Source organism: Streptomyces sp. NPDC004732, from assembly GCF_040609235.1.
Lineage (GTDB): Bacteria > Actinomycetota > Actinomycetes > Streptomycetales > Streptomycetaceae > Streptomyces.
Genome location: NZ_JBEXJR010000010.1, coordinates 108,647 through 166,317 on the forward strand (window position 1 = coordinate 108,647; position 57,671 = coordinate 166,317).

46 protein-coding genes, 2 tRNA genes, 1 pseudogene and 1 riboswitch (1 of these 50 cut by a window edge) are annotated in these 57,671 nt (G+C 71.2%); of the genes and pseudogenes, 20 read left to right on the forward strand and 29 right to left on the reverse strand.

What is annotated here, in order from left to right:
* Positions 1-112, reverse strand: the start of a protein-coding gene (locus ABZV77_RS29285; protein WP_356263000.1) for a Bax inhibitor-1/YccA family protein. 818 nt of this gene lie to the left of the window's left edge; only the first 112 of its 930 coding nucleotides appear in the window; its start codon is at positions 110-112; the stop codon falls past the left edge of the window.
* A gap of 473 nt (positions 113-585) precedes the next feature.
* Positions 586-668: transfer RNA gene (locus tag ABZV77_RS29290), tRNA-Leu, on the reverse strand.
* Positions 669-1,080: 412 nt separating this feature from the next.
* Between ABZV77_RS29290 and ABZV77_RS29295 the strand changes: the two genes are divergently transcribed.
* Both ABZV77_RS29295 and ABZV77_RS29300 read left to right on the forward strand, forming a co-directional pair.
* A complete protein-coding gene (locus ABZV77_RS29295) occupies positions 1,081-1,851 on the forward strand; it encodes an ABC transporter ATP-binding protein (protein WP_356263002.1) in 771 nt (256 codons plus the stop codon).
* Between the two features lie 156 nt (positions 1,852-2,007).
* On the forward strand, positions 2,008-4,527 hold the full coding sequence (locus tag ABZV77_RS29300) for an FtsX-like permease family protein (RefSeq protein WP_356263005.1): 2,520 nt from the start codon (positions 2,008-2,010) through the stop codon (positions 4,525-4,527).
* A gap of 215 nt (positions 4,528-4,742) precedes the next feature.
* On the opposite strand, the gene ABZV77_RS29305 is transcribed toward ABZV77_RS29300, so the two are convergent.
* From ABZV77_RS29305 to ABZV77_RS29385, 17 genes and pseudogenes are all read right to left on the reverse strand, one after another.
* Positions 4,743-6,050 (reverse strand): cyclopropane-fatty-acyl-phospholipid synthase family protein, encoded by a 1,308-nt coding sequence (locus ABZV77_RS29305; RefSeq protein WP_356263007.1) that lies wholly within the window; start codon positions 6,048-6,050, stop codon positions 4,743-4,745.
* 212 nt (positions 6,051-6,262) lie between these two features.
* A complete protein-coding gene (locus ABZV77_RS29310; RefSeq protein WP_356263009.1) occupies positions 6,263-7,663 on the reverse strand; it encodes an NAD(P)/FAD-dependent oxidoreductase in 1,401 nt (466 codons plus the stop codon).
* Positions 7,664-8,060: 397 nt separating this feature from the next.
* Positions 8,061-9,002 (reverse strand): Ppx/GppA phosphatase family protein, encoded by a 942-nt coding sequence (locus tag ABZV77_RS29315; RefSeq protein WP_356263011.1) that lies wholly within the window; start codon positions 9,000-9,002, stop codon positions 8,061-8,063.
* Complete coding sequence (locus ABZV77_RS29320; RefSeq protein WP_356263014.1) at positions 8,999-9,532, reverse strand: DUF501 domain-containing protein; 534 nt, start codon at positions 9,530-9,532, stop codon at positions 8,999-9,001. Before ABZV77_RS29320 ends, ABZV77_RS29315 begins: the two co-directional genes overlap by 4 nt.
* 21 nt (positions 9,533-9,553) lie before the next feature.
* Positions 9,554-10,033 (reverse strand): septum formation initiator family protein, encoded by a 480-nt coding sequence (locus ABZV77_RS29325; protein WP_356263016.1) that lies wholly within the window; start codon positions 10,031-10,033, stop codon positions 9,554-9,556.
* A 143-nt stretch (positions 10,034-10,176) separates the two neighbouring features.
* Entirely contained in the window at positions 10,177-11,469 is a 1,293-nt protein-coding gene (gene eno, locus ABZV77_RS29330; protein WP_356263018.1) for a phosphopyruvate hydratase, read from the reverse strand.
* Positions 11,470-11,774: 305 nt separating this feature from the next.
* Positions 11,775-12,485, reverse strand: coding sequence for a transglycosylase family protein (locus tag ABZV77_RS29335; protein ID WP_356263021.1), 711 nt, complete (start codon positions 12,483-12,485; stop codon positions 11,775-11,777).
* 4 nt (positions 12,486-12,489) lie between these two features.
* Positions 12,490-12,636: riboswitch (cyclic di-AMP (ydaO/yuaA leader) on the reverse strand.
* 194 nt (positions 12,637-12,830) lie between these two features.
* Positions 12,831-13,922: a transglycosylase family protein gene (locus ABZV77_RS29340; RefSeq protein WP_356263022.1), complete on the reverse strand. Its 1,092-nt coding sequence runs from the start codon at positions 13,920-13,922 to the stop codon at positions 12,831-12,833.
* A 138-nt stretch (positions 13,923-14,060) separates the two neighbouring features.
* Positions 14,061-15,353 carry a cytochrome P450 gene (locus ABZV77_RS29345; protein ID WP_356263024.1) on the reverse strand — a complete coding sequence of 431 codons (1,293 nt, stop codon included), beginning with the start codon at positions 15,351-15,353 and terminating at the stop codon, positions 14,061-14,063.
* Positions 15,354-15,531: 178 nt separating this feature from the next.
* Positions 15,532-16,551: a nucleoside triphosphate pyrophosphohydrolase gene (locus ABZV77_RS29350; protein WP_356263026.1), complete on the reverse strand. Its 1,020-nt coding sequence runs from the start codon at positions 16,549-16,551 to the stop codon at positions 15,532-15,534.
* A gap of 61 nt (positions 16,552-16,612) precedes the next feature.
* The gene (locus ABZV77_RS29355; protein WP_356263029.1) at positions 16,613-17,287 is read right to left on the reverse strand and encodes a SurA N-terminal domain-containing protein; all 675 of its coding nucleotides are present in this window, start codon (positions 17,285-17,287) and stop codon (positions 16,613-16,615) included.
* Positions 17,288-17,437: 150 nt separating this feature from the next.
* The gene (locus ABZV77_RS29360) at positions 17,438-18,991 is read right to left on the reverse strand and encodes a protein kinase (protein WP_356263607.1); all 1,554 of its coding nucleotides are present in this window, start codon (positions 18,989-18,991) and stop codon (positions 17,438-17,440) included.
* Entirely contained in the window at positions 18,988-19,575 is a 588-nt protein-coding gene (locus ABZV77_RS29365; RefSeq protein WP_356263032.1) for a hypothetical protein, read from the reverse strand. Before ABZV77_RS29365 ends, ABZV77_RS29360 begins: the two co-directional genes overlap by 4 nt.
* Positions 19,576-19,675: 100 nt before the next feature.
* A pseudogene (locus ABZV77_RS29370) lies at positions 19,676-20,203 on the reverse strand (SAM-dependent methyltransferase); the annotation flags it as partial.
* A gap of 4 nt (positions 20,204-20,207) precedes the next feature.
* On the reverse strand, positions 20,208-20,957 hold the full coding sequence (locus ABZV77_RS29375) for a GNAT family N-acetyltransferase (RefSeq protein ID WP_356263035.1): 750 nt from the start codon (positions 20,955-20,957) through the stop codon (positions 20,208-20,210).
* 136 nt (positions 20,958-21,093) lie between these two features.
* Positions 21,094-21,837: an HNH endonuclease family protein gene (locus ABZV77_RS29380; protein WP_356263037.1), complete on the reverse strand. Its 744-nt coding sequence runs from the start codon at positions 21,835-21,837 to the stop codon at positions 21,094-21,096.
* A 29-nt stretch (positions 21,838-21,866) separates the two neighbouring features.
* Positions 21,867-22,571, reverse strand: coding sequence for an MOSC N-terminal beta barrel domain-containing protein (locus tag ABZV77_RS29385; protein ID WP_356263040.1), 705 nt, complete (start codon positions 22,569-22,571; stop codon positions 21,867-21,869).
* A 130-nt stretch (positions 22,572-22,701) separates the two neighbouring features.
* On the opposite strand from ABZV77_RS29385, the gene ABZV77_RS29390 reads away from it, so the two are divergent.
* Together ABZV77_RS29390 and ABZV77_RS29395 are read left to right on the forward strand one after the other, a co-directional pair.
* Positions 22,702-23,124 (forward strand): hypothetical protein, encoded by a 423-nt coding sequence (locus tag ABZV77_RS29390; RefSeq protein WP_356263042.1) that lies wholly within the window; start codon positions 22,702-22,704, stop codon positions 23,122-23,124.
* 94 nt (positions 23,125-23,218) lie between these two features.
* Positions 23,219-23,644, forward strand: coding sequence for a nuclear transport factor 2 family protein (locus tag ABZV77_RS29395; protein WP_356263045.1), 426 nt, complete (start codon positions 23,219-23,221; stop codon positions 23,642-23,644).
* A 21-nt stretch (positions 23,645-23,665) separates the two neighbouring features.
* Here the strand turns inward: ABZV77_RS29395 and ABZV77_RS29400 are convergent, their stop codons facing one another.
* The 3 genes from ABZV77_RS29400 to mfd form a co-directional block, all read right to left on the reverse strand.
* The gene (locus tag ABZV77_RS29400) at positions 23,666-24,142 is read right to left on the reverse strand and encodes a Uma2 family endonuclease (RefSeq protein WP_356263048.1); all 477 of its coding nucleotides are present in this window, start codon (positions 24,140-24,142) and stop codon (positions 23,666-23,668) included.
* A 49-nt stretch (positions 24,143-24,191) separates the two neighbouring features.
* Positions 24,192-25,043 (reverse strand): helix-turn-helix domain-containing protein, encoded by an 852-nt coding sequence (locus ABZV77_RS29405; protein ID WP_356263050.1) that lies wholly within the window; start codon positions 25,041-25,043, stop codon positions 24,192-24,194.
* Between the two features lie 321 nt (positions 25,044-25,364).
* Complete coding sequence (gene mfd, locus ABZV77_RS29410) at positions 25,365-28,904, reverse strand: transcription-repair coupling factor (protein WP_356263053.1); 3,540 nt, start codon at positions 28,902-28,904, stop codon at positions 25,365-25,367.
* A 317-nt stretch (positions 28,905-29,221) separates the two neighbouring features.
* On the opposite strand from mfd, the gene ABZV77_RS29415 reads away from it, so the two are divergent.
* From ABZV77_RS29415 to ABZV77_RS29425, 3 genes are all read left to right on the forward strand, one after another.
* Entirely contained in the window at positions 29,222-29,725 is a 504-nt protein-coding gene (locus ABZV77_RS29415) for a SigE family RNA polymerase sigma factor (RefSeq protein ID WP_356263056.1), read from the forward strand.
* Entirely contained in the window at positions 29,718-30,092 is a 375-nt protein-coding gene (locus ABZV77_RS29420; RefSeq protein ID WP_356263059.1) for a hypothetical protein, read from the forward strand. Before ABZV77_RS29415 ends, ABZV77_RS29420 begins: the two co-directional genes overlap by 8 nt.
* Before the next feature lie 104 nt (positions 30,093-30,196).
* Entirely contained in the window at positions 30,197-31,651 is a 1,455-nt protein-coding gene (locus ABZV77_RS29425; RefSeq protein ID WP_356263062.1) for a DUF2079 domain-containing protein, read from the forward strand.
* Positions 31,652-31,739: 88 nt separating this feature from the next.
* Here the strand turns inward: ABZV77_RS29425 and ABZV77_RS29430 are convergent, their stop codons facing one another.
* Together ABZV77_RS29430 and ABZV77_RS29435 are read right to left on the reverse strand one after the other, a co-directional pair.
* Entirely contained in the window at positions 31,740-34,328 is a 2,589-nt protein-coding gene (locus ABZV77_RS29430) for an FtsX-like permease family protein (protein WP_356263065.1), read from the reverse strand.
* Positions 34,325-35,113, reverse strand: a complete 789-nt coding sequence (locus ABZV77_RS29435) for an ABC transporter ATP-binding protein (protein ID WP_356263068.1) — start codon at positions 35,111-35,113, stop codon at positions 34,325-34,327. Before ABZV77_RS29435 ends, ABZV77_RS29430 begins: the two co-directional genes overlap by 4 nt.
* Positions 35,114-35,500: 387 nt before the next feature.
* Between ABZV77_RS29435 and ABZV77_RS29440 the strand changes: the two genes are divergently transcribed.
* The 5 genes from ABZV77_RS29440 (at position 35,501) to ABZV77_RS29460 (ending at position 41,648) form a co-directional block, all read left to right on the forward strand.
* Entirely contained in the window at positions 35,501-37,045 is a 1,545-nt protein-coding gene (locus tag ABZV77_RS29440; RefSeq protein ID WP_356263071.1) for an MFS transporter, read from the forward strand.
* A 110-nt stretch (positions 37,046-37,155) separates the two neighbouring features.
* Positions 37,156-37,647 carry a DUF485 domain-containing protein gene (locus ABZV77_RS29445; protein WP_356263074.1) on the forward strand — a complete coding sequence of 164 codons (492 nt, stop codon included), beginning with the start codon at positions 37,156-37,158 and terminating at the stop codon, positions 37,645-37,647.
* Complete coding sequence (locus ABZV77_RS29450) at positions 37,644-39,245, forward strand: cation acetate symporter (RefSeq protein WP_356263076.1); 1,602 nt, start codon at positions 37,644-37,646, stop codon at positions 39,243-39,245. Before ABZV77_RS29445 ends, ABZV77_RS29450 begins: the two co-directional genes overlap by 4 nt.
* Positions 39,246-39,391: 146 nt before the next feature.
* Complete coding sequence (locus tag ABZV77_RS29455; RefSeq protein WP_356263078.1) at positions 39,392-41,323, forward strand: pre-toxin TG domain-containing protein; 1,932 nt, start codon at positions 39,392-39,394, stop codon at positions 41,321-41,323.
* Complete coding sequence (locus tag ABZV77_RS29460) at positions 41,313-41,648, forward strand: hypothetical protein (RefSeq protein WP_356263080.1); 336 nt, start codon at positions 41,313-41,315, stop codon at positions 41,646-41,648. The genes ABZV77_RS29455 and ABZV77_RS29460 overlap by 11 nt, the downstream gene beginning before the upstream one ends.
* Positions 41,649-41,726: 78 nt before the next feature.
* Here ABZV77_RS29460 and ABZV77_RS29465 read toward each other — a convergent pair whose 3' ends face one another.
* The 3 genes from ABZV77_RS29465 to ABZV77_RS29475 form a co-directional block, all read right to left on the reverse strand.
* A complete protein-coding gene (locus ABZV77_RS29465; protein ID WP_356263081.1) occupies positions 41,727-42,629 on the reverse strand; it encodes a cellulose-binding protein in 903 nt (300 codons plus the stop codon).
* A gap of 234 nt (positions 42,630-42,863) precedes the next feature.
* On the reverse strand, positions 42,864-45,635 hold the full coding sequence (locus tag ABZV77_RS29470; RefSeq protein WP_356263083.1) for an SUKH-4 family immunity protein: 2,772 nt from the start codon (positions 45,633-45,635) through the stop codon (positions 42,864-42,866).
* Between the two features lie 7 nt (positions 45,636-45,642).
* A complete protein-coding gene (locus tag ABZV77_RS29475; protein WP_356263085.1) occupies positions 45,643-46,638 on the reverse strand; it encodes an SMI1/KNR4 family protein in 996 nt (331 codons plus the stop codon).
* Between the two features lie 287 nt (positions 46,639-46,925).
* Here ABZV77_RS29475 and ABZV77_RS29480 point away from each other — a divergent pair, with 287 nt between their 5' ends.
* Together ABZV77_RS29480 and ABZV77_RS29485 are read left to right on the forward strand one after the other, a co-directional pair.
* Positions 46,926-47,513 carry a YwqJ-related putative deaminase gene (locus tag ABZV77_RS29480; RefSeq protein WP_356263088.1) on the forward strand — a complete coding sequence of 196 codons (588 nt, stop codon included), beginning with the start codon at positions 46,926-46,928 and terminating at the stop codon, positions 47,511-47,513.
* 62 nt (positions 47,514-47,575) lie between these two features.
* The gene (locus ABZV77_RS29485) at positions 47,576-48,106 is read left to right on the forward strand and encodes an SUKH-3 domain-containing protein (protein WP_356263090.1); all 531 of its coding nucleotides are present in this window, start codon (positions 47,576-47,578) and stop codon (positions 48,104-48,106) included.
* A 57-nt stretch (positions 48,107-48,163) separates the two neighbouring features.
* Here ABZV77_RS29485 and ABZV77_RS29490 read toward each other — a convergent pair whose 3' ends face one another.
* The gene (locus ABZV77_RS29490; RefSeq protein WP_356263093.1) at positions 48,164-49,492 is read right to left on the reverse strand and encodes a histidine kinase; all 1,329 of its coding nucleotides are present in this window, start codon (positions 49,490-49,492) and stop codon (positions 48,164-48,166) included.
* Positions 49,493-49,749: 257 nt separating this feature from the next.
* Between ABZV77_RS29490 and ABZV77_RS29495 the strand changes: the two genes are divergently transcribed.
* The 6 genes from ABZV77_RS29495 (at position 49,750) to ABZV77_RS29520 (ending at position 54,527) form a co-directional block, all read left to right on the forward strand.
* A tRNA-Gln gene (locus ABZV77_RS29495) sits at positions 49,750-49,822 on the forward strand.
* Between the two features lie 132 nt (positions 49,823-49,954).
* Complete coding sequence (glmU, locus tag ABZV77_RS29500) at positions 49,955-51,403, forward strand: bifunctional UDP-N-acetylglucosamine diphosphorylase/glucosamine-1-phosphate N-acetyltransferase GlmU (RefSeq protein WP_356263096.1); 1,449 nt, start codon at positions 49,955-49,957, stop codon at positions 51,401-51,403.
* 116 nt (positions 51,404-51,519) lie between these two features.
* A complete protein-coding gene (locus ABZV77_RS29505; protein WP_356263099.1) occupies positions 51,520-52,494 on the forward strand; it encodes a ribose-phosphate diphosphokinase in 975 nt (324 codons plus the stop codon).
* Positions 52,495-52,693: 199 nt separating this feature from the next.
* Entirely contained in the window at positions 52,694-53,284 is a 591-nt protein-coding gene (locus ABZV77_RS29510; protein WP_356263102.1) for a 50S ribosomal protein L25/general stress protein Ctc, read from the forward strand.
* Positions 53,285-53,383: 99 nt separating this feature from the next.
* Positions 53,384-53,986 (forward strand): aminoacyl-tRNA hydrolase, encoded by a 603-nt coding sequence (pth, locus tag ABZV77_RS29515; RefSeq protein ID WP_356263105.1) that lies wholly within the window; start codon positions 53,384-53,386, stop codon positions 53,984-53,986.
* Between the two features lie 79 nt (positions 53,987-54,065).
* Positions 54,066-54,527, forward strand: a complete 462-nt coding sequence (locus ABZV77_RS29520) for a hypothetical protein (RefSeq protein WP_356263108.1) — start codon at positions 54,066-54,068, stop codon at positions 54,525-54,527.
* A gap of 99 nt (positions 54,528-54,626) precedes the next feature.
* Here the strand turns inward: ABZV77_RS29520 and ABZV77_RS29525 are convergent, their stop codons facing one another.
* The gene (locus ABZV77_RS29525) at positions 54,627-57,539 is read right to left on the reverse strand and encodes a hypothetical protein (protein WP_356263110.1); all 2,913 of its coding nucleotides are present in this window, start codon (positions 57,537-57,539) and stop codon (positions 54,627-54,629) included.
* Positions 57,540-57,671 lie beyond the last annotated feature (132 nt).

Consider the following 57,671-nt stretch of genomic DNA (forward strand, 5'->3'; position numbering starts at 1 on the left):
GGGTCTGGGTCGCGCCCGCGGGTCCCCCGGCCTGCGGCTGCTGGCCGAAGCCGGCGAAGCCGTTGTCGCGGCTGAACCCCCGTCGCGAGAAGACCGGGTTACTGCTCCTCATTTCACTCCTCCATGGCCACCGTGTGTGGCTTTGCCTCAAGAGTAATGCGTAGGCAAAGGGGTGAGCCTAGTGCTTGGGGAGGATCTTTCCCTCACTGTGACGGAGAACGCTCGACAAGGGGCCCACTGTTCCCGGATCGGTACCGTTACGCCGCCCGGGTGACCCGGCGGCGGGGAGTAACAGTCCGTATTGATGTCGCTACGGTTCACCGCGACAGCGCGACCCGGGGCGAGGGCACCCCCGAAGGCCGAAGACCGAAGACCGAAGATCAGAGACCGAAGTTCGGAGACCGGTCACGTGATCGTCAACACCGTTGCTCAGCACGTGAGCTGACGCGCCATCAGAATGCGCACCCCACGCCGCAGTCGATCTTCAGCGTAAAGGCGTGGACGATCATGATCGAGGGGGCACCCCAAACCGTCACAAAGTACGCACAAGCCGCACGCACAACGGCGACGGCAGTGCAGCGGATGTGCCCGGAGCCGGACTCGAACCGGCACGCCCCCGAGGGGCAGCGAGGTTTAAGCTCGCCGTGTCTGCATTCCACCATCCGGGCAGGCCATGGGCTCCGCGTCGAGGCTTCGACCCTATCGGGAGGCATCCCCCGAACAGCGGAAGGGCAGCCCGATGTTGTCTTATTTTATTGACGTCTGAGGGTGCATCAGTCGCGGTCACGGTCCGTTGGTACATGCCGGAGGCCTTTCCGCGGGCGCGGCCGGTCTCGTGGGCCTCTGCGCGGAATGACGGAATTTAGCCGCCCGAACGCTCCCGGTCCCGCTTTCTCCCTCTTCTTCTCCCTCTCCTCCTCCCCGTGTCAGGGATACGTGTCATCCCCAGGTATGACAGGCCGACCTCAAGTCCGACTGGAGAGGGCCACGGGAACCGGAACAGCGGCTGACTACAGGGCACTGATCGGCCAGGACGATTGAGTACGTCCCCACTCGTCGTCCCGACAGGAGCATCGCCCCGTGACCACCACCCCCTTCGCCGCCCGCGCCACCGCCGTGGCAGCGCGCGCCACGGATCTTTCCAAGGTGTACGGACAGGGCGAGACCCAGGTGGTCGCCCTGGACCATGTCTCCGTCGACTTCGGGCAGGGCGAGTTCACCGCGATCATGGGTCCCTCCGGATCCGGCAAGTCGACCCTGATGCACTGCGTCGCCGGTCTGGACAGCTTCAGCTCCGGCTCCGTGCGCATCGGCGAGACCGAGCTGTCCACGCTCAAGGACAAGCAGCTCACCAAGCTCCGCCGGGACAAGATCGGCTTCATCTTCCAGGCGTTCAACCTGCTGCCGACGCTGACGGCCCTGGAGAACATCACGCTGCCCATGGACATCGCGGGCCGCAAGCCGAACAAGCAGTGGCTCGAGCAGGTCATCGAGATGGTCGGCCTCTCCGGGCGCCTGAGCCACCGGCCCACCGAGCTCTCCGGCGGCCAGCAGCAGCGCGTGGCCGTCGCCCGCGCGCTGGCCTCCCAGCCGGAGATCATCTTCGGCGACGAGCCGACCGGAAACCTCGACTCGCGCTCGGGCGCGGAGGTCCTCGGCTTCCTGCGCAACTCCGTGCGCGACCTCGGCCAGACCGTCGTGATGGTCACGCACGACCCGGTGGCGGCGTCGTACGCGGACCGCGTGATCTTCCTCGCGGACGGGCGGGTCGTCGACGAGATGCACGGGCCGACCGCGGACGGGGTGCTCGACCGGATGAAGCACTTCGACGCGAAGGGCCGGACGAGCTAGTGGCCGCTCGGCCTCGGGCGGTTTCCCCCTACCGCCGTCGAGGCCGGGCATGTCTCGGGACTGCGGGCCGTCTGTGGCTTGTCGCGCAGTTCCCCGCGCCCCTGGGAGGCCCCTGCGGGGCTCTCCCCCCTCTCACTTGACCCAGGACTCACACCCATGTTCCGTACCGCCCTGCGCAACGTGCTCGCGCACAAGGCCAGGCTGCTGATGACCGTGCTCGCCGTCATGCTCGGCGTCGCGTTCGTCTCCGGCACCCTGGTCTTCACCGACACCTTCGGCAACGCCTACAAGAACAAGTCGGCGAAGAGCTTCGACCACGTCTCCGTCGCCATCCAGTCCGACGGCGGCTCCTCCGACGAGGACGGCGAGACCAAGGAGCCCGCCCGCCTCACCGACGGCCTCCTGAAGAAGGCCGGGTCCCTGCCCGGCGCCGACTCCGCCATCGGCTCCGTCAGCGGCTTCACCGCGCTCGCCGACAAGAACGGCAAGCTCGTGGGCGGCGAGTGGGGCACCACCGGCACCAACTACTACCCGGCCAAGGACGGCAAGGACCCCCGGTACGACTTCACCAAGGGCGGCGCCCCGAAGTCCGGCGCCGACATCGCCCTCGACTCCCGCACCGCCGAGCGCACCGGCTTCAAGGTGGGCGACACCGTCCGCTACTCCACCGACGGCCCCGTGCACACCGCCAAGGTCAGCGGGATCTTCGACACCGACGACGGCAGCGTCGTCGCGGGCGGCAGCCTCGTCGTCCTCGACAACAAGACCGCGATGAAGGCGCTGAACAAGACCGAGTACGACGAGATCGACGTCAAGGCCGCCGGGGGCACCTCCGAGTCGGCGCTGAAGAGCTCGGTCGAGAAGATCCTGCCGAAGGACACGGACGCCGTCACCGGCGGTCAGCTCTCCGACGACCAGGAGCGGATGATCGAGCAGCAGACCAGCTCCATGAGCCAGGTCCTGCTGATCTTCGCCGGTATCGCGCTCTTCGTCGGCATCTTCATCATCGCCAACACCTTCACCATGCTGGTCGCCCAGCGCACCAAGGAGCTCGCGCTCATGCGCGCCGTCGGCGCCTCGCGCCGCCAGGTGACGCGCTCCGTGCTCATCGAGGCGTTCCTCGTCGGCCTGGTCGCCGCCGTGGCCGGATTCGGGCTCGGTCTCGGTGTCTCCGTCGGCCTGGAGGCCCTGATGAACTCCGGCGGCGCCTCGCTGCCGGACGGCCCCCTCGTCATCGCCCCGACGACGATCGTGGCGGCGCTCCTGATCGGCGTGGTCGTGACCATGCTGGCCGCCTGGCTGCCGGGCCGCCGCGCCGCGAAGATCCCGCCGGTCGCCGCGATGAACAGCGTCCACGCGACGCCCACCACGCGCGGCCTGGTCGTCCGCAACACCCTCGGCTCGCTCATCGTGGCGCTCGGCGCGGTCATGATGTTCATGGACGACAACTATGTGATGGCGGGTGGCGCGGCCACCATCCTCGTCGGCGTCATCGTCCTCACCCCGCTGCTCTCCCGGCCCTTCATCGCGGCCTCCGCGCCGCTCCTGAAGCCGTTCGGCGTCACCGGCAAGCTGTCGCGCCTCAACTCGGTGCGCAACCCGCGCCGCACGGCCTCCACCGCCTCGGCCCTGATGATCGGCCTCACCCTCATCACCGCGATGACGGTCATCGCGGTGTCCATGGGCAGCGCCATCAACAAGATGGCCGCGGGCTCCATGAAGGCCGACTACAGCGTCTCCATGGCGAACTTCGAGGCGCTGACCCCCGAGGTCCGCCAGAAGCTGGACAAGATCCCCGAGGTCGAGGCGAGCACCCCGCTGCGCACCGCGTACGGCGAGGCGGACGGCAGCTACTCGAGCATCAACGGCGTCGACCCGAAGACGTTCGGCAAGCTCGTCGGCCTCGACTTCACCAGCGGCTCGATCGACGGTCTGAAGGCAGGCACCGCGCTGGTCGACGCGGACACGGCGAAGGACAAGGGCCTCAAGGCGGGCGACACCTTCCCGCTGAAGTTCGACGCCGACGGCAAGACCGTCCAACTGAAGGTCGCGGGCGTCTACGAGGGCAACGAGATGCTCAACGGCCTCTTCGCGCCGACGTCCGTCGTCGACCCGCACCTCTCCAAGCTGGTCGACAAGCAGGTCCTGGTGAAGATGAAGGGCGGCCCGTCGGACCAGGCCGAGAACGCCATCATCAAGGCCCTCGGCGACAACCCGGCCATCACCGTCCAGGACAAGGACGATGTCAGCAACGCGGTGGCGGGCGGCATCAACATGATCCTGAACATGCTGTACGGGCTCCTCGGCATGGCCATCCTGATCGCGGTGCTCGGCGTCATCAACACGCTGGCCATGTCGGTCTTCGAGCGCAAGCACGAGATCGGCATGCTGCGGGCCATCGGTCTGGACCGTGCGAAGGTCAAGCAGATGGTGCGCCTGGAGTCGGTCGTGATCTCGCTGTTCGGCGCGGTGCTCGGCATCGGCCTCGGCCTCTTCATGGGCTGGGCCGTGGGCGGCAGCATCGCCGAGAAGGTCGCCACGTACTCCATGGAGATCCCGGTCGGCCGGATCGTGATCTTCCTGGCCATCGCGGCCGTGGTCGGTGTCATGGCCGCGGTGTGGCCCGCCCGCAGCGCGGCGCGGCTGAACCCGCTGATGGCGATCAAGAGCGAGTAGCTGCGGCGGCTGGAGCGGTGAGTGAGTGGGCCCGGACGTCTCTATGCGTCCGGGCCCACTCGCATGCCGCCCCGGGGGCTCCGCCCCCGTATCGCCGCTGCGCGGCTCGTCCTCAAACGCCGGACGGGCTGGATCCCAGCCGGACAGGCTGGATCTCAGCCGGGCGGGCTGGGGCTCAGCAGGGCGGGCCGGGTCTCAGCCGGGCGGGCCGGATCTCACCGCCAGTCCCTCGACCTCAGCGCCATCCCCGAGGCGCCGCTCTCCGGGGTCTTCACGGCGAGGACCTGGTTGACGCCTATGCGGTTGCGTTCGAAGGCCAGCGCGGAGGCTGCCATGTAGAGCCGCCAGATGCGGGCCCGGCCAGGCGAGGTCAGCCGCTGGCCCTCCGGCCAGCGCGCCTCCAGGTTCGCGACCCAGCGGCGCAGCGTGAGCGCGTAGTGCTCGCGGATGGTCTCCACGTCGCGGACCTCGAAGCCCGCCTGCTCCAGGAGCGAGACGGTGGTGCCCACGGGCGCCAGCTCCCCGTCGGGGAAGACGTAGGCGTCGATGAACTCGTCCACGGAGTACGCCGTCTCGTCGGTCTGCGGCCGCCGGGCGATCTGGTGGTTCAGCAGCCGTCCGCCGGGGCTCAGGAGGGCGTACAGGTCGTTCGCGTACTCCAAATAGCGTTCGGCTCCGACGTGTTCGGCCATGCCGATGGAGCTGATGGCGTCATACGGTCCGTCGCGTACGTCGCGGTAGTCCTGGACGCGGATCTCGATCCGGTCCGTAAGGCCCTCCTCGGCGATCCGCTTTCGGGCGTAGGCGGCCTGCTCCTGGGAGAGGGTGACGCCCACGACGCGCACGCCGTGCTCGCGCGCCGCGTGGACCGCCATGGAGCCCCAGCCGCAGCCGACGTCGAGCAGGCGCATGCCGGGCTTGAGGGCGAGCTTGCGGGAGATGAGTTCGAGCTTGTCGCGCTGGGCGTCCTCCAGGGTGCCCTCGGGCGACTCCCAGTACGCGCACGAGTAGACCATCGAGGGGCCGAGCACCAGCTCGTAGAAGTCGTTGCCGACGTCGTAGTGGTGGCTGATGGCGCGGCGGTCGCTGCCCTTGGTGTGCAGGTGGAGGCGGCCGTGTCTGCGCATCTCCTCCGGGGGTGGAGCGGGCGGCAGGAAGGGCGCGGAGAGGGCGACGAGAGAGCGGACCCCGGCGCGGAACTGCGGTTCGCGCAGGGACTGCAGCAGGCTCTTGGAGTCCTCTTCCTGCTGGGGCCCCCGCTCCCAGATCAACCCCGCCATGGCGTCCAGGGCTTCGTACAGATCCCCGTCGACGTCGAGGTCACCGGCCACCCAGGCGCGGGCCAGGCCGAGCTCGCCGGGCTTCCACAGGATGTGGCGCAGGGCCCTGCGGTTGCGCACGACGAGGGCGGGGGCGCCCGGCGGGCCCGCCTCCGACCCGTCCCAGGCGCGGATACGTACCGGCAGTGGGGTTCCCATGAGCTGCTCGGCGAGGGTCTTCAGCCGCTGTGCGGCGTCCTGCATGGCGCACACCTCCGTGGATGGGTCCAACACCACGTAAACACCAAAGGGCGCCGTGCGCAGTCCCGTTGCCGCGTCACGGAAAGGCAAAATAGATGCGGGGGGCACCTAGTTATTCGGCCGGTCGTGCGGTTGGTTGCGCGGCGGAGAAAAGCCCGAAGGGGCCACTCGCACCACGGATGGCGAGCGACCCCTTCAGGTTCGTACTGAGGACCTCAGGAAGCCTTGGCCTTCTCCTCGACGGGGGCGGCCGTCGGCTCGGCCTTGGCGGCGGGCTTCGGGGCGGGCTTGGCCGCCTCGTAGAACTCCTCGCGCGGCGTCTCCATGGCGCCGAGCGAGACGACCTCGCGCTTGAGGAACATGCCCAGCGTCCAGTCCGCGAAGACGCGGATCTTGCGGTTGAACGTCGGCATCGCCATGCCGTGGTACGCGCGGTGCATGTACCAGGCGAGACGGCCCTTGAGCTTGATCTTCATCTTGCCCATGACGATCATCGCGACGCCCTTGTGCAGGCCGAGACCGGCGACCGCACCCTTGTTGGCGTGGCTGTACTCCTTCTGCGGGAAGCCCCGCATGCCGGAGATCACGTTGTCGCCGAGGACCCTGGCCTGACGCAGCGCGTGCTGGGCGTTCGGCGGGCACCAGGCGTTCTCGTTGCCCGCCTTGCGGCCGACCATGTCCGGCACCTGGGCGTTGTCGCCCGCGGCCCAGATGTAGTCGGTGCCCTGGACCTGGAGGGTCGTCTGGGTGTCGACGTGGCCACGGGGGCCGAGCGGCAAACCGAAGCGGGACAGCGCCGGGTTGGGCTTGACGCCCGCGGTCCACACGATGGTGTTGGAGTCGACCTCGAGGCCGTTGTTGAGGACCACGTGGCCGTCCACGCAGGAGTCCATGCCGGTCTTCAGGTAGACCTCGACGCCGCGGCCCTCAAGGTGCTCCTTGCCGTAGGCGCCCAGCTTCGGGCCCACCTCGGGAAGGATCTTGTCGGCGACGTCGACCAGCACGAAGCGCATGTCCTCGCGCTTCACGTTGTTGTAGTACTTGGCCGCGTCGCGGGCCATGTCCTCGACCTCGCCGATGGTCTCCGCACCCGCGAAGCCACCGCCGACGAAGACGAAGGTGAGTGCCTTGCGGCGGACCTCTTCGTCCGTCGTGGAGTCAGCCTTGTCGAGCTGCTCGAGGACGTGGTTGCGCAGGCCGATGGCCTCCTCGATGCCCTTCATGCCGATGCCCTGCTCGGCGAGGCCGGGGATCGGGAAGGTGCGGGAGACCGCGCCCATCGCGATGACGAGGTAGTCGAAAGGCAGCTCGTACGCCTCGCCGACGAGCGGCGCGATCGTGGCTACCTTGCGGTCCTGGTCGATGGTGGTGACCCGGCCGGTGAGGACCTCGGCCCTCGGGAGTACGCGTCGCAGCGGTACGACGACGTGCCGAGGCGAGATGCTGCCGGCGGCGGCTTCGGGGAGGAAAGGCTGGTAGGTCATGTACGACCGGGGGTCGACGACCGTGACGGTCGCCTCTCCGAAGCGCATCTTCTTGAGAATGCGCCGAGCTGCGTACAGGCCTACGTACCCACCGCCTACTACGAGGATCCTGGGACGCTCCGTGGTGCTCATGCCATCGAGTATCCACCTGCCCGCCGGGGGTCGCTCGTGCGCCCCTTCACAAGCATGCCAAGGGCCTCTGCTACACTTCGCCGCCCACGTGACCCAGGTCATGGTGCCCGTGGGGAACCACGGTGTCACGCGAGTCGTTGTGCACCCCTTGTGAGCTGCACTCCGAGGCCCCGCCCCGACCGAACCGGGCCCCCGCGTCACACGCGCGCCACCCGCACGAAGCATCCCCGAAACGAGCCCGGCCCTTCGGAATGCCCCCTTTAGGCGGCCCACCACCGACGAACCTCGTCCATCAGGGCCGTTTTCCTTGTGAAGAACTTCACGAAGTTTCCCGACGGAGTGTCGCCGGAGAGCCTTCCGACCCCCCTGCCGACCGCTCAGACGCTACAGGACGCGCTCAGGCGATGGACCAGCCGATGCCGTCCAGGATGTCGTGCTCGCTCACCACGACCTCCCGGGCGCCGACCCTGTCCATGATCGCGAGCAGCACGAGGGCGCCCGACGCGATGACGTCGGCGCGGCCCGGGTGCATCACCGGGATGGCGGCGCGCTCCGCGTGCGTGGCGTGGGTCAGGTGGTCCACGATGGCGTTGACCTGGTCGTACGGGATGCGGGCGTGGTGGATCGCCTGGGAGTCGTACGCGTCGAGGTCGAGGGCGATTGCCGCGATCGTGGTGACCGAGCCCGCGAGGCCCACCAGCGTGCGGGCCTCCTTGAGCGGGACGGTGCGTTCGGCGAGGTCCAGGGCGGCCTCGATGTCCGTGCGGATCGCGTCGAGCTGGCCGGGCTCCGGCGGGTCGGTGACCACTCCGTCGCGTACGAGGTGCCGCTCGGTCATGCGGACGCAGCCGACGTCGACCGAGCGGGCGGCCTCCACCCGGTCCGTGCCGACCACGAACTCCGTGGAGCCGCCGCCGATGTCCACGACGAGATAGGGCTTGGCCAGGTCGTCGCGGCCCGTCAGTTCCTTGGTCGCGCCGGTGAAGGAGAACTCCGCCTCCTGGTCGCCGGTGATGACTTCCGGCTCGACGCCCAGGATGTCCAGGACGCCCCGGACGAAGTCGTCGCGGTTCTCGGCGTCGCGGGACGCGGACGTGGCGACGAAGCGGATGCGCTCGGCGCCGTGCTCCTTGATGACCGCGGCGTACTCACGGCAGGCCGCGAAGGTGCGGTCCAGGGCCTCCTGGGCGAGGCGGCCCGTCCTGTCCACCCCCTGGCCCAGGCGGACGATCGTCATCCGCCGGTCGAGGTCGACCAGCTCGCCGGTCTCCGGGTCGGCGTCCGCGACGAGGAGCCTGATGGAGTTCGTGCCGCAGTCGATGGCGGCGACCCGGGTCACTCGGCACCCTCGGTGGCGCACGGCGTGACGCACGGGCCCTTCGCCCACCACTCCGGCAGCATCGCGATGGCCTCGTCGCCCAGCGGGTTCACACCGGGGCCCGCGGCCAGGGAGTGGCCGACCAGCACGTGCAGGCACTTCACGCGGTCCGGCATGCCGCCCGCGCTCGGGAAGCCCTCAAGGACCTCGATGGCGTCGCGGCGCTCGATGTAGTCCTCGTGCGCGGCGCGGTACTGCTTCGCCAGCTCCTCGTCCGTCGTGAGCCGCTCCGACATCTCCTTCATCACGCCGTTGGCCTCGAGCGTGCCGATCGCGGAGGCGGCCCGCGGGCACGTCAGGTAGTACGTCGTGGGGAAGGGCGTCCCGTCCGGGAGGCGCGGCGCCGTCTCGACGACGTCCGGCTGTCCGCAGGGGCAGCGGTGCGCGATGGCCCGCAGGCCGCGCGGCGGGCGGCCGAGCTGCTGCTTGAAGGCCTCGACGTCGGCGTCGGTGGGCTCGGTGCGCGGGGTGCTCGGCGGGGGCGTTTCCATGCCTGTCTTTCGTGTCAGTGGTCAGTCGTCGGGGCGGTCGGCCTTGTCGACGCCGTCCCAGACGTTCGAGTACCAGGGGCGCGTCGCCGCCCCCTGGTCCGCACGGCGGCTCTTCGCCGCCGCGGGGTCGATCACCGTGAACCCGGTCTCGCCGGGCATCACGTAGTGCAGGCGGTCGCGGACGCGCTGCTCGGCATACGCGTCGTCCTGCCAGCGGGCCTTCTCGTCGCGCAGCTTCTCGACGTCCGCGCGGTGCTCGGCCTGCTGCCTGCGCAGGTCGTCGATCTCGGCGCGCTGCGAGACGTACTGCCTTATCGGATACGCGAGCGCGACGACCAGCGAGCAGAGCACGAGCGCGAGGAGCGCGGCACGGCCGGTGAGCCGGGAGCGGCGCGCCTGCCGCTTGGTCTGGGAGCGGTAGACGCGCTCCGCGGTCTGCTCGCCGAGCAGCCGCAGGCGGGTCGCGGTGGAGAACCGGTCCTTGGTCCCGGCCTTGGCCATGGTTCCGCCTCCCCAGAGCTGCGCGTATACGTGCGTACGTCCCCGCACACGGTACGGGACCGGATGCGGGGACGTACGTAACTACGTGCCTGGGAGAGCTGCCTGCTCAGTCAGGTGGCGAAGCTCAGCCCTTGCTGTGCTTGTTAGTCCGCAGAGCGGAACCGCGGGAAGGCCGAGCGACCGGCGTAGACCGCCGCGTCGTCGAGGATCTCCTCGATGCGCAGGAGCTGGTTGTACTTGGCGACGCGGTCCGAGCGGGCCGGGGCGCCGGTCTTGATCTGACCGCAGTTCACCGCGACCGCGAGGTCGGCGATGGTGACGTCCTCGGTCTCGCCGGAGCGGTGCGACATCATGCACTTGAAGCCGTTGCGCTGGGCCATCTCGACGGCGTCCAGGGTCTCGGTCAGCGAACCGATCTGGTTGACCTTGACGAGCAGGGCGTTGGCGGAGCCCTCCTCGATGCCGCGGGCCAGGCGCTCCGGGTTGGTGACGAAGAGGTCGTCGCCGACGATCTGGACCTTGTCGCCCAGGCGCTCGGTGATGACGTTCCAGCCGGCCCAGTCGTCCTCGTACAGCGGGTCCTCGATGGAGACCAGCGGGTACGCGGAGACGAGCTCCTCGTAGTACTCGGTCATCTCGGCGGCCGAGCGGGACTTGCCCTCGAACTCGTACTTGCCGTCCTTGTAGAACTCGGACGCGGCGACGTCGAGCGCGAGGCCGATCTGCTCGCCGGGGACGTAACCGGCCTGCTTGATGGCCTCGATGATGAGGTCGAGCGCGGCGCGGTTGGAGTCCAGGTTCGGGGCGAAGCCGCCCTCGTCGCCGAGGCCCGTGGACAGGCCCTTGGTCTTCAGCACCTTCTTGAGGGTGTGGTAGACCTCGGCGCCCCAGCGAAGGGCCTCGGAGAAGGACTCCGCGCCGATCGGGGCGATCATGAATTCCTGGATGTCGACGTTCGAGTCGGCGTGCGACCCGCCGTTCAGGATGTTCATCATCGGGACGGGCAGCAGGTGCGCGTTCGGGCCGCCGAGGTAGCGGAACAGCGGCAGGTCGCTGGCCTCGGAGGCGGCGTGCGCGACGGCGAGCGAGACGCCGAGGATGGCGTTGGCGCCGAGCGAGCCCTTGTTGTCGGTGGCGTCCAGGTCGAACATGGCCTGGTCGATCAGGCGCTGCTCGGTGGCGTCGTAGCCGACGAGCTCCGGGCCGATCTGCTCGATGACGGCGAGGACGGCCTTCTCGACACCCTTGCCCATGTAACGGTTGGGGTCACCGTCACGGAGTTCGATGGCCTCGAAAGCACCGGTGGAGGCACCGGACGGAACGGCGGCACGACCGGTGCTGCCGTCGTCGAGGCCGACCTCGACCTCGACCGTGGGGTTGCCTCGGGAGTCCAGGATTTCCCGGGCTACGACGACGTCGATGGACGGCACGAGCATCTCCTTCTGGGATGTGACGCATTTACGCGGGCCGCGTCGGCCCTGCGTCTCCTGAGCCTAACGGGCTCCGGGCCTTCGGCCAGCCGACCGCCCGTCCCCTGGGACGGACGAGGGCCCAAATACCTTGGAAACCGGGCGTAAGGCCACGTTTTCTACTCGCTAGTAGCGAACAGCGGAGGGCCGACGCGGGGGCAGACATGGCCCCGCCCCGGTGCGTACGGGGGATACGCGCACCGGGGCGGGGAGCCCGTGGGGACGGGGGTACGGCCGTGCGTCCGCCGAGGCACGGCCGCTACCGGGTGGGGTCAGCTCAGGTGGAGCTGCTGGCCCGGGTAGATCATGTCGGCGTTGTCGATGATGTCGCCGTTGAGCTTGTAGACCTTGTGCCAGCCGCCCTTGACGTGCTTGGCCTCGGCGATCTTGGACAGGGTGTCGCCCGTCTTGACCTTGTACTCGCCGTCGCCCTTCTTGACCGTCTTGCCGGTCGGGGTCTCGACGGTCTTCTTGGTCTCGGTCTGCGGCTTGGGCTGCGGCTTCGGCGCGGCCTGCTGCTGCGGGGCCTGCTGCTGCGTCTGCTGCGGCTTGGGCGCGGCCTGCTGCTGCTGCGGGGCCTGCTCCTGCGAGCCGCCGCCGCTGCTGGGCGAGGCGCCCGAGAGGCCGACGCCACAGCTCGGCCAGGCACCCTTGCCCTGGCCCGCGAGGACCTTCTCGGCGATCTCGATCTGCTGGGCCTTGGAGGCCTTGTCGGCGGTCGGCGCGTACTTCGTACCGCCGTACGCGGCCCAGGTGGACGGCGAGAACTGCACGCCGCCCTGGTAACCGTTGCCGGTGTTGATGGACCAGTTGCCGCCGGACTCGCACTGGGCGACGGCGTCCCACTCGGCACCGGTGGCGGCGTTGGCCGAACCGGCCGCCATCAGCGGGGCGGCGACGGCCGCACCGGTCACGCCGACGAGCGTGGCGACACGGGTGGCCTTGGACGGGCGGCGGTGCTTGCCCTTGCCGGAAAGCAGCATGAGTTGATCCCCTCACCGACGCCTGCGAGGTGAGCTGTCGGGTTCGGGCCGATGTGGTTGCCCGGCCGCGCTCCTTGAGCGCGGCTTCACCCCTAGCCGTTTCCGGCACTTACCTTGGGTCCCCCGCTCCTGCCTACGGCGCTCAAAGCGACGACTGTTCCCGTCCGGCCGTTGGCAGGATTCGGCGTACCGACCGGCGGGGCCCACCAGTGGCGAGCGGTGACGACCGTAGACACGCGATCGCCGGAATTTCAAAGACGATCAGGGCTTCTGAGACCCATCTCTCACTTGCGCCAAACCAGACATACGACGCGAAGCCCCCGCCCGACTCTTCGTCAACTTCCGTTACTTTTCGCCCAGATCGAGGCTCTGACCGGGGAGGATGAGGTCCGGGTCGCCCCCGACGGTCTTCTTGTTCTCGCTGTAGAGCTCGTGCCATCCGCCGTCGACGCCGAGGTCGTCCGCGATGACCGAGAGGCTGTCTCCGGAGCGCACCGTGTAGGCGCCGTCGGCGACTCCGCCGGAGCGGTTCTCGCCGCGCGAGGCGTGCCGTCCGGAGCGGCCGTCGGCGCCCTCGCTCTCGTCCGCGCGGTCGCCGCGGTGGCGGCCCGCGGAGTCGTCGGAGCCGTCCGCCTCGTCGGCGGGGTCGGTCGACTTCTCGGGCGTGGGCGAAGTGGCGTCGTCCTCGCCCGACTTGCCGGAGTCGTCCTTCTTGCCGTCGGCCTTGCCGCCAGCTTCACCCTTGTCGTCCTTGTGGTCCTTTTCGCCGGACTCGTCGTGATTCTTGTCTCGGGAGTCGTCGGCGCCGCTGGAGGGCTCCTCCGGGCCGTCGGACGGGTCGGCGGAGTCCGAGGGCTCACCGGTCTCCTCGCCCTTGTCCTTACCCTTGCCGGAGTCCTTGTCGGAGTCCTTGCCGGAGTCGTCGTCCGAGCCCTTGCCCGAGCCCTTGTCCGAGTCCTTGTCGCCCTTGGAGCCGTCAGAGCCGTCGGGGTCTGTCGAGCCGGACGGCTCGGAGGGCTTCGGCGTGACCGGGGCGCCCGGGTCGACGTCGGCAGCGGCGCCGTCCTGGGTGAGGCCCGCGATCGGGGCGCAGCTCGGCCAGGCGGCGGTGCCCTGGTCGTCGAGGATCTGCTCGGCGACGGCGATCTGCTGCGAGCGGCTCGCCTGGTCGGCGCTCGGCGCGTAGTCGAGGCCGCCGTACGCCTCCCAGTTGTCCTGGGAGAGCTGGAGGCCTCCGTAGTAACCGCTGCCGGGGTTGGCGCTCCACGCGCCGCCGCTCTCGCACTCGGCGAGCTTCTCCCACGTCGTGGTGTCGGCGGCGCTCGCGCTCGTGGCGCCGAGCAGCGGGATGGCGATGGCTGATCCGGTGACTCCTGCCGCGACGATGATGGCCGGGGCTTGGCGGGGGCGTCGGTGACGACCAGAGCCGGAGAGCATGCGGGTGCCTTTCACGAGACTGCAGCGACGACTTGAGCGCCGGGGGCGCTCAAGTCGTCGTGAACGTAGTCGCAGTCGAACGCTTGTCACAAGTCGATGCAGCGGAGATCACGTGAACATCACAGTCGTGACGGGCCGTCAGTCGGACACCGTTGTCTGTGCGGTTGTGAACTTCACGGGCAGCGTGCGCAGTCCCCGCATGATCAGCCCGCCACGCCACCGCAAATCATCCGGTTCCGCCGCGAGTTGCAGGTCGGGAAGGCGCCGCAGCAGCGTCGTGAGGGCGGTCAGGCCCTCCAGACGGGCGAGCGGAGCGCCCAGGCAGTAGTGGATTCCGTGCCCGTATCCGAGGTGTTGGTTGTCACTCCGGGAAAGGTCGAGCGTGTCTGGATTCTCGAACCGGGCGGGGTCGCGGTCGGCGGCGGCGAGCACGACGAGGACGGGGTCTCCGGCGGCGATGTCCTGCCCGCCGATGGTGAGCGCCTCCGTCGCGAACCGCCACGTGGCGAGCTCGACGGGCCCGTCGTAACGGAGCAGTTCCTCGATGCCGGTCTCCAGGAGCCCGGTGTCACCCTCCGCCAGCGCCTGCTGGAACCGCGCGCGCTGCTCGGGGTGGGTGAGGAGCGCGTACAGCCCGTTGCCGATCAGATTGACCGTGGTCTCGAACCCGGCGAAGAGAAGGATGAAGGCCATGGCTGCGGCCTCGTTCTCGGTGAGGTGCTCGCCGTGGTCGGAGGCCTTGATGAGACCGGAGATGAGGTCGTCGCCCGGCTCCAGGCGCTTCCGGTGGATCAGCTCGGCGAGGTAGCCCCGCATCTTCTTCACCGACCGGGCCACGCCGCCCCGCGGCCCTCCCCCGTGCCGGATCATCATGCCCGCCCAGTCGCGGAAGTCGTCCTGGTCCTCGCGGGGGACGCCGAGCAGGTCGCAGATGGCGTAGATGGGGAGGGGGAAGGCGAACTCGTGGATGAGGTCGGCACTGCCCTCTGCCACGAACGTGTCGATGAGCTGGTCCGTCAGCTCCTGTACCCGGGGGGCGAATTCCGCGACTCGGCGTGGCGTGAAGGCCTTGGAGACGAGGCGGCGCAGCCGGGTGTGGTCCGGCGGGTCGATGTTGAGCAGATGCGTCATGAGGTTGGCGCTTCGCTCGCCCGGGATCCCGGTCTTGCTCTTCGCGTGCGCGGGCTCGTCGTGGTGGGCCGGGTTCTTGCTGAGCCGCTGGTCGGCGAGGGCCTGCTTGGCGTCCGCGTACCGGGTGACCAGCCATGCCTCGACCCCGCTGGGCAGCCGCTGCCTGCGTACGGGCTCGTGCGTGCGGAGCCAGGCGTATGCGGGGTAGGGGTCGGAGGCGAACTCCCAGGTGAAGAGTTCTGGTCCCTGGGCGGGGTCTGGCCCCTGGGCCTTGGGCGGGGGCGGCGGCTGGTCTTGCATAGGTCGACGGTATCCGGGGGTGGGGGGTGCCTCGGTCGTGCGCGGGGTGCGGGTGCTTTGTGGCTGGTCGCGCAGTTCCCCGCGCCCCTGGGGTTGACCGGTCCCCTTTCGGGTGCGGGTTCGTTGTGGCTGGGCGCGCAGTTCCCCGCGCCCCTGTACGGGCCGCTGAAGGCGGCCCCTACTCGTCCGCGGTCTCCGTTGCGAGGATTGCGTCGCGGTAGGCGCGGGACGCCGACCTCAGTGCTGCCTCCGGGTCCACGCCCTCCGCCTCGGCCCGCAGGGCCAGGGTGAGGAGGTCGTAGCCGATGCCCTCCCCCGTGGGGGGCCGCACCGTGAGTCCCGCCGTGCGGGCGCGGGAGGAGAGCTTGGCCGCCAGGGCCAGGGCGGGCTGGCCCAGGGGGATGCCCTCGGTGAGGGATGTGCGCCGCTTCTCCTCCGCCTTCGTGCGGAGCCAGTGCTCACGTACGTCCTCGGGGGTCTGCGCCGAGTCGTCGCCGAAGACGTGCGGGTGGCGGTGGATCAGCTTCTCGACGATGGCGCCCGCGACGTCGTCGATGGAGAACACCTCGTCACCGCTCTCGCCGGACGCCTCCTCCGCGATCCTCGCGTGGAAGACGACCTGGAGCAGGACGTCGCCGAGCTCCTCGCGCAGCTCCTCCCTGTCGCCGTCCTCGATCGCCTCGACGAGTTCGTACGCCTCCTCGATCGCGTACTTCGCGAGGCCCTTGTGGGTCTGCTGGGAGGACCACGGGCACTCCTCGCGGATCCGGTCCATCACCTGGACCAGGTCGAGCAGGCGCGCGCCCGGCAAGTCGTACGAAGCGGGGAGGAGCTCCAGGTCCGGCATGGCGACGCGGCCCGAACCCGCGAGCCGGGCCAGGCCGTCCGTGAGCTGGCGGTCGCCCTCGGCCGTGGCGACGACCAGGACCGTGCGGCCGCCCGCGCAGGCGTCGACCAGCTCCTGCGCGGTGGGCTCCGCCTGCTCGACCCGCACGCCCGCCTCCCGCAGATACGGCAGCTGCGGATGCGTGGCGTCGGCGCACAGCACCTCGTCGGCGTCGTGCAGCGCCTGCCAGGCGGGCCAGGACAGGAGGCCGGGCGCGACCCGGTGGCTGGTGGTCAGCAGGATGACGCGGCCGACGGGCTCGTCGGCGGAGTCTGCGGAGTCGGCCGGGGGCGGGGTCTCGGTCTGGTTCACCTGTCGAACGTAACCCAGCCCACTGACAGCGCCCCGGCCCTGCGACGCCTTCGCCGCCCTGCTACGCCGGCTGTTCCGCCGCGCCCGACCCGGCCCCGGCCTCGGTGACCTGGCGCACCCACGGCGTCTTGGCGTCCGTGCGCTTGTTCTTGTCGACGTCCCACGTGCCGTACCGCGGGTTCAGGTCGATGTCGAGCTTCTTCGACGCGGCCGACAGGGCCTTCCAGAAGACCGCCTGGCCCTGCGGCGAGTTCATGTCCGCGCCCAGCTTCGCCGAGAGCTTCTGCGCCTCGATCTCCGTGCGCAGGCTGCCCTCCAGGCGGGCCGGGGCGACGTTGTACTGCTGCAGCCAGCCCTGCTCAAGGGCCTTCTTGCCGCCCGCCTGCTGCTCCAGTCCCGTCCGCATGGTCTGGATGTCGCGGCGCGTGACGTCCACCCCGGCGTCGGTGGCCGCGCGGTGCAGGACCTTGTCCAGGACCATCGTGTGGAGCGTGCTGCGGGTGAGGCCGCCGGACTTGGCGATGGCCTGCGAGTACTGCGCGTCGTCCGGGATGGCCGACCGCTGCGCGTCCCGCACCTCGTTCACCCGGCCCTCCAGCTGCGCGACCGTGATGCGGTCGCCGCCGACGACGGCCGCGGCACCTGGGTGCGCGTTGCTGCCGCAGGCGGTGAGGAGGGGGGCCGCGGCGATCGCGGCCGCGGAGAGGATGAGCGCTGTGCGACGACGGCGGTGCAAGGAAGCCTCCCGTGGAGATTGTGCGGCGGTGCACAAAGTCTTGCGGTGATCGATGGTAGGCAGTGGCCGTCGTCCCGGCCAGCCATTCGACACCTATTCGACCAACGATTTCCCGGGAGTTGGGGCACCCTGCAGCGCGCCGTACGGGCGTCAGCCGCGCACTTGTCCGAGCCACTGCAGGGTCCGCATGACCTCAGCGGGGAACGGATGCCCCGGCCCGTGCAGCCGCTCCGCGTCGTGCAGCAGCCGCGCCAGCGTGTCGTGGGCGGCGGTCCGGTCGCCGAGGGCGAGGAGCAGATGGCCGATGCGGCGACGGATCTCCAGGGAGTGGCGGCGGTCGTCCGTCGCGTAGTGGTTCTCGTAATAGGGGAGCAGGGAGCGGTACTCGGCGAGCGCGGCCGCCGGTTCGCCGAGCTGCTCAAGGCACTGTGCGGCCTCGTACCGGAACTGGAGCGAGTGCGGGTCGGCCTGGCCCGACTCGGCGGCGCGCTCGTCGGCCAGGCGCCGCAGCTCGGGCAGGGCGCGGCGGTACTGGCCGTCGTCCATGAGCGTCGCCGCGTACTGCTTGCGCAGGGTGCGGACGACCGGCGAGTGCTCGCCGTGCTTGGCGGCGGCGGCCGGGAGGATCGCGCCGAGGATGTCCACGGCCTGGGTGATGCGGCCCTCGCCGAGGAGCCGCTTGACGTCCTCGACGGCCTGGGCGAGGTCCGGCTGGGGCGGTGCTCCCGCGGTCCCGGGCGACCACGACGGCCGCGGCGGCAGGTCGGGGGCGGGCGCGGGTGTCGCCGCGCGGTCCGGCCACGGCGCGTGCGGCCGCAGGAAGGGGCGGGTGGGGTCGAGCGGGCGGCCCGAGGGGATGCCGCGGGCGGGCAGCAGCGGCGCCAGTTCCTCGTAGACCTCTTGGGCGCTGCCGTGGCGGTGCTGGGGGTCCTTGGCGAGCAGCCGCAGTACGAGGGATTCCAGGGCCTCGGGCACTTCGGGGCGCAGGCGGCGGACCGGCAGCGGCGGCTCGTAGAGGTGGCGGTGGAGGACGCCGAGCGCGGTGGATCCGGAGAACGGCACGTCGCCGCTGAGGAGTTCGTGCATCAGCACGCCGAGCGCGTACAGGTCGGTGTAGGGGCCGACCGCGCCGCCCATCGCCTGTTCCGGCGCCATGTAGGCGGGGCTGCCGATCGGTGAACCGGTGTGGGTGAGGCGGGTGGTGTCCGTGTCCATCACGGAGGCGATGCCGAGGTCGAGGATGCTGAGGGTGCCGTCCTGCTTGACCATGACATTCCGCGGCTTGAGGTCGCGGTGCACGATCGGCACGGCGTGGACGGCGGAGAGCACGGCGCACAGCTGGGCGGCGACCGCGACGGCCCACTGCCAGGGGTAGGGGTCGTGCTCGGCGAGGTGGTCGCCGAGGTCCGCGCCGTCGACGTACTGCATGACGAGGTAGAGGGCCCCGTCCTCGGCGGGCTCGGTGCCCGCGTCGTGCACGGTGACCAGGCCGGGGTGGTCGACCTGCGCGGTGACACGGCACTCGCGCACGAAGCGGCGGCGCAGCTCCTCGGCCTGGGCGCCCGCGACCCGGTCGGGGCGGAGCAGCTTCACGGCGACGCGGCGGTCGAGCTGCTGGTCGTAGGCCGTCCAGACCTGGCCCATGCCGCCCTGGCCGATGAGCGTGGAGAGTTCGTAGCGTCCCGCGACGACGCGCACGGTCAGCTGCCGCCTTCCTGCTTGCGCAGGTAGTCGCTCAGCTCGTCGAGCTCGGCCCGGACCTGGTCTATGCGGGCGGGAGCGGGAGCGGGGGCAGGGGTGGGGGCCGGGGCGGGAGCGGGCGTGGGCATGGGCATGGGCGTGGACTGCTGCGGGTACCCGTACGAGGCCTCCGGCCTCGTCTGCGCCATCGCCTGCGGCGGTACGTAGCCCACGTACTGCGGCTGCTGCTGAAGCTGCTGCTGCCGGTACGGGCTGAAGTGCCGGATGTCCCCGTACAGGTAATAGGCGACGGCGGCCACCATCGTGCAGAGCATGACCACCATGCCCGCGCTGCCCGGACCCTGGAATTCGTCCTGGCCCGGGTCGACGCCCATGAGGGCGACGGCCAGCACGTCGAGCGCCGTCACGAGGGCGAAGAGGAACCAGTTGTACGCCTTGCGGGTCACCAGGGCCAGCCGCAGCATCGCGGCCCACGCAAGCAGGCCGCACGTGAGCACCGTGAGCACCACGAACAACACGCGCAGCGTCACATGCGTCCCACTGGAAGAGGGGGGCGGTTGCTGCGGCGCGTAGCCGTAGCCGTGCATGGCTGCTCCTGGTGCCTGATGAACGAACGGATGAGGGTTCGAGCGTATAGGCCGACTGCGACGACGGATCCCGGGTTGTACCGAACCGTTGTCGTACTGGTCACGCGGCCCCCGGCGGAAGGGTTCCCTCCGTCAGTCCGTCGTGCATGCCGCGCACCAGCCGGTCGCCGAGCAGGGCCGCGTGCCGCACGGCGTCCTCGAACTCGGCGAACTCGGCGAGGCGGCGGAAGCGTTCGCCGTACCCGAGCTGCCCGGTGAGCGGCAGCCGGGGCAGCCGGGGCAGCCGGAGGCGGCGGACGTCGAGCCGGGCGGACGTCGACGCGTAGCTGCTCGCCTGGCGGTGGTTGGCGGTGCCGCGCAGGAACCCGGCGAGGAACCACGGGGCGAGCGCGGCGGGGTCCGGGCGCAGCAGGACGAGGCCGCGGCCGAGGGCGGCGCCCGCGGTGGCCCCGTCGATCACGCGAGCCGCGGCGCCGCCGCCGGACACCGGGACGACGACATCGCCGGGCGCGGTGCGCACGGGGGCGTCGTCCACGGTGTCGCCCGCCGCGCTCTCGTGGGCGGTGCCGGTGTGCAGGGCCAGGGCGCCCGCGCAAGCCAGTTCGCCGATGGTCGTCAGCGGTGGCCGGACGTCACAGCGTGTGCCGCACCCACACGTTCGGCTCGACGTACACCGCATAGCCGCGGGCGGGCTCGCAGTGGACCGGCACCAGCGCGCCCGGCACCTCGACCGGCCCCTCCGCGTCGAAGGGCAGCCCCGTCCACTCCCGCCACTGCGCGGTCGAGCCGGACACGGTCATGGAGGCGTGCGCGACCTTCTCGACGACGCCGCCCGCCCGCACGTGCACCCGCAGCCACGGGTCGTGCGGCAGACCGTCCTCCCGCGTGCGGTACGCGTACTCGTCGATCTGCGCCGCCGGTTCGCGGTGCTTGGCGTTGGGGCGCACGGGCGCGACGACCTCGGTGAAGCCGCGGGCCCGCGCGTTGTCCCGCATTGCCGCGAGCATCCGCCCGGAGATCCCCTTGCCCTGCGCCTCGGGGGCGACGGTGATCTCGATGGCGCTCACCGTGTCGGCCTGCTTGCCGTGCCGCAGGTCCGAGAAGGCCCACAGGAGTACCTGGTCCCAGCCGCCGTCGGGCAGTTCGCCGTCCCCGCGGGCGCGGAGTGCGAAGGGCACGCTGAAGCCGCGGGCGACGACCTTGCCGCCGGCATCCTCGTCGGTGGCCACCAGGACGTACTCCGGGAGATCCTTGACGATCCGTCCGATCAGCGACCAGCCGACCGGGTCGTGCAGGATGAACTCCGGCCAGTCCCCGGCCATGCGCCAGAGCGGGTCCGCGAGTTCCGGGCGCTCGGCCAGGGTCGTGATCTTGAGGTCCATGGGTCGGGACGGTACGCGTCCCGCGGGGGTGACGGTATTGGTTTTCTCCGCGGGTGCGCGGGGGCTGGTCACGCAGTTCCCCGCGCCCCCGGAAGGGCCCCGTCGGGGCCACCTGGGGGCCCCTTGGGATCCCGGTTCAGCGCGCGTGGAAGCGGGGCGGGGCGACTGTCGGAGCCGGGCCCGACGGCAGCTTCTCGGCCGGGCACGTCGTGAGCACCTTCTTCATGGCGTCCCGTTCGGCGCCGGTCACCCACACCCCGTACTTCTTCTTCACCGCCACCTGCCCGGCCACGTACGTACAGCGGTACGCCTTGTTCGGCGGCAGCCAGGTCGCGGTGTCGCCGTCGCCCTTGCCGCGGTTGGGGCCCGCGTCGACAGCGAGGAGGTTGAGCGGGTCGTTGGCGAACGCGATGCGCTTGCCGGGCTCCCACTGGAAGGCGCCCTTCTGCCAGGCGTCGGAGAGGGCCACGAGGTGGTCGATGTCGACCTGGCTGCGCCCGCGCCGGAACGTCACGTCCTTGCCCGTGTACGGATCGGGCGCGAGCGTCCCGGAGGCCACCCGGCAGTCGCCGCCCTGGTACCTGACGTCCTTCAGGTCCCGCTTGAGGATGTCGTCCCGGGTCGGGCAGCGGTTGGAGTCGGTGTCGGCCCACGCGGTGCCGAACCTGCCGCGCTCGTAACCGGTCTTGGGCGCGCGGCCCTTGACGGTGAGCGTGTCGACGGCGGCGAGCGCGGACCCCGCCTTCGCGTCGGCCCCGGCGGCGCCGCCCTCCCCCTTGTCCTTGTCCTTGGTGCCGGTCTCACAGCCGGTGAGGAGCGCGGGCACGGCGAGGAGGGCGAGCAGCGCCGAGGTGGTGCGTCGGTTCAGGTGTCGGTTCATGTGTCGGTCACGTCCGTCCATACGTCGCTTCATCGGACGACCACCGTGTCGCCGAGGGCCAGCGGGGCGGGCGCCACCATGTCCGTGTGGACGCCGATGCACATGCCGCGGGCGGCGGTGAGGGTCTTCAGGACGCGGTTGTCCACGGGGAGTCCGGGCTGGGCCTGGGTGACCATGACGCACCGCTTCACACGCTTGATGACGTGCAGCCGCAGCGGGTCGGTCCCGTGCCCGCCGCCGAGGACGATCTCGCGGCCGACCCAGCTCTCCTCGATCCACGGTTCGTCGGTCTGCACGACGATGTTCTTGCGCAGCCGCCGTACGTCGACGGGGTCGGCGTCGCCGAGCAGGTCGCCGAGCGCGCGCAGCGAGGCGGTGCCGACGAGGGAGACCGGAGAGACGTCCTTGTGGGACTCCTCGCCCGCACGGACCAACTCGATGCCCTCGCCGAAGCGTTCGGGTATCCGCGGGTCGCCGGGGCGCAGCGTCGCGCCGTCCGGCCCGTGGACGACGGGCAGCCCGTCATCGTCGTAGGTCGCACGGTGTTCGAGCATGCCGGGGGTGCGGCGGAAGCGCTGGTGGTGCTTCCCGCTGGCGAGCTTGCCGTCGGGGTAGCGAAGGGCCCACAGCCGGTCGCCGACGACGCCGCTCGCGTCGAACTCCAGCCGGTCGTGCTCGTCGCCGAGCATCGACTTCACCGGAAACCGGTGCAGACCCACGACCTCGAACGTCACTGCGCTCTCCCCTCCCCTGGGCGGACTTCCGCGGCCCCCACGGTACGGCGCCCCCGACGTGACGCCGCCTCCGGCTCGCGACACGGAAGATCATGAGAATATCTCCTGTTCCTTCCATATCAGGAGATTCATGCACAAGCGTCCGCCGCGCCTCGCCCTGTTGTTGCTCACCGCCGCCGCCTTCGGCACGACGGCGTGCGACGCGTCGAGCACGGACTCGTCCGCCCCCTCCGCCGCCTCCTCCGCTCCGTCCGCGAGCACTTCACCGTCGGCGAGCGCGGCCCCCACCCCCCAGGGACGCGGCCTGAAGGGCCCGGCAGCGGCCCTCTTCCTGAAGACGCTGCGCGAACACCACCCGGACCTCGACCACATCGACGACGACGCACTCGTCGCCGAGGGCGACGCGCTGTGCACCGTCCGGGGCGCGGCACTCGGCGAGCAGTTCACGAAGTCCACGCACCGACTCGGCACCACCAAGAAGCAGACGTCCAGCATCATGGGCGCCGCCCACGCCCTGTGCCGGGACAAGGACGACCAGCTCTTCGCCCGCTGACGATTACCTTCGCGGTAATCGACCGCTCTCCCCTCCCCCGGCAGGATCGACCACATCAGCCGAGAGCCGAGATCCGAACCCCGAGGAGAGCCCGATGAGCACCGACACCACCACCGCCACCGACACCCGCACCGTCGTCCAGGACTTCCTCAAGGCCCGGCTCTCCGGAGACACCGACCGGATGGTGGAGCTCTTCGCCGACGACGTGGACTGGCTGCTCGCCGAGAACCCCGCCGTGCCGTGGATCCGCCCGCGCTCCACGGGCGCCGAGTGCGCGGCCCAGTCCGGGGAACTGGCCGCGCACACGGTGCCCGAGGACGCCCGCGCCTCCCTCGACACCTTCCTCGTCGACGGCACCGACGCCGTCCTGTTCGGCCACCTCTCGGGCACGGTGCGCGCCACCGGCAAGTCCTTCGAGGGCCCCTTCGCCCTCCGCCTCACGGTGGAGAACGGCCGGATCACCCGACACCACCTCTACGAGAACAGCCTCTCGGTCGCGGCGGCTTGCACCGCCTCCTGATCCCGGGGCACGCCCTGCCCCTCACTCGTAACGGGGCAGGCCCTCCGTGGAGATGGCCCACTCAGCGATGGTGACGTCCTCGCCGTAGATGAAGTCCTTGCGGGTGGCGTAGCGCGGGCCCTCGGGCGTGGAGTGGATGTCGGAGAGGACGGCTCCGGGGCCGGTTCGGGGGTTGAAGGAACCTTGGCCTTCCATGTCCGCCTGGGCGATCACGATGATGTCCGGGAGCCGCATGATGTTCTCCGGCTCGTCCTCGACATCGGGTGCCCCCGTATGTGCCAGGAGCTCGTCCGGCATGACCCGCTCCAAACGGCGGCTGATCTGGGCCGAAGTGAATTCGTGGGGCCGGTTCGGCGCCATCATGTCGTGGACGATCCCTTGCTTGGTGATCTCGAATTTGCCGGGAAGGATGTCGTCCATCGACTGAACGAAGTCCCGCATGGCTCGATAGACGTGATGGGACGTGGCCCGCCGGGCGTCACCTGAGGCGATGGTCATGACGTGCGCTCCTCGTCTGTGCCCAGGGGCAAGGGTCGTCACGTTCATGCTAGGCGGCCCGCCGCAGGTCGGGGCGGCAGTCGCGGCAGTGGCCGGGCGTCGGGGCCCGGAAGGCCCGGTCGCACCCCTCGCAGTTCTGGAGCGGATCGGGACGGGCCAGGGCGGCACCGACCGGCCTCGCGGGCAGGGGCGGCGGCAGCAGGGCGGTGAGCCGGTGGGCCAGCAGGGCGGCCGGGTGCCGCAGATCGTCGGGGAGCGCGGCCGCGAGAGTACGGCGTACGGCATCGGGGGCGGCCCCGCGCTCCAGCCAGGCGGCGACCGCGGGGGCGAGACGGCGGACGTCCCGCTCGGCGAGGAGCAGGCGGAGGTCGTGGCGCCGCAGGTCCACGAGGAGATCGGTGGCGGCCCGGTGCCGGTCGAGGTCGGGGGTGTCCGGCTCGGGGAGGGGCTCACAGGGAGGCTCGCGATCCGCTCGTACGGGCTTCTCCGGTACGGGCGCGGGAGCCGGTACGGGGTCGGAGCGGGAGTCGGCCCGGGCGTCGGGCTGGTTGTACGAGACGGTCCGGGTGACGACCTCGCCACCGGCTAAGCGCTCGCGGGTCCGGGAGAGATATCCGTGCCGCTCCAGCTCACGCAGGGCCCCGGCGATGCGGTGCTCGCTCTCCGGGAAGCGGGCGGCGAGGAACTTGATGCCGATGCGGGCCCCGGCGGGCAGCGACTGGATGTGGACGGCGAGCCCGATCGCGAGGAGGGAGAGCTCGCGGTGCTGGGCGAGGTGGTTGCCGACGACCGTGTAGCGGGTCGTGTGCCGGACGTTGACGTGAACGACACCGGATCGGGGGGTGTCGGCGGGTACGAAGGACTCGGCGCGCGAGGGCGCGCTAGGCTGCGGGAAAGCCATCAGGAAGGTTGGTCTTCCTAGTTGGTCAGGCCCTCGGCCGGGATTGCCGTCCCGCCGGGGGCCGTCGTATGTCTGCGGTTGTCGCGGCGAGCATATGCCCGCGAACAGGCAGGAAATCCAGCTCAGTTGGCGAATGTCACCCGCGCGAGTGACGGACGCCAAAGCGTCGACGGGTGGGTTGGTGGGGAGGTATTTCCCCAAAGGCTTTCCCGGAAGACTTTCAAGCTTTTACGTCGTGGGAGACCAGGTCGCGGCGCACCGGTTCATGGTCGACCGGGTCGCGGACGTCCGCGACCCGGTCGACCCCACCGGCCTCGTGCCCTACGACCCCAGGATCGACGTAAGGAACTCCCCGACCCAGCCCAGCAGTTCCCGCCCGACCAGCGGCTTGCCGCCGACCCTTGCGGTTTTCGGGCGGGGGACCAGGACCTGGTTGGCGGCCGCCTTGATGACCGTGCCGGGGTAGAGCCGCTTGAGGCGCAGCTCCTGGGATTCGCGGAGGTCCACCGGGGCGAAGCGGATGTTGTTGCCCTGGAGGACGATCTCGCCGACGCCGCATGCGCGGGCCAGCATGCGCAGGCCCGCGACCAGGAGGAGGTTCTCCACCGGCTCCGGCAACTTGCCGTAGCGGTCGGTGAGTTCCTCGCGTACGGACCTGATGTCCTCCTCCGTGTTGGCGGAGGCGATGGCGCGGTAGGCCTGGAGGCGCAGGCGCTCGCCGGGGGCGTAGTCGTGCGGGACGTGGGCGTCGACCGGGAGCTCGATCTTGACCTCCAGGGGCGGCTGCTCATCCGAAGACCCGTCACCGCCCTCCAGGGACGCGCGGTAGTCGGCCACGGCCTCGCCGACCATGCGGACGTAGAGGTCGAAGCCGACGCCCGCGATGTGACCCGACTGCTCGCCGCCCAGAAGGTTTCCGGCGCCGCGGATCTCCAGGTCCTTCATCGCCACGTACATGCCCGCGCCCATCTCCGTGTGCTGGGCGATCGTGGCGAGGCGCTCGTGAGCCGTTTCCGTGAGGGGCTTCTCCGGGGGGTAGAGGAAGTACGCGTAACCCCGCTCGCGGCCTCGGCCCACTCGGCCGCGCAGCTGGTGGAGCTGGGAGAGGCCGAAGTTGTCGCCGCGCTCGACGATCAGCGTGTTGGCGTTGGAGATGTCGATGCCCGATTCGACGATCGTCGTCGAGACCAGGACGTCGAACTTCTTCTCCCAGAAGTCCACCACGACCTGTTCCAGGGCCTGTTCGGACATCTGGCCGTGGGCCGTCGCGATGCGCGCCTCGGGGACGATGTCCCGCAGGCGGGCCGCCGCGCGGTCGATCGACTCCACGCGGTTGTGGATGTAGAAGACCTGGCCCTCACGGAGGAGTTCGCGACGCACGGCCGCGCCGATCTGCTTCTCCTCGTACGGGCCGACGAAGGTCAGGACCGGGTGGCGCTCCTCGGGGGGCGTCGTGATCGTCGACATCTCGCGGATGCCGGTCACGGCCATTTCGAGCGTACGGGGAATGGGGGTGGCCGACATCGTCAGGACGTCGACGTTGGCGCGGAGCTTCTTCAGCTGCTCCTTGTGCTCGACGCCGAAGCGCTGCTCCTCGTCGACGATGACCAGGCCCAGGTCCTTGAACTTGGTCTCGGAGGAGAAGAGGCGGTGCGTGCCGATGACGATGTCCACGGAGCCCTCGCGCAGGCCCTCCAGGGTCGCCTTCGACTCCGTGTCGGACTGGAAGCGGCTGAGCGCCTTCACGCTGACCGGGAACTGGGAGTACCGCTCGGAGAACGTGCCGAAGTGCTGCTGGACGAGGAGGGTCGTGGGGACCAGGACCGCTACCTGCTTGCCGTCCTGGACCGCCTTGAACGCGGCGCGGACCGCGATCTCCGTCTTGCCGTAGCCGACGTCGCCGCAGATCAGGCGGTCCATCGGGACCGTCTTCTCCATGTCCTCCTTGACCTCGGCGATCGTGGTCAGCTGGTCGGGCGTCTCCGCGTAGGGGAAGGCGTCCTCCAGCTCGCGCTGCCAGGGGGTGTCGGGGGCGAAGGCGTGGCCGGGCGCCGCCATCCGCGCGGAGTAGAGCTTGATGAGGTCGGCGGCGATCTCCTTGACCGCCTTCTTCGCGCGCGCCTTCGTCTTCGTCCAGTCGGCGCCGCCCAGGCGGTGGAGGGTCGGTGCCTCGCCGCCGACGTACTTGGTGATCTGCTCCAGCTGGTCCGTGGGGATGTAGAGGCGGTCGCCGGGCTGGCCGCGCTTGGCGGGGGCGTACTCCACGACGAGGTACTCGCGGGTGGCGCCCTGGACGGTGCGCTGCACCATCTCGATGTAGCGGCCGACGCCGTGCCCCTCGTGGACGATGTAGTCGCCGACCTCCAGGGTCAGCGGGTCGATCGTCTTGCGGCGGCGCGCGGGCATCCGCTGGCCGTCCTTGCCCGCCGCCTTCTGGCCGGAGAGGTCCGTCTCGGTGAGGACCGCGAGCTTGAGGGCCGGGTCCACGAAGCCGTAGTCGATCGAGCCGCAGGAGACGTGCACCAGCGAGGGCGTGAGCTCGCCGAGGTCGCCGTCGAGGCGGGCCGCGATGCCCTCGCCGCCGAGGACCTCGACGGTGCGGGCGGCGGGGCCGTGGGCCTCGGTGACGTAGACGGTGCGCCAGCCGTCGGCCAGCCAGCCCTTGGTGTCCGCGAGGGCCTTCGCGGTGTCGCCGCGGTACGTCTCCGGGGCGTGCATGCCGAGCTTGAGCGTGTTGTCGTCGAGCTCCTCGTCGGCGGCGAAGGGGCTCACCGACCACCACATCATGTCGAGCTCGCGGGCGTGGTCCCGGACGTCCGCGATGCCCCACAGGGAGGCCGCGCCCACGTCGATCGGTGCCTCGCCGCCACCCGCCGTCGCCGCCCAGCTGGCCTGCAGGAACTCCTGCGAGGTCGCCACCAGGTCGGCCGCGCGCGTCCGCACCCGCTCCGGGTCGCAGACCACCGCCATGGAGCCCTTGGGCAGCACGTCGACGAGCAGCTCCATGTCGTCCACGAGGACCGGCGCCAGGGACTCCATGCCCTCGACCGCGATGCCCTCGGCGATCTTCCCGAGCAGTTCGCCCAGCTCGGGGTGTTGCTCGGCGAGGGCGGCGGCCTTCTCGCGCACCTCGTCGGTGAGCAGCAGCTCACGGCAGGGCGGCGCCCACAGACCGTGCTCGGCGACCTCGAGGGAGCGCTGGTCGGCGACCTTGAAGTACCGGATCTCCTCGACGTCGTCGCCCCAGAACTCCACGCGCAGCGGGTGCTCCTCGGTGGGCGGGAAGACGTCGAGGATGCCACCGCGCACGGCGAACTCGCCGCGCCTCTCGACCAGCTCCACCCGGGAGTACGCGGCTGCCGCGAGGGCCTCCACGATCGCGTTGAGGTCCGTGGTCTGCCCGGTGCGCAGCGCCACGGGCTCCAGGTCGCCGAGGCCCTTGACCTGCGGCTGGAGGACGGAGCGGACCGGCGCGACGACCACCGAGACCGGGCCGGTCTCCGGGTCGTCCGTGCGGGGGTGGGCCAGGCGCCGCAGCACGGCGAGACGGCGGCCGACCGTGTCGGAACGGGGCGAGAGGCGCTCGTGCGGCAGCGTCTCCCACGACGGGTACTCCGCGACGCCGTCCGGCGGCAGGATCGTCCGCAGCGCCGCGGCCAGGTCCTCGGCCTCCCGGCCGGTGGCCGTCACGGCCAGGACGGTGCGGCCGGACTCGCGGGCCAGCGCCGCCACCGCGAAGGGCCGGGCCGCGGGCGGGCCGACCAGGTCGACGTGCATGCGGTGGCCGTCGGTCGCGGCCTTGGCCGCTTCGGCGAGCGCCGAGTCCTTGACGACAACGTCGAGCAGACCGTGCAGGCTCATTGAAGGCTTTCCGTCCAGATAACCGGAGTGAGTGGACAACTAACCGGAAGTGAGTGGGCAACGCGAACCGCCCGGCACGTCGCACGGGCCGGGGGTCTCCAGCGTACGACTCCGTGCTGATCCGCGCGGCCCGGTCGGGGCGAGCCCGGCCGCGGGGGCCCCGAGCGCCCTGCCGCACAATGTCCGGAAACCACCGCCCGAAAATTCTTTCCCCGTCGCGTAAACCGGACGCGCGTCCCAGGCGTAGTGCCTTCGAGAACACCACACACACCGCACGCCACAGATGCCGCACACGCGCGCACGCACCAGGAGAGCACTTGACCGACGAGGAGTTCGAGGCGTTCTACGCGCACTCCGTGAGACCGCTGGTCGGACAGGTGTATCTGATGACGGGGGACCTCCACGAGGCGCAGGACGTGGTCCAGGAGGCCTTCGTCCGCGCCTGGGCGCGCCGCGCCCGCCTGGAGCGGGACGCCGGGCCCGAGGCGTGGGTCAGGACCGTCGCCTGGCGGCTCGCCGTCAGCCGGTGGCGGCGGCGCGGGCGGGCCGCGGACGCCTGGCGGCGCCACCACGGGGAGCGGGCAGGCACCGCGCCCGAGCCGGAACCGGGGACCGTGGCGCTGGTCGCCGCGCTGCGGCAGCTGTCCGAGCGGCAGCGCCGGGTGGCCGTTCTGCACTACGTGTGCGACCTGTCCGTGCAGCAGGTCGCCGCGGAGACCGGGATCGCGACCGGGACCGTGAAGTCCCATCTCTCCCGTGCCAGGGCGGCGCTCGCGCCGCATCTCGACGACGCGCCCACCCCGGAGGAGCACCGTGACTGAGCCCAAGGCCCCGGCCGACGACGGCCTCGCCGTCGCGCTGAAGCGGGCCGCCGCGTCGGGCGGCGGGCTCGCCTCGCCGGCCCCGCCCCACCAGGTGTCCGCCCGCGGGGCCCGCCGCAGACGCCGGACGTACGCGGTGGGCGCGGCGCTCGCCGTGTGCCTGGTCTCGGGCGGCGCGGCGTTCGCGGCGCTGCAGCTGGGCCGAGGGGGTGACCCGGTGGCCCCCGCGGCGCCGCCGAGCCCGACGAGGTCCGCCTCCCTCCCGGCGTCGCCCCCGGCGGCGACGCCCTCGACCTCACCGCCGCCCACCGGGTCGGCGACACCGACCACACCCACCCCGCCCACGGCGAGCGCGTCAGGGGGCTGAGATTCACCTCGGCCTCCCCCGCACCGCACCGACGGGAACGGCCACCCGTCCCCCGCACGTCTCAGCGACCGAGCCCCACCCCGCCCCCATCAGAAAGCCACCCCATGCCCGGAGCCAACACCGACCTCCCCGTCCAGGAGCGTGCCGACGAGCTCATACCGGCGCGGGACCGGACCGTCGCACCCGCCACCGGCGGGTGGAGACGGCTCTGGGACCGCGCCCCGTACCTGCTCGCCGCCGCGCTCTTCGTCGCGTACGCCGTCGTGTCCGTCTGCCGGTACCGGCGGCTGGACAACCTCTCCTGGGACCTCGGGATCTTCGAGCAGGCCGTGCGCTCCTACGCGCACCTCCAGGCGCCGGTGGCCGACCTCAAGGGGCCCGGCGCCAACATCCTCGGTGACCACTTCAGCCCGGTCACCGCCCTCCTCGCGCCCGCCTACCGGGTCTTCCCCTCGCCGCTCACGCTGCTCATCGCGCAGGCGCTGCTCGTCGCCGTGTCCGTGGTGCCCGTCACCCGGGCCGCGACCCGGCTCCTGGGACGGATGTCGGGGCTCGCCGTCGGTGTCGCGTACGGGCTGTCGTGGGGGATCCAGCGCGCCGTCGACTTCGACTTCCACGAGATCTGCTTCGCCCTGCCGCTGATCGCCTTCTCCCTGGAGGCGCTGCTGCGGCAGCGGTGGCGGGCCTCGCTGCTCTGGGCGCTGCCGCTCGTCCTCGTCAAGGAGGACCTGGGGGTGACCCTCGCGGCCCTCGCCGTGGTCGTGGCGATCCGGTGCCGCCGCTCGGACCCGAAGGTGCTGCCCTACGCGCTCGGCGTCGCCGCGTTCGGCGCGATCGCCACCCTCGTCACGCTCACGATGGTCATACCCGCCTTCAACTCGGTCGGCTCGTACGACTACTGGGACAAGGTCGGCGAGGCGGGCCCCACCGCCGGGGCCTTCGACGGGACCGGCACCAAGCTGCGCACCCTCGTCTGGCTGCTCCTGCCCACCACCGGGCTCCTCGCCCTGCGCTCGCCGCTGCTCCTGATCGCGCTGCCCACCCTCGGCTGGCGCTTCCTCTCCGCCGACGACCACTACTGGGGCACGGACTGGCACTACAGCGCCGTCCTGATGCCGGTCGTCCTGCTCGCCCTCGTCGACGCCGTCGACACCGCCCGCCGCAGCGAGAAGCCGTGGCTGCGCACGTACGCGGACCGGGTGCCCGCCTGCGCCGCCGTCGCCGCGCTCGCCCTCACGCCGTCCCTGCCGCTGGGGACCCTCACCGAGGCGGCGACGTACCGCAAGAGCCAGCAGGTCGTCGCCGTGGAGAAGATGCTCGACCGGATCCCGGACGACGCCACCGTCGAGGCGAACATCGGACCCATCACCAGGCTGACCTCCCGCGCCCGCGTCTTCTGGACGGGCTCGGCCCGCCCGGTCGTCCCCGACTACTTCGCTCTCGACGTCCGGTCGGGCTGGACGAAGGACCCGGTCGCGTACGCCAACGGCCTGCACCCCGGCGCCCGTTACGTCGCCGAGGACACCGCCTTCGGATACGTGCTGCTGCGCAGGGACTGACGCCGGGACAGCGGCGGGCCCCGGCAGGCACGTGGTGCGTGCCTGCCGGGGCCTGCTCCCCCGTTCCCCCGTTCCCCCGTCGGTGTGGCTATTCGGTGGCGATGGCGTTGAGGACGTTCATCCGGCCCGCCCGGAAGGCCGGGACCAGCGCCGCGAAGAGGCCCACGAACGCCGACCCGATGAAGACCGCGATGATCGTCGGCCACGGGATCTCAAGGACCTTCAGGCCCTCAAGCGCCAGGAGCTTCTGGGCGGTCGCTCCCCAGCCCATGCCCAGGCCGAGGCCGAGCAGGGCGCCGAAGAGGGCGATGACCACCGACTCCATGCGGATCATGCGGCGCAGCTGGCGGCGCGAGAGGCCGATCGCCCGCATCAGGCCGATCTCGCGGGTGCGCTCCACCACCGAGAGGGCCAGGGTGTTCACGACGCCCAGGATCGCGACGATGATCGCGAGGCCGAGCAGGCCGTAGACCATGTTCAGGAGCTGGCCGACCTGATCCTTCAAGGTCTGCTTGAAGTCCGTCTGGTCCATCACCTTGTACTGCGGGTACTTGTCCATGGAGTGCTTCAGGGAGGCGTACGCGGCCTCCTCCTGGCCCTTGTCGGCCGAGGCGAACATCATGTCGTTCTGCGGGATGCGGTCCGCGGGGACGTACTTCTCCATCGTCGTGATGTTGAGGTACATCGCCTCCTGGTCGACGGAGGTGTCGTCCGAGGTGATCGCGGCCAGCTTCAGCTTCGCGGTCCTGCCGTGCTCGAAGGCGACCTTCAGCTCGTCGCCGACCTTCAGGCCGTGCTTCTTGGCGAACTCGTCGCCGACCGACATGGCGTTCTTGCCGTACGCGGCGGACAGCTTGCCCGCGATGGTCTCGCGGCGCAGGTCCGTGGCGTAGGTGGGGTCGGCGGCGCTCAGGCCGACGCCGTCCACGGTCTTGCCGTCGGGCGTGGTCATGTCCGCGTTGATCTGCTTGTAGCGCGTGATGTGGGAGATGTGGTCGGCCTTGCCGAGGGCCTGCGCGGCCTTCTCCGTGATGGCGATGCCGGGCTGCGTGGGCTGGACGATGAAGTCCGCGCCGACCGACTTGTCGAGCTCGTCGGTGGCCGACGCGACCATCGAGGAGCCGACGACGGAGAGGCAGGCGACCAGCGCGAGGCCGATCATCAGGGCCGCGCCCGTGGCGCCGGTGCGGCGCGGGTTGCGCAGCGCGTTGCGCTCGGCCATCCGCCCGACCGGGCCGAACATCCGCAGCAGGACCGCGCTGATGACGCGGACCACGCCGGAGGCGAGCACGGGGCCGATGACGACGAAGCCGATGAGGGAGAGGACGACTCCGCCGCCCAGGAGGAGCGAGCCGTCCTTGGCCTTGTCGGCCTGCGAGGCGGCCCACAGTGCGGCGCCGCCCGCACCGGTGAGGACGAGTCCGATGACGGCGCGCAGCGCGCTCGCCCTGCCGTCGGCGGGGGTGCCCGCGTCGCGCAGTGCGGCCATCGGCGAGACCTTGCCGGCCCGTCGTGCGGGGAGGTAGGCGGCGAGGACGGTGACGACGATGCCGAGGACCATGCCGATCACGGGCGTCGTCCAGTTGACGGTGAGGTCGCCGGTGGAGAGTTCCATGCCCATGCCGGACATGAGCTTCATCAGGCCGACGGCGAGTCCGACGCCCGCGCCGACGCCGAGGATGGAGCCGAACACGCCGAGCAGCAGCGCCTCGACGAGGACGGAGCGGTTGACCTGCTTGCGGCTGGAGCCGATGGCGCGCATCAGGCCGATCTCGCGGGTGCGCTGGGCCACCAGCATCGAGAAGGTGTTGATGATCAGGAAGATGCCGACGAGGAAGGCGATCCCGGCGAAGCCGAGCATCGCGTACTTCATGACGTCGAGGAAGCTGCCGACGGACTCGCGGTTGTCGTCCGCGGTCTCCTTCTGGGTCTTGATGTCGTACGTGGCCGCCTTGGCGTCGAAGACCCCGGCGACGTTCTTCTTCAGCTGGGTGTCGCTGACGCCCGTGTCAGCGGTGAGGTTGACGTTCGTGAACCGACCGGTGGTGCCGAGCAGTTGGCGCTGGGCGGTCGCGGTGTCGAAGTAGAAGATCGCGGCGCCGGGGTTGGTCACCTTGAAGGTGGCGATGCCGGAGATCTTCGCGGTGAGGTCGCCGGTGGCGGCGATGGTGCGCAGCTCGTCCCCGAGCTTGAGGTCGTGCTTGTCCGCGGTGTCGGCGTCGATCATCACCTCGGTGGGGCCGCGCGGGGCGTGGCCGGAGGTGATGTCCATCGAACGCAGGTCGTTGTGCGTCCAGTTGCCCGCGATGGTCGGGCCGCCGCTGCTGGGGCCCATGTTCTTGTTCTTCGCGTTGACGACGGTCACGCTCTGGCTGCTGACCGCGCCCTCGGCGGCCTTGACGCCCTTGGCCTGCTTCGCCTGCTGCACGACGGAGGCGGGCATCGACTCGGGCTTGCCGCTGCGCGGGGTGTCTCCCGCGTCCTCGGCGGACTTGGGGGTGACGGTGACGTCGGCGGAGGTCGCCGCGAAGAGCTTGTCGAAGGTGGTGCTCATGGTGTCGGAGAAGACGAGCGTCCCGCAGACGAACGCCACCGACAGGATCACGGCCACGGCCGAGAGGGCCATGCGGCCCTTGTGCGCGAAGAAGTTGCGCATCGAGGTCTTGAGGACGGTCATGACGTGCGCCCCCGCGCGTCGAACGACTTCATGCGGTCGAGGACCTGGTCGGCGGTCGGGTGGTGCATCTCGTCGACGATCCGGCCGTCGGCGAGGTACAGGACGCGGTCCGCGTAGGAGGCGGCGACCGGGTCGTGCGTGACCATCACGATGGTCTGGCCGAGGTCGGTCACCGAGCGGCGCAGGAAGCCCAACACCTCTGCTCCGGCCCGGGAGTCGAGGTTTCCGGTCGGCTCGTCGCCGAAGATGATCTCGGGGCGGGACGCGAGCGCACGGGCCACGGCGACGCGCTGCTGCTGGCCGCCGGAGAGCTCGGTCGGGCGGTGCTTGAGGCGCCCGGCGAGGCCTACGGTCTCCACCACCTGGTCGAGCCAGGCCCGGTCGGGCTTGCGGCCCGCGATGTCCATCGGGAGCGTGATGTTCTCTATCGCGTTCAGGGTCGGGAGCAGGTTGAACGCCTGGAAGATAAAGCCGACCCGGTCCCGGCGCAGCCGTGTGAGCTTCTTGTCCTTGAGGCCGGTGATCTCGGTCTCGTCCAGGTAGATCTGGCCGCTGCTGACCGTGTCGAGGCCCGCGAGGCAGTGCATCAGGGTGGACTTGCCGGAGCCCGAGGGACCCATGATCGCGGTGAACTGCCCGCGGGCGATGTCCACGTCGATGTGGTCGAGCGCGACGACGCGGGTCTCCCCGGAGCCGTACGCCTTCACGACCTGGCGCGCTCGTGCCGCCACGGCCGTACGCCCTCCAGTGCCCCCGTGCCTGGGTGTGGTTACAGCCGTTGTCACGGTAAATCTCCTATGTCGGTCCTGCTGCGAGCCGGGTGGATACGCTGCGCGCTCTCGCGCTTCAGTCTGGTGTCAGGACTGGCCCCCGCGCGCTGGTGCTCAGCGCAGTCTTTTCCGGGGGAAAACCCCACCCTCGCCGGTGTGGTTCTCCCGTCCGGCGGGGTGGGTTTCACGAACCGGCCCCGTGCCCGGCTCGTAAAGCAAATCTAAGGACCGCCGCGGCCCGGCTCATCCTCCAGTGGGACGAACGCTCCCCAGTCCGTTGTACGGAGGTACCCCTAGGGGATCTCCACCCGCCGGTGGAGTCCGACTCAGGGTTGCCTCCACCCCGCCGTCCACCCTGCCCACGGCCTCCACCGGGTGAGAAGGTGACCCGGCAGCAACCGGATGCAGGGGGAAGGAAGTTCCGTGGGCACCCAGGACGCGATACGCGGCAGGGGCGCGGTCGTCGCCGCGCTCATGCTCGCCATGGCGCTGGCCGCCGTCGACTCCACCATCGTGTCGACCGCCGTCCCGCAGATCGTGGGCGCGCTCGGCGGCTTCTCGATCTTCTCCTGGCTCTTCTCCGGCTATCTCCTCGCGGCCACCGTCACCCTGCCCGTCTACGGCAAGCTCTCCGACACCTTCGGCCGCAAGCCCGTCCTGATCGCGGGCTGTGTGCTGTTCCTGCTGGGGTCCGGGCTCTGCGCCCTCGCCTGGAACATGGAGTCGCTGATCGCCTTCCGCGTCGTCCAGGGCCTCGGCGGCGGTGCCATCCAGGGCACCGTGCAGACCCTCGCCGCGGACCTCTACCCGCTCAAGGAACGCCCCAAGATCCAGGCCAAGTTGTCGACCGTGTGGGCCACATCGGCGGTCGCGGGGCCCACGCTCGGCGGTGCCATCACCTCGTACGCGGACTGGCGCTGGATCTTCCTGATCAACCTGCCCATCGGGGCGGTCGCCCTCTGGCTGATCGTGCGCCACCTCCACGAACCGCGGCGCGAGGCCGTCCCGCGCGGCCGCATCGACTGGCCGGGCGCGCTCGCCGTCTTCGCCTGCGGCGGCACCCTCCTGACCGCGCTCGTGCAGGGCGGGGTCGCCTGGGACTGGGTGTCGGCGCCGTCGTTCGCGCTGTTCGGCGCCGGGCTCGGGCTCATCGGCGTCGTCGTCATCGTCGAGCGCAGGGCCGCGGAGCCGATCATCCCGGGCTGGGTCTGGCGGCGGCGCACCATCGCCGCCGTGAACCTCGCCCTGGGCGCGCTCGGCCTCCTGATGGTGGCGCCCACCGTCTTCCTGCCCACCTACGCCCAGTCCGTGCTCGGACTCGCCCCGGTCGCGGCCGGGTTCGTGCTCTCCGTGATGACGCTCAGCTGGCCGGTCTCCGCGGCCCTGAGCCAGCACGTGTACCGCAGGATCGGCTTCCGCAACACCGCGATCACCGGCATCTCCGCGGCCGCGCTGATCCTCTTCGCCTTCCCTTTCCTGCCCTACCCCGGCACCGCCTGGCAGCCCGCGCTGCTCATGCTGCTGCTCGGCGCGGCCCTCGGCCTCTTCCAGCTGCCACTGATCGTCGGCGTCCAGTCCAGCGTCGGCTGGGCCGAGCGCGGCACGGCCACCGGCTCCGTCCTGTTCTGCCGCCAGATCGGCCAGACGCTCGGCGCCGCCCTGTTCGGCGCGGTCGCCAACGGAGTGCTGAGCGCGCGGCTCGACGGGGCCGGGTCCCTCGACTCGGTGGCGCGCATCCTGGACGACCCGGGGTCCGTGGCCGACCCCGAGCCGCTGCGGCGGGCCGTCGACTCCGCCGTCGACACGGTGTACATAGGCGCGGGCTGCGCCGCTCTCCTCGCCCTCACCGTCCTGCTCTTCCTGGCACCCCGGCGCTTCCCGGTCCTCCAGGAGAAACAACTGGCCGCACAACAGGACCAGTTGTCACCCACACAACAGACCGACTGACTTGTTCACAGAAAACCCCGCACGCCACCACTACTTACGAGTAACGTCTCGGCTCCCCTCGCTCCCTGCGGCCCGCACACCGGGCCGGAAGCCGCGCAAGGAGAACCGGGATGACCCACCCTCCGTACGACGCCCCCGTCCCGCACGAGCCGTACCCCCCACAGCAGCAGCCGCAGACCCCGTCACCACGGCAACACCCCTCCTGGCAGCCGCAGCCGCACCTCACCTACCCCTGGCAGCCGCCGCCCGCGCCCCCGCCACCCGCGCCCCGCCTCCCCCGCCACCCCGCACCGGGCCGCCACAGCGACCTGCGCAGACTGCGCGGCGCCTACCGGATCCAGCGCCGGGTCGCCACCTTCACCACGCTCGGCTACTTCACGCTCTTCCTCGTCCTGTCCGCCCTCGCGCCGTCCTTCATGACCGGCACCGTCTCCGGCGGCCTGACCACGGGGCTGCTCCTCGGCCTGTGCCAGCTCCCCGTCACCTGCCTCGCCCTCGTGCTGTTCGAGCGCACGGCCCGGCGCCGCCTCGACCCGCTCTCCGAACTGCTGCGCAGGCAGACCGGGGCGGCCGCCGCGCGGGACGGCGGGGGCCGCCCATGACCGAGGAAGCGCAGACCATGTCCCTGGTGGCCTTCACCGTCGTGGTCACCCTCACCCTGCTGCTGTGCGTCATGACCGGACCCGACAGGGACGACCTCGACGAGTTCTACACCGGCTTCGGCGGGCTCTCCCCGATGCGCAACGGCCTGGCCATCGCGGGCGACTACATCTCGGCGGCCACCGTCCTCGGCACCGGGGGCGTGATCGCCCTGCTCGGGTACGACGGCGTGGTCCTCGCCCTGAGCACGGCGCTCTCCCTGACGCTCCTGATGTTCCTGCTGGCCGAACCCCTGCGCAACGCGGGCCGGTTCACCATGGGCGACGTCATGGCGCGCCGCATGCCGGGCCGCGCCGTCCGCATCGCCGCGTGCACGGCCACCATCGCCGCCCTGCTCCCGCTGATGCTGGTCCAACTGGCGGGCGCGGGCGATCTGCTGGCCTTCATCCTCGGCTTCTCCAGTGACGGCCTGAAGACCGCCTGCATCGTCGCGCTCGGCTTCCTGATGATCAGCTACGCGGCGATCGGCGGCATGAAGGGCACCGCCCTCATCCAGATCCTGAAGATCGTGATGCTGCTCGGCTCCGGCGCGGTGGTCGCCGTCCTGATACTGCAGCGCTTCGACTGGAACCCGGGCGCCCTGCTGGCCGCCGCCGAGAACCGCAGCGGCGCGGGACCGGCCTTCCTCCGCTCCGGGCTGCAGTTCGCGAACAGCCCCAACCCCCGTCTGGACATGATCAGTTCGGAGCTGACCGTGGTCCTCGGCGGCGCCGCGCTCCCGCACGTCACCATGCGGATGTACACGGCCCGCAGCGCCCGCGACATACGGCGCTCCATGTCCTGGGCGGTCTCGTCGGTCGCCCTGTTCGTCCTCGTCATCACCGTCGTCGGCTTCGGCGCGACCGCGCTGCTCGGCCGTGTGACGATCGCGAAGGACGACCCGCAGGGCAACACCGCCTACCTCCTCGGCTCCCGCGCGGCGTTCGGCGCCGACACCTCGACCGCCGAGACCCTGATCTTCACGACGGTCACCACGGCGCTGTTCCTGACGCTGCTCGCCTCCGTCGCGGGCATGATCCTCGCCTGCGCCAACTCGCTGGCCCACGACGTCTTCGCACAGGGCCGCCGCACCCCGTCGCCCCGCCGCGAGATGACGCTGGCCCGCGCCTCCGCGCTGGCCATAGGGGTTCCCGCGATCCTCCTCGCCGTCCTGGTCAAGGACCACAACCTCCAGCCCCTGGCCACCCTCTCCTTCTGCCTGGGCGCGTCGGCCCTGACCCCCGCCCTGGTCTACAGCCTCTTCTGGCGGCGCTACACACGGACGGGCCTGCTCTGCACGCTGCTCGGCGGCACGCTCGGCTCGCTGGTCCTGATGACGGGCACGAACCTGGTCTCCGGCGGCCCCGGCGCCGCCTTCCCGAACCACGACTTCAACTGGTTCCCGTTCACGACGACGGGCATCGTCTCGATCCCGCTCGGCTTCCTCCTCGGCTGGCTCGGCACCCGCTTCACCGGCCGCACGGAGGCGGCGGAGCACCGCAGGCAGTACGAGGCCGTGGAGGGCTGGATCCTGGCGGGGGCGGCACGGCGGGGGAAGTGAGGATTTGATGAGGGAAAGTCAGACATTCCAGGATGACGCGGTGTTATCGTACTCGCTGGTAACCATTTCTGGCGGGTACCCGTCAGAAAGGCAGCTCCGGGGGGTCACATCGTCATGGGCGTAGTGCCCCCATGACTTAGGAACGCATGCACCACAGAACCACCACCCGGCTGGTCACGACGGTGACCGCCCTCTCCCTCTCGTTCACGTCGGCCGTCGCGGCGGGCAGCACGGCGGCCGCCGCCGAGAAGAAGCCCGCGAGCCTCCTGGAGATCGCCGAGCGGGTCTCGCACTACGCGCACTGCGACGATCTGGGCCTCGTCGAAAAGGCGTCCTGCCTGCGGGAGTTCAGCCGCAAGGCGCTCATCGCGGGCGTCGGCACCGCCCTGTTCCTCTACGGAACACAGTCGATCATGAAGGACCACGGCGCCCGGTTCAAGACGCTCGACACGGAGCTGAACGCGCTGGGCAAGCTGAAGCTCGCCGAGCTCAAGGACCCCTCGTCGACGTCCGACCCGAAGGAGCAGGAGAAGATCCTGACCCAGGCGGTCAAGACCGCCAAGGCCGCGGGGCCGCACCTGAAGAACCTCGCGAAGAACGTCGCCAAGGCCGACGAAATGATGGGCACGACGAGCGATTCGCTCTACGCCCTCAGCATCCTCACCGTCGTCGTCGGCGACTACGGCTTCCCGCCGTCGAGGGACGTCAAGCCCATCAAGGACACCACGGACTGGGGCAAGGAGCTCAGGGAGCTCAACGCGGCGTTCGACCAGATGAACAAGGGCTTCGCCCAGATGGACCGCGGCCTCAAGACGATGAACGAGGGCGTGGACGAGGTCAACAAGGGCCTCGCCAAGGCCAACAAGGGGATCTCCAAGGCCAACAAGGGCATGAAGGAGATGAACGACGGCATCGCCCAGGCCAACCGCGGCATGAAGACCGCGAACAAGAACGTCCCCGGCATCAAGAAGGGCGCCGAGCGGCTCAGCGAACTCCCCGACATCGACTTCGACTTCTCCCGCATCGGCGACTCCTGGGGCTCCGGCTCCTCCGGCCTGGACGAGGCCACCCAGCAGCGCCGCATGTCCCTCTTCCTCGACCTGATGCCGGGCATCGGCGACGGCAAGGGCATCGTGGAGGCGCTGACCGGCAAGGACCTCGCCACCGGGCAGCAGCTCAGCGGTTCGGAGCGGGCGGCCGGTTCGCTCGCCGTCCTGCGCTGGCTCAAGGTCGGCGCGAAGGTGGGCGCGAAGGCCCTGACCGCCGACGACGTCCGCAAGGCCCGCAAGGGCGGGGGCGCCGCCGCCACCTGCGCGAGCAACAGCTTCCTGCCCGGCACCCGGGTGCTCATGGCCGACGGATCCGCCCGCCCCATCGAGCAGGTCGTCGAGGGCGACCGGGTCCTGGCCACCGACCCGGGCACCGGCCGCACCGAGGGTCAGCCCGTCACCGACCTCATCGTCGGCAGCGGCGAGAAGAACCTCGTCAAGGTCGGCGTGACCACCGACGGCGAGAGCGGCGACCGCACCGCCTCGATCACCGCGACCGACCTGCACCCCTTCTGGACCAGTGACCTGGACCAGTGGACCAACGCGGCCGACCTCGCGCCCGGGATGACGCTGCGGACCGACGCGGGCGCGCCCGCCAAGGTCGACGCGGTCACCTCCTGGACCACTGCGACGCCCGAGGTCCGCAACCTCACCGTGGCGGGCACGCACACGTACTACGTGCTCGCGGGCGACACCCCCGTCCTCGTGCACAACGCGACCCCGTGCAAGCTCATGACGTCGGCCATCGGCAAGGACTCCCAGCTGTCGAAGGCCGCGCAGCAGGCGGGCAAGAACCAGACGGTCCAGCGCGACCTCGACGGCCTCTTCGAGCAGCTGTCCCGTGGAAACATGAATCCGGGTCTCGGCAGCAAGGCGCTGACGGGCACCGACATCACGTACGCCCGCGGCCGGAACGGCGGACGCCTGTTCTTCCGGAACGTGGAAGGCGGCATCGAGATCGTCGGCAAGTCCGACAAGGGCAACGAGTCCAAGGTGATTGCGAGGCTGAAGCAGCTCTATGGAAAGTGACCCGCAACTGCTGGTCGAGGACGACCGGTTCACGGCGCTGTTCATGCTGGGCGCGGACGACCGCGCCGAGGACGTCGAGAACGTCGACGCCGAACTCCGGCTGCCCGACGGCACGCGGTGGAGCGCCACCTTCATGACGCTCCGCGAGATCGCCGCCGTCATGGACCGCTGGCAGCGGACGGGCGAGGCCGCGGGCGGCGCGTTCTTCCAGTGCCAGGACCTGGTCGTGGTCCCGACGGGCGGGGTCGCCGCGATGATGACGGCGTTCCGCGCGATCGTGGACGAGGGCGGACCCGAGGGCGTCCTGCCCCAACTGGAGGACTAGGGCCTGCCCGGCGGGTCCCTGCCCCACACTCCCCCGCCCGCCCACCGGGCGAGCGGGGGAGATCGCCTACGGCGTCCCCTACGGCGTCTCCTCCGCCGGAGCCCGCCCCGTCAGCGCCGCCAGGCTGCTGCGTACGTGGTCCATGTGCGCCCGTACCTCATCCCACTGCTCGCCGTGCTCGCGCAGGATCCGTTCCGTCTCGCGGGTCACCCGTTCCTCGCTGAGGACCGCCTCCGCGACGATCTCCGCGCCCCGCGCCTCCGCGTCCTCCTGCCGGTGCCTGGCGGACTCCTCCGCCTCCGCGAACGCCCGCGTCGCCTCGGAGAGCCTCGCCTCCGCCGCGGCCACCCGCTCCGCGTCCCGCGCGTCCGACGCCGCCTCGCGCTCGGCCGCCTCCCGCCCGGCGGCCTCCCACCGCTCGCCCTGCTCCTTCTCCTGCTCGGCGAGCAGCCCCTCGCACCGCTGCCGCATCTCGCGCAACGCCGCCAGCGCCTCGCCGCGCCACGCCTTCACGTCCTGCCGGGCCGAGATCCTGGTCTCGTCGGCCGTCGCCCGGTCCGCGTGGAGGCGCTGCCCGGCCCGCTCATCCGCCGCGGCCCCGACCCGCTCGGCATGGTCGCGCGCGGCCTCCCGCACCTCCCGCGCCCCGGCCTCGGCCTCGCCCGTCAGGGCCTGCGCCTCGGCCGCCGCGGTCTCCCGCAGGGCGGCGGCCTCCGTCTCGGCGAGGGTCAGGATCTGCCGGGCCCGCTCGCCGAGCGTCTCGTACGTCTGGGGGGCGAGCCGCGACACCGCGTCCCGCAGATGCTCCGCCTCCGCCTCCATGTCCTTGGCGAGGACGGTCAGCCGGGCCGCGCGCTCCCACGCCCCGTCCCGCGCCCCGGAAAGACCGGCGGCGTACGCCTCGACCTGCTCGGGGCGGTAGCCGCGCCCCCGCACGGTGACGAAGCCGTACGGCGACGACGATGCACCGCTGCTGCTCATCCTTGGATCCCCTCTCCGACGTACCGCACGCGTACAGCGCGATTGGCGCACATCTTGATGGATCAAGCGGAAGCGCTCATAACGCGACACTCCGCCCACCCCACCGGTCAAGGATGCGTCAATTGGTGCCAGAAGTCGGAATCGGGGCGTCATTCCTGCCGTGCACGCCCCAAATGGGGGAGGCGCCCGCCCCGTACCCGGGTCGGGCGCCTCCTCCTCACGTACCGCAGCGGGCTACAGCAGCCCGTCCCACATCTGCTCGAGCAGCACCGACCACCAGCTCTCCGGCGACGCGAGCGCCGCCGGGTCCAGCGCGGCCAGCTGGTTCTGGAAGTCGACGGTCCAGCGGCCCGCCTGCTCCTGGTTGAGCCCGAAGCGCAGCCGCCACATCCGGCCGAGCAGCGCCATGCAGCGCGCGAACTCGGGCAGCCCGGTGTTCACGAACTGCGGCGGCACGGGCGCACCGCCGGGACCGGCCTCCACCGGCACCGCCACTATGTTCGCCGTGCCGTACTGCACGCACAGCGCACGACCGAAGTCACTGCCCATGACCAGGTACGACCCCGCGTCGGACGCCGGCTGCACCCCGCGCTCCTGCGCCAGCTCCGCCAGCGTCGGCACCGGACGTCCCGGCTGCGCCTGCGCCCAGAAGAACGGCCCGAAGTCGACGGGCAGACCCGCCACGACGAGGGTGTGCGCCACGATGTCCGGCACGCCCTGGCGCGACACGGCCCGCTGGTCGAACCGGAAGACGCCGGGCCCGAAGGCCCCGGCCAGCTCCTGCGCGACGCCTTCCGGCGGAATCGCGGGCGCGGGCGGCATCTGCTGCAGCGGGGCACGCACCGGCGCGGGCCTTGCGGGGCCGTCCGCGACCTGGTGCAGCTCGCCCTGGTGCGCGAGGAGCTGCTGCATGCCCTGCCGACGGGACGCGTGGTCCCTGCCGTACGGGGCGATCGACGTGATCCGCGCCTGCGGCCAGGTCTCCCTGATCATGCGCGCGCAGTACGCGCCGGGCAGCTCGCAGGACTCCAGCTCGGTGTGGAGTTCGAGCACCTGCTGCGGCGGCACGTTCATGCCGCGCAGCTCGTGCAGGATCTGCCACTCCGGGTGCGGAGTGCCGGGCGCCGAGCGGCGGATGAGCTGCTGCTCGGAACCGTCGGCCGCGCGGTAGCGCAGCACGGCCTGGTAGCCGGGGCCGACGGTCGGCTGACCGGTGGGCTGCTGGGGGTAGCCGTAGGGCTGCCCGCCGGGGGTGCCGGGCATTCCGGGGGCGCCGGGGGCGCCGGGGACCTGCTGGCCCGGTGCGGGCGGCGGAGGCATGCCGGGGCCGCCGGGGCCGCCGACCGCGGGTCCGGCCAGCATCGTCGCGGCGTGGTGGACGCCGCCGCCGGGGGGCTGGGGGGTGCCGGGGGCGCCGGGCGGGGCGGGGGGCTGGGGGGCACCAGGCGCGCCAGGAGCACCGGGCGGGCCGGGAGGCTGGGGCGCGCCGGGAGCGCCGGGCGGCTTCAGTCCACCGCCCAGGCTCGGGTCGGCCAGCATCGTCGCCGCGTGGTGCACACCGCCGGGAGGTGTGCCGGGGGCGCCGGGCGGGCCGGGGGGCTGGGGGGCGCCGGGAGCACCAGGCGGACCGGGAGGCTGCGGGGCACCAGGAGCACCAGGAGCACCAGGAGCACCAGGAGCACCAGGCGGGCCAGGAGGCTGGGGCGCGCCGGGAGCGCCGGGCGGCTTCAGTCCACCGCCCAGGCTCGGGTCGGCAAACATCGTCGCCGCGTGGTGCACACCACCCGGAGGCGTACCCGGAGGCGTACCTGGAGGCGTCCCCGGAGCACCGGGCGCACCGGGCGGCGTCGGCGCTGCCGGAGGCGCCGGGGCGGCAGGGGCTCCGGGCGGCTGCGGTCCTTCCGGGCCCAGTGAGGAGACGAGCTGCGTCGGAACGTAACCACCGGCGGGCGTGCCGGGAGCGCCGGGCCCGGAGGGCGGCGGCGCACCCGCCTTGCTGGTGGCGGCGTCCGCGATGTCCCCGGTCCCCGGAGCGGCGGGCGGCCGCGGATATCCGTACGCGGAGGCGTCGGGGACGCTCGGCGGCGGAGGCGTCGGCGTCGGCGAACCGGCGGGCGGCTGCGGCGCGTTCGGCGGCGGCCCGGCGGGGGCGGCCGGAGCGGGCGCGGGACCGGCGGAAGGCGCGGGACCGCCGGGCGCCCGGTTGTCCAGCGCGGGCGCGATCGACGTCGCGGGCAGCTGGCTGCCCCCGTGCATCAGGGCCGTCTTGGCCTCGGGCGCGGTGGCCGGGGGCGGGGTCTCGTCGTCGTCCAGACCGGTCAGCTGGGGCGCGAACACCGTCGCGGGCAGCGGCACCGAATGGTCCTCGCCCGCGTCGGCGTTGGTGTCCGTACCGGCCCACGGGGTCGCCCCTGCGGGCACGCCCGCGGACGTCGCGGGCAGGCTGTCGTCGGGCTCGGGGACGGCGTCCCCGACGGAACCACCGGCCGCGGGCCACGGCGTACCGCCACCGGGAGCGGCAGGCGCGGCGGGGGCTTCAGGAGCGGCAGCCGCGGCGGGAGCCACGGGTGCGGCGGGCGCCGCCGGAGCCGCCGGCTCCGAACTCCCCGCGTTCGCACGCCGGTCCGGGATGCCGAGCTTGTCCGCCGCCTCCTGGAGCCACTCCGGAGGAGTCAGCAGGAACGACGTCTGATTGAGGTCGACCCGCTCCGGCGGAGTCGGCGGCGCATCCTCCGGCACCGCGTCCGGCAGCCCGTACTCCTCCTCGTACCGCCGGATCACCTCGCCCACCGCGAGGCTCGGCCAGAGCGTGGCCTCGCCGCTGTCCCGGGCGATCACGAGCCGCTGCCCGCCGCCGTCGGACACCGGACCGTTCTCCCGGTCCTCGGCCCACACCACGAATCCGAGTTCGAACTCCCGGACCCGCACCTCACGGTGCTGGTAGCCGGGCACATCGCCGTTGATCCATTCCTCGGCGCGCTCCTGCGCCTGCGCGAAGGTCACCATCGTTACGTCACTCCCCACCCGAGGACACGGGGACGGCCTGCGCGAAGCCGCCGTCCACCATCAGGTTCGCCACGGTCTCCAGCTCCGGCGGATTGCCCGCGAGCCGGGACAGGAACGCGTCGAAGTCGTCGCCGCACGGCAGCAGCAGCTGCCGCACCCGCTCGGCCGGGGGCCACCCGGCCGCTTCCGAGACGTCACGCGCGTCGTCGTACGCACAGAACCACACCGAGCCGATGCGGTCGCCCTTGACCTTCACCGCGAGCAGACCGCCCTGCACGAAACCGACGCACAGATAGTCCTTGGTGAGATGGTCGCGCAGGCACTTGTTCACGTACACCAGGTCGTTGACCGCTGCCTCGTCCCGCACCGTGAAGAACGGCTGGTCGACAAGGAGCCCCAGCTCGGCGTCGAGCGCGGCGCCGACCGGCGCACAGCCGCCCGCGGCCTTCAGGAACGAGCGGTAGGCGCCCGGCAGCCGGTAGCCGAGGTCCTCCTCGACGCCCTGCACCTGCTGCTCCGTCACCGCGACCGAGGCCTTCGGCAGGTCGAAGTGGGCCGGACGCGTCTCCTGCAGCGGACGCGTCCCCCTCTTGTTCTGGTCCACCGTCGTCGTCGCGATGCCGCCGTGGTGCCGCAGCAGCGCCTTCACCTCGACGGGGACCAGTTCGAGACGGCGGCTGTTCGGCACGTGGTGCCAGGTCCAGCCGTGCGGGGTCGCCACCGCGGGAATCGTGTCCCACAGGTCGTGGCCCGCCGCCGCGAGCGCCGCGTTCGCCGACACGTAGTCCGTCAGGCGCAGTTCGTCGACACCGAAGCCCTCCGGGGGCTCGGCGATCTCTGCGGCCGCGCGGGCGTACGCCGAGAAATCCGGGTAACCGTGCTCGTCCACCCGCACACCTCTGGGATGGCGGGCGGCACGGACCGGATCCGGGAAGTGCACTACCTGCCCGGCGTAGGCCGCGTTCGGCGGCGCGGACTGCTGCCCCAGCCGACCTGTCGTCATGGCGGTTGCCCCCTGCGGCACTGTGGAAGGTTCTGATTCAGTTTCTGCGGTTTCTGGTCCTGCGATGTCGACACAGCCTATGCGCAAGGACGACACCGGTCACCGGGCCTCCGGTTCCATGACCACCAGCCACCGGATGGTCACCGTGTGGCGAAACCCGGCGGAAAGCCAGGCGTGTCGCAGTGCCCCAGCTTCCGCACCACCCGCCCCATTTGGCAGGCTGTCCCCGCGACGCGGGGGCGTTGTACGCGCGGTGACGACCGCGAGCAGGGGGAGGGAAGAGAACGATGCAGACGGCACAGAGCGGCATGTCCGGCCACACGCTGTCCACGACGGCAGGCGCCACGACCGACGACGGCGCGGCCCAGGGCACGGTCCCGACCGCCGCACAGGCCGCCGGGGACCCACGCGTCGGCTGGAGCGCCACCGCCGCCCACGCACCCGTCCTGCGTCAACGCCGCGACGGCATCCTGCCCACCGTCGCCGCCGCCCTCTCCGTGCGCGGCCAGACCACCCTCACGTGCACCGCGGGCCGCGGCGAGGAGCCCCCCACGCTCCACCCGCTCGTGCAGGACTTCCTGGACGCCCTCACCAGCGGGCAGCGCGAGCGCTTCACCGGCCGCTGCGCCGAGGCCATCCTCGTCTCCCGCCACCTCACGGCGGCCGACGCGAGCCGCTCCAAGCGTGCCTCGCGCAAACCCATGACCAACGGCGAGGCCCGCAAGGCACTCAAACACGCCAAACTCACCACCCGCCGCATCCGTGAGGACGGCGACCCCCTGCACGGCCACTTCGCGCAGCCCTGCCGCTCCTGTACGGCCCTCACGGCCCACTTCGGCGTCCGTGTCGTCGACCCCACGGCCACCGAGGCCTGAGCGCCTGTCCTTGGACCCCCGCCTGCCGCCCGCCCCCACCACCGAACGAGGGCCACCACCCGATGCACCCGGACCACCCCGCCACGGCCGCCGCACCCGGCACCGGCGGCAGCACCCGCTTCCCCGTCCCCGTCGACGCCGCCCTCCGCGCAGCGGGCTGGCGTCCCGGCCACTGGGACATAAAGCAGGCCGAGATCTGGGCCGACGCACTGCGCCGCCACACCTCACCGGCCGGACACCGGCACACCGTCTTTCCCGCGGCCGTCGAGGCCTGGGCCGAATTCGGCGGCCTGCACATCACCCCGCAGGGCCCCGGCCGCCAGATAGCGCCCGCGACCGTGCACCTCGACCCGATGTACGGCCTCCACCTCGCCCGTACGCTCGGCGACCTGGGCCGCGCCCTGGACACCGAGGTCTGCCCCATCGGCGAGGAGCCGGACACCCAGGCGCTACTCGCCATCGACACCGAGGGCCGCGTCTACAGCCTCGACCACAGCGGCGACTGGTTCCTCGGCGCCCACATCGACCAGGCCCTGGCCACCCTCGTCACCGGCGCCCAGCCCACCCGCCTGTCGGCGAGCTCGGGGATATAGCTCAGGAGACAGCTCGGGGCTATAGCTCAGGGAGACGGCTCGGGGACACCGGACCGACTACCCCGCCGCCACGGCCCCCGCGGGCAGCACCGCCGACACCCGGAAGCCGCCGCCGTCCGTCGGGCCCGACACGAACACTCCGCCCAGGCCCGTGACGCGCTCCTTCATGCCCACCAGGCCGTTGCCGCCGCTCGGGAGGCGGGCGTCGGCCGAGGCGTCGGCCTCCGGCGGGGGTTCGTTCTCCACCTGCATCGCGATCTCCGCATGGCGGTGCGCGAGCCGCACATACGTCTTGGCGCCCGCCGCGTGCTTGTGGACGTTGGTCAACGCCTCCTGCACCACCCGGTACGCCGTCTGTTCCACCTCGGCGGCATAGTCGCGCGGGTCGCCCTCCACCGACAGGTCCACCGCCATCCCCGCCGCCCGCGACTGCCCCACCAGCTCGTCGAGCTCCGCGAGGCTCGGGCCGTCCTCGTCCACCGCGCGCGACGCCGCCGCGGCGGCCGCGAAGCCCACCGCGGCCAGCGGCAGCGGCTCGGCGGACGTCTCGGTCTTCGCCTTCGTGCCGTCGACGGTCCGCAGCACCCCGAGCATCTCGCGCAGCTCGGTCAGCGCCTGGCGCCCCATGTCGCCGACCAGCGCGGCGTTCCTGACCGCTTTCTCCGGGTCCTTCCGCGCCACCGCCTGCAGCGCCGCCGCGTGCACCACCATCAGGCTCACCCGGTGCGCCACCACGTCGTGCATCTCGCGGGCGATCCGCGTCCGCTCCTCGTTCCGCGCCCACTCCGCGCGCTCCTCGGCGCGCTCCGCGAGGAGCTGCAGCTCGCGCTCCAGGCTGTCCGCGCGCTCGCGCATGCCTTCCACGAGGCGACGGCGCGCTCCCACGTACAACCCGAGGAGCACCGGGGGCGCGGTCACCCCGACCGCGGCGGTCACCGCGAAGAAGGGGATGAACTCACTGCCGATCGACGGGCTGCCCTCCGCCATGTCCTGGTTGGCGCGCACCAGCGCGACGACCAGGGTGCCCGCCATCGACATTCCGGCCAGGGCGCCGATGATGCGGCGCGGCAGCTCCGACGCGGCCAGGGTGTACAGGCCCACGACGGTCAGCAGGACGCCCATCTGGGCGGGCGTGATCGCGATCGATATCAGGACGACGGCGATCGGCCAGCGCCGCCGGATCAGCAGCGAGGCACCCGCGAGCACACCGAAGCCGACCCCCACCGGCACGGGCAGCCCCGCGTCCCGCGCGAAGGCCACCCCCTCCGCCCCGCACTCCGCCGCGGAGAGCAGGGCGAGCCCCACGTCCAGCGCGGCACCGCGCCACCGTTCCCACCACCACGGCCCGGTCATGGCCGTGGTGCGGTCGTCCCCCGTCGTGGTCATGTCTTCCAGCGTACGGGCGTTCCGCCCCGGTTTTCCGGTGAGTTTCCGGCTCGGTGATCCAGCACACGCCCCGTTCGACCGGAAGCGAAACCTGCCGTTATCCCTCGAACTGCTGAACCCCTCATGGTTTAGGAGCGGACGTCCGCATTCCGCGACCGGATGCCGATCTCCACCGTCGCGTCGGAGGGGCTCGGTACGGCATAGTGTTGCGTGCCGACTCGGCAACCTGGCGGAATGTCCGGTTCGTTCGAGATTGATCCCCCATGGTGTAATCAGGCAGCACTGCGGTTTTTGGTACCGTCTGTTCAGGTTCGAATCCTGATGGGGGAGCTGCGCTTTTTCTCCGGGTCCTGACCGCCGAGGTCGGGACCCGCCCTCATTTCCACGCCACTACGCCCCGGTATCCTGCGGATGTCCTCCCACAGAGGAACCCCAACCCATCCGAAGCCGAAGGGCATCCCCGTGAGCGCAACCTGCCCGGCAGCCGTCGTCGTCCTCGCAGCGGGTGAGGGCACCCGTATGAAGTCGGACCGGCCCAAGGTCCTGCACGACATCTGTGGACGTTCCCTCATCGGGCACGTGCTCCACGCCGCCTCCGCGCTCTCGCCCGAGCAGCTCGTCACCGTCGTCGGTTTCCAGAGCGACCAGGTCCGCGAGCACCTGGGGGCCATCGCCCCGCAGGTCCGCACCGCCTACCAGGCCGAGCAGAACGGCACGGGGCACGCCGTCCGCATCGGGCTCGAGGAGCTCGGCGGCCCGGTCGACGGCACCGTCGTGGTGGTCTGCGGCGACACCCCCCTGCTGACCGGCGCGACGCTGCAGAAGCTCGCCGCCGTGCACAGCGGCGACGGCAACGCCGTGACCGTGCTGACCGCCGAGGTGCCGGACGCGACCGGCTACGGCCGCATCGTGCGCGACATCACCGACGGCTCCGTCACCGCGATCGTCGAGCACAAGGACGCGACCGAGTCGCAGCACGAGATCCGTGAGATCAACTCCGGGGTCTTCGCCTTCGACGGCCGGCTCCTCTCGGAGGCCCTCGGCAAGGTCCGCACGGACAACAGCCAGGGCGAGGAGTACCTGACCGACGTCCTGGGGATCCTGCGCGAGGCCGGGCACCGCGTCGGCGCCGCCGTGGCGGACGACCACGAGGAGATCGCGGGCATCAACAACCGCGTCCAACTGGCCCAGGCCCGCCGCACGTTGAACGACCGGCTGCTGACCGGCGCGATGCTCGCCGGTGTGACGGTCGTGGACCCCGCATCGACGTGGGTGGACGCGACGGTGACGTTCGAGCGCGACGCGATCGTCCACCCGGGCACCCAGCTGCACGGCGCCACGCACCTCGGCAAGGGTGCCGAGGTCGGCCCGAACACGCGGCTGAAGGACACCTCGGTGGGCGCCGGTGCGCGCGTGGACAACAGCGTCGCGGACAGCGCGGAGATCGGGGATCAGGCCATCGTCGGCCCGTTCGCGTATCTGCGGCCCGGCACCCGGCTTGGAGTGAAGTCCAAGGCGGGTACCTATGTGGAGATGAAGAACGCGACGATCGGCGACGGCTCGAAGGTGCCGCACCTGTCGTACGTGGGCGACGCGACGATCGGCGAGCACTCCAACATCGGTGCCGCGAGCGTCTTCGTGAACTACGACGGCCAGTCCAAGCACCACACGACGGTGGGGTCCCACTGCCGCACGGGTTCGGACAACATGTTTGTGGCTCCTGTCACGGTCGGGGACGGTGCCTACACCGCCGCCGGGTCCGTGATCACGAAGGACGTACCGGCGGGTTCGCTGGCCGTCGCGCGGGGCCAGCAAAGGAATATCGAGGGCTGGGTGGCCCGCAAGCGTCCGGGGAGCGCGGCCGCGAAGGCGGCGGAGGCGGCGTCCCGGGAGCCGGACAGCGCAAGCTGACCGGAAACAGGTGCGCCTGACACGGCGTACCGTGATAGGTGCACACAATCGGCCGACTCGACGCACCGGGACGCGTGAGTACGGCAGCGGGACGAACTCTCTGAGGAGACAGTGCTGTGACCGGGATCAAGACGACCGGCGAGAAGAAGTTGATGCTCTTCTCCGGCCGCGCCCACCCCGAGTTGGCCGAGGAGGTCGCACACAAGCTGGGTGTCGGCATCGTGCCGACGAAGGCCTTCGATTTCGCCAACGGCGAGATCTACGTCCGCTACCAGGAGTCGGCGCGCGGCGCCGACTGCTTCCTGATCCAGAGCCACACCGCTCCGATCAACAAGTGGATCATGGAGCAGCTGATCATGATCGACGCGCTGAAGCGCGCGTCGGCCCGCTCCATCACCGTCATCGTGCCGTTCTACGGTTACGCGCGGCAGGACAAGAAGCACCGCGGACGTGAACCGATCTCGGCGCGCCTGATCGCCGACCTGATGAAGACCGCGGGTGCCGACCGCATCCTCACGGTCGACCTGCACACCGACCAGATCCAGGGCTTCTTCGACGGCCCCGTCGACCACCTGTTCGCGCTGCCGATCCTCGCGGACTACGTGGGCGCGAAGGTCGACCGCTCGAAGCTGACCGTGGTCTCCCCCGACGCCGGGCGCGTGCGCGTCGCCGACCGCTGGTGCGACCGCCTCGGCGCTCCGCTGGCGATCGTCCACAAGCGCCGCGACAAGGACGTCGCCAACCAGGTCACCGTGCACGAGGTCGTCGGTGAGGTGAAGGGCCGCGTCTGCGTCCTGGTCGACGACATGATCGACACGGGTGGCACGATCTGCGCCGCCGCCGACGCCCTGTTCGCGCACGGCGCGGAGGACGTCATCGTGACGGCCACGCACGGTGTGCTGTCCGGCCCGGCCGCGGACCGTCTGAAGAACTCCAAGGTGAGCGAGTTCGTCTTCACGGACACGCTGCCGACGCCGCACGAGCTGGAGCTCGACAAGATCACGGTGCTCTCGATCGCGCCGACGATCGCGAACGCGGTCCGTGAGGTCTTCGAGGACGGCTCGGTGACGAGCCTCTTCGACGAGCAGTAGGCACTGCCTCGTCCGATCGTCCGGGGTCTTAGAAGATCCTTTTGGTGCGGCCTCCCGCGCCGAGTAGACTGCTGAAGTTGCTCGGCGAGGGAGGCCGCACTTTTGTGTGGCTGTCCGTTATCGACGCGCTCTTCGTAGCAGGCCGTTCGTGGCCGGGTGACCGATCTCTTTTCCGTCACTGCATATACGAGGAGTGCACATGTCCGAGGTGAAGATCACCGCCGAGACCCGTACCGAGTTCGGCAAGGGCGCCGCCCGCCGTCTGCGTCGCGCCGACAAGCTGCCCGCCGTTGTCTACGGCCACGGTTCGGACCCGATCCACATCGCCCTTCCGCACCACGACACCCTCATGGCGCTGAAGTCCTCGAACGTCCTGATCAACCTGGACATCGAAGGCAAGAGCGAGCTCGTCATCCCGAAGGCCGTCCAGCGCGACGCCCTCCGCATCGGCATCCTCGAGCACGTCGACCTGCTCATCGTGAAGCGCGGCGAGAAGGTCACCGTCGAGATCCCCGTCCACACCGAGGGCGACCTGGCGCCGGGCAACAACCTGCTCGAGCACGTCCTGAACACCCTCCCGGTCGAGGCCGAGGCCACCCACATCCCGGAGTCGGTCACCGTCTCCGTCGCGGGCCTGGACGCCGGTTCCTCCGTCCTCGCCAAGGACATCCCGCTCCCCGCGGGCACCACGCTGGCCGTCGAGGAGGACGCCGTCGTCCTCCAGGTCCTGGCCGCGCAGGCCGAGGAGGCCCCGGCCGAGGACGCCGCGGGCGACGCCGCCGAGGCCTGAGCCCGGCGACGCACGTACACACGGCAGCCGCCGCTCCCACTGGGGGCGGCGGCTGCCGCGTATGAGCCCATGAGCCAGTAATGCGCGTATGAAGGAGACATGCACGTGACGACCGACGCCAGCGCCCCCTGGCTGATCGCGGGCCTCGGCAATCCGGGCCCCGACTACGCCATGAACCGGCACAACGTGGGCTTCATGGTGGCCGACCTGCTCGCGCAGCGCATGGGCGGCAAGTTCAAGCGGGCGGGCAAGGCGCAGGCACAGGTGGTCGAGGGCCGCATCGGGGCGCCCGGCCCGGCGAGCCGCCGCGTCATCCTGGTCAAGCCCATGTCGTACATGAACGTCTCGGGCGGTCCGGTCACGGCGCTCCGCGACTTCTACAAGGTCCCGACGGCGAACATCGTCGCGGTCCACGACGAGCTGGACATCGACCACGGCACGCTGCGGCTGAAGCTGGGCGGCGGCGACAACGGCCACAACGGTCTGAAGTCGATGACGAAGGCGATGGGCCCGGACTACCACCGGGTGCGCTTCGGGATCGGCCGCCCGCCGGGCCGTATGCAGGTCGCGGACTTCGTCCTGAAGGACTTCTCCTCGACGGAGCGCAAGGAGCTCGACTATTTCGTGGACCGGGCAGCCGACGCGGTCGAGGCGCTGGTCACGGAGGGTCTGGAGCGCGCGCAGAGCACGTACAACTCCTGAGGTTCGCCCCGGGATCCCGCCCGGGGTCCGTTCTGCCCACTGTTGACTGAGCGGAGTCAAGTGGCCAAGGATCCCGGCCATGAATCTGCTGCTCCTCGGCCGCCGCACGGCAATGGGCGCGCTCGCCGCGCTGCTGCTCGTCGCGGGCGTGTGGGCGTCCTGGGGCACCGCGCAGCACGTGATGCTGACGGAGGGCCGTGAGCGCGGCGTGATGACGGTGACCCGCTGCGACTCCGACGCGTGCGTCGGCTGGTACGCCTCCTCGTCCCACGGCACGGGCCCTCGCCGACGGGTCGTGATCGAGCGCTCCATCGCGGAGAAGAAGGGCGAACGCATCCCGGTCGCCCTCAAGCCGGGCACGCACGACGCGGTCCGCACGGGCGGCCCGGGCTTCCTCCACGCCTGGCTCCCCTTCGGGGGTGCGCTCCTCCTCTCCTCAGTGGTGGTAGCAGGCGGCCTCCGCCTCCGCCGCACGGCCTGGACCCTGGCCCTCTCGGGCACGGCCCTACTGACGGCATCTTTCGCGACGCTGGCGTTCTGAGTACGGGTTACGGGTGGGGCGTGCCTGATGAGGTGCGGGGGATGTTTTAGGGGCGCGGGGAACTGCGCGACCAGCCACAGCCCGCCCGCACCCGGGCGACTAGGAGTGCCGCCCCCTCCGCCGCGTAGCGGCGAAGAACACCCCACCCGCGGCGGTCAGCGCCGTAGCGAGCCCCGCCGCAAGCGGAATGAGCGAGGACCCGGTCTCCGGAAGCGTCGGCGGCTCCGTGGGCGGCACGGTCGGAGGAACCGTCGGCGGCACGGTGGGCGGAGTCGTGGGAGGAGTCGTCGGGGGCTCGGTCGGCGGCTCGGTGGGCGGCTCCGTCGGGGGATCCGTGGGCGGGTCGGTCGGGGGGTCCGTCGGAGGGTCCGTCGGGGGAATCGACGACACACCCACCTCCGCCACCACCCACGGCGCCTCCGTCGCAAGCAGCGCCCGAATCGTCCCGTCCGGCTCCCGCCGGTCACCCGCAATGGCGATCTTGTTCCAGGTACGCTCCCCGCCACCGAACGGCGTGCCGTCCGAGGCCCGCTCGGGCACCGTCATGCGCCACCGCAAGGTGTACCGCTCCCCCGCACCGAACACATGCCCGTCGAAGTCGAAGCGGACGGACCGGACCTTGCTCCAGTCGGTCACGGCCGAGGCGGACACGAAGGTCGGGTCGGGCTTGCCGCCGCACTGGAACGGCGCGCTGTTGTCGGGGGTGTTGTCCATCTCGGGCCTGCACGGGTCGGCCTGCACCGAGTACGTGATCGTCACCGGCGCGGAACCCGCGTCGATGGGACCCGTGAGGACGGGCCGCCACTCGCTGGTCACGTCGTCGCCGTAGCGCCCACTGGTCGTGCCGGTCGTGCCGGGCGCGGGCAGCAGGTCGTACGCGACGACATGGGTGAGGTCGGTGTTGCCCATGTTGCCGAGCACGGTGCGGTACTCGACGGTGCCGCCCGCCGTGGACCGGCCGACCTCGTCCTCCTTGCCCGGCACTTCGGCCGAGCCCTGGAACGCGCTGTCCTTGTCGCCCTTGACCTCCTTGGTGACGAAGAGCGACGCGGACTGGGCGATGGCGAAGTCGTCGGTGGCCTCGGCGACCTTCTCGGTGGAGTCGCCGTTCCCGTTGATGTCGTGGGTGTCGGTCTCGCGGGTGTTGACGGGGCGCTGCGCGTCGTAGAGCCCGCCGCGGTTGCCGCGGTAGTCGGCGTCGGCCGGCGTTCCGCTGTAGGTGCCGCTGGCCACGCCGGGCCGCACCGTGGTGCGGAACTCGTACACGCACGTGGAGTCGTTCGCCGGGATCTCCGCGCCGCGGTCGGCGGTGAGCTCGACGCGGGTGCGGCCGTCGGGTCCCGCGGTGACCTTCTCGGTGTAGCGGTCCGCGGCGGGGCAGTACGCGGGCTGGCCGTCCGCGAGGGCCCAGGACCCGGGCTCGTACGCGAGCTGGCGGGGCACCAGGTCGACGAAGCGGGGACGCAGCGGCGAGGAGTCCGTGCGGTAGCGGTCGTTGCGGATCGTCACGCGCCAGGTGTGGGTCCCGCCGGGCCCGACGGGCGCCGGGTCGGTGGACTTGCTGAGTTCGGGCTGGGCGACCTCGGGCTCGATGCGGAAGGTGGCGCAGTCCTCCTCCGCCGCGGTGCCGCCACCGCTGCCGGTGAGTTCGAGCTGCGCGCAGTTGCGTACGTCGCCGCTGCCGCCGGGCACCTCGGTGGCGTCGGCGCGGCCCACGAACTGGGCGACGAGTCCGGCTCCCGCGGCGAGGCCGGGCACGTCGATGCGCACGGAGACGGGATCGTCGCCGAGGTCGACCTGCTGCCCGCTGGGCGTGAGCGTGTCGGTGCTGCCGTCGCGCCGGGTCACCACGGCGGTCCAGGTGCCGCTGTAGGTGCCGCCCGCGGGGGTGGACACGCGCAGGGTGGTGGCGTCGAAGCCCTTGGGCAGGGCGTCGGTGAGGCGGACGTCGGCGGGGACGGTGCCGGTGTTGCTGAAGCGCAGGACGTACGACAGACGCTGGCCGTTGCCCGCGAGCGGGGTGTCGACGGACTTGTCGAGGGTGCCGGTGACCGTGCCCGAGCCGGTGCCGACGGTGGTGTCGGCGGTGGCGGACTTGGAGATCTTGCCGGTGCCGGGGCCGTACGGGTCGCCCGTGATGGTGGCGGTGTCGGTGAGCACGGTGTCGTCGGCGACGTCGTCGCGCACCTTGACCCGGATCTCGTGGACGACGCCGTACGGATACTCCTTGACCTGCGCCAGCTGGTCGCCGGGGCGGCCGGGTTCGGTGTCCACGGGCCAGCTGATGGTGCGGGTCGCGGGGTCGTACGTGTACCCGGCGGGGGTGGCGTCGACGAGGTCCACGCCCTTGGGGAGCACATCGGTCAGGACCGTGTTCTCCAGGGCGAGGTTGCCGCGCGGCCGGTTGGCGTTGCGCGGGTCGTTGGTGGCCGTGACCTTGTAGGTGACGGTGTCGCCGGGGCGGGCCGCCTTCGGGCCCTCCTTGGTGATCGCCGGGTTGGGTTCGGCGGTGACGTCGACCGAGGCCGTGTCGGTGCTCGGCGTGCCGTCGCCGTTGGCCGCGGTGGCGGACATCGAGGCGGTCTGTCCGCCCGGGGCCGTCCAGTAGTCCGTGGTGGGCCAGCTGACGGTGAGCTGGGAGCTCTGGCCGCTGGGGATCTCGTCGTAGGTGACGGTCACGGTGCCGTCGGCGTTCGGCGTGACGGCCGTGACGCCGGGCGGGTAGGGCCGGGAGACCTGGCCGGGCCCGGAGGCACCCGGCGGCGGTGTGAAGGTGACGGTCACCGACCGGCAGTCGCCGGGGATCGAGCACTGGATGTTCGCGTTGTACGTGACGTGGTCGCCGGAGGGGACGGGCGAGGTCGCCGGGTCCAGGCGGACGGCCATGCGGGCGTCGGCGTGGGCGGTGCCGTACGGGACGAGGGTGAGCGCCGCGAGGAGCGCGAACAGGACGGCGAGCGCCGGGGCGAGGTGACGGCGGTGCCGTTCATGAACGGGGGTGACGGGGGTCACGGTGCTCCCGAGCGGCGTGGGGAACTTCAGGACCCGTTCACTGTGCTCCCCGAGGTGGCGCGAAATACCGTATGACCACTCCGTACGACCGCCGTTTCACCTGATCAGAGGCTGAACCCGAGGCGGGACCGG

Bases quoted from the DNA above. Each gene is read 5' to 3' on its own strand.
- ABZV77_RS29440 (WP_356263071.1), top strand. From the start codon at position 35,501: ATGCAGGGGGAAGGAAGTTCCGTGGGCACCCAGGACGCGATACGCGGC.
- ABZV77_RS29365 (WP_356263032.1), bottom strand. From the start codon at position 19,575: ATGCACGGCTACGGCTACGCGCCGCAGCAACCGCCCCCCTCTTCCAGT.
- ABZV77_RS29305 (WP_356263007.1), bottom strand. From the start codon at position 6,050: ATGCAGGACGCCGCACAGCGGCTGAAGACCCTCGCCGAGCAGCTCATG.
- ABZV77_RS29320 (WP_356263014.1), bottom strand. From the start codon at position 9,532: ATGGAAACGCCCCCGCCGAGCACCCCGCGCACCGAGCCCACCGACGCC.
- ABZV77_RS29480 (WP_356263088.1), top strand. From the start codon at position 46,926: ATGCAGACGGCACAGAGCGGCATGTCCGGCCACACGCTGTCCACGACG.
- ABZV77_RS29400 (WP_356263048.1), bottom strand. From the start codon at position 24,142: ATGACCATCGCCTCAGGTGACGCCCGGCGGGCCACGTCCCATCACGTC.
- mfd (WP_356263053.1), bottom strand. From the start codon at position 28,904: ATGAGCCTGCACGGTCTGCTCGACGTTGTCGTCAAGGACTCGGCGCTC.
- eno (WP_356263018.1), bottom strand. From the start codon at position 11,469: ATGCTCGTGCCGTCCATCGACGTCGTCGTAGCCCGGGAAATCCTGGAC.
- ABZV77_RS29325 (WP_356263016.1), bottom strand. From the start codon at position 10,033: ATGGCCAAGGCCGGGACCAAGGACCGGTTCTCCACCGCGACCCGCCTG.
- pth (WP_356263105.1), top strand. From the start codon at position 53,384: ATGCACGTGACGACCGACGCCAGCGCCCCCTGGCTGATCGCGGGCCTC.
- ABZV77_RS29340 (WP_356263022.1), bottom strand. From the start codon at position 13,922: ATGCTCTCCGGCTCTGGTCGTCACCGACGCCCCCGCCAAGCCCCGGCC.
- ABZV77_RS29395 (WP_356263045.1), top strand. From the start codon at position 23,219: ATGAGCACCGACACCACCACCGCCACCGACACCCGCACCGTCGTCCAG.
- ABZV77_RS29375 (WP_356263035.1), bottom strand. From the start codon at position 20,957: ATGGACCTCAAGATCACGACCCTGGCCGAGCGCCCGGAACTCGCGGAC.
- ABZV77_RS29510 (WP_356263102.1), top strand. From the start codon at position 52,694: ATGTCCGAGGTGAAGATCACCGCCGAGACCCGTACCGAGTTCGGCAAG.
- ABZV77_RS29450 (WP_356263076.1), top strand. From the start codon at position 37,644: ATGACCGAGGAAGCGCAGACCATGTCCCTGGTGGCCTTCACCGTCGTG.
- ABZV77_RS29465 (WP_356263081.1), bottom strand. From the start codon at position 42,629: ATGAGCAGCAGCGGTGCATCGTCGTCGCCGTACGGCTTCGTCACCGTG.
- ABZV77_RS29485 (WP_356263090.1), top strand. From the start codon at position 47,576: ATGCACCCGGACCACCCCGCCACGGCCGCCGCACCCGGCACCGGCGGC.
- ABZV77_RS29470 (WP_356263083.1), bottom strand. From the start codon at position 45,635: ATGGTGACCTTCGCGCAGGCGCAGGAGCGCGCCGAGGAATGGATCAAC.
- ABZV77_RS29460 (WP_356263080.1), top strand. From the start codon at position 41,313: ATGGAAAGTGACCCGCAACTGCTGGTCGAGGACGACCGGTTCACGGCG.
- ABZV77_RS29445 (WP_356263074.1), top strand. From the start codon at position 37,156: ATGACCCACCCTCCGTACGACGCCCCCGTCCCGCACGAGCCGTACCCC.
- ABZV77_RS29310 (WP_356263009.1), bottom strand. From the start codon at position 7,663: ATGAGCACCACGGAGCGTCCCAGGATCCTCGTAGTAGGCGGTGGGTAC.
- ABZV77_RS29425 (WP_356263062.1), top strand. From the start codon at position 30,197: ATGCCCGGAGCCAACACCGACCTCCCCGTCCAGGAGCGTGCCGACGAG.
- ABZV77_RS29345 (WP_356263024.1), bottom strand. From the start codon at position 15,353: ATGCAAGACCAGCCGCCGCCCCCGCCCAAGGCCCAGGGGCCAGACCCC.
- ABZV77_RS29455 (WP_356263078.1), top strand. From the start codon at position 39,392: ATGCACCACAGAACCACCACCCGGCTGGTCACGACGGTGACCGCCCTC.
- ABZV77_RS29520 (WP_356263108.1), top strand. From the start codon at position 54,066: ATGAATCTGCTGCTCCTCGGCCGCCGCACGGCAATGGGCGCGCTCGCC.
- ABZV77_RS29405 (WP_356263050.1), bottom strand. From the start codon at position 25,043: ATGGCTTTCCCGCAGCCTAGCGCGCCCTCGCGCGCCGAGTCCTTCGTA.
- ABZV77_RS29490 (WP_356263093.1), bottom strand. From the start codon at position 49,492: ATGACCACGACGGGGGACGACCGCACCACGGCCATGACCGGGCCGTGG.
- ABZV77_RS29335 (WP_356263021.1), bottom strand. From the start codon at position 12,485: ATGCTGCTTTCCGGCAAGGGCAAGCACCGCCGCCCGTCCAAGGCCACC.
- ABZV77_RS29380 (WP_356263037.1), bottom strand. From the start codon at position 21,837: ATGAACCGACACCTGAACCGACGCACCACCTCGGCGCTGCTCGCCCTC.
- ABZV77_RS29390 (WP_356263042.1), top strand. From the start codon at position 22,702: ATGCACAAGCGTCCGCCGCGCCTCGCCCTGTTGTTGCTCACCGCCGCC.
- ABZV77_RS29300 (WP_356263005.1), top strand. From the start codon at position 2,008: ATGTTCCGTACCGCCCTGCGCAACGTGCTCGCGCACAAGGCCAGGCTG.
- ABZV77_RS29430 (WP_356263065.1), bottom strand. From the start codon at position 34,328: ATGACCGTCCTCAAGACCTCGATGCGCAACTTCTTCGCGCACAAGGGC.
- ABZV77_RS29475 (WP_356263085.1), bottom strand. From the start codon at position 46,638: ATGACGACAGGTCGGCTGGGGCAGCAGTCCGCGCCGCCGAACGCGGCC.